This window comes from Nostoc sp., from assembly GCF_036917555.1.
Classification (GTDB): Bacteria; Cyanobacteriota; Cyanobacteriia; order Cyanobacteriales; family Nostocaceae; genus Nostoc.
Map to the genome: position 1 here is coordinate 1 of NZ_JBALDD010000039.1, position 57,671 is coordinate 57,671.

General features: G+C 41.6%; 47 protein-coding genes and 2 pseudogenes (1 of these 49 running past the window's edge). 24 read left to right on the plus strand and 25 right to left on the minus strand.

Annotated features, from left to right (window positions below; all coding sequences use genetic code 11):
- Positions 1-125 precede the first annotated feature (125 nt).
- The 4 genes from hetF to V7K60_RS16460 all read right to left on the minus strand — a co-directional run bounded on the left by hetF (position 126) and on the right by V7K60_RS16460 (position 7,525).
- Positions 126-2,672 carry a cell division protein HetF gene (gene hetF / locus V7K60_RS16445; protein WP_334926923.1) on the minus strand — a complete coding sequence of 849 codons (2,547 nt, stop codon included), beginning with the start codon at positions 2,670-2,672 and terminating at the stop codon, positions 126-128.
- Positions 2,673-3,674: 1,002 nt separating this feature from the next.
- Complete coding sequence (locus V7K60_RS16450) at positions 3,675-3,878, minus strand: hypothetical protein (RefSeq protein ID WP_334926924.1); 204 nt, start codon at positions 3,876-3,878, stop codon at positions 3,675-3,677.
- A 623-nt stretch (positions 3,879-4,501) separates the two neighbouring features.
- Complete coding sequence (locus V7K60_RS16455; protein WP_334926925.1) at positions 4,502-5,236, minus strand: FHA domain-containing protein; 735 nt, start codon at positions 5,234-5,236, stop codon at positions 4,502-4,504.
- Positions 5,237-5,929: 693 nt separating this feature from the next.
- Positions 5,930-7,525, minus strand: coding sequence for a serine/threonine-protein kinase (locus V7K60_RS16460; protein ID WP_334926926.1), 1,596 nt, complete (start codon positions 7,523-7,525; stop codon positions 5,930-5,932).
- A 301-nt stretch (positions 7,526-7,826) separates the two neighbouring features.
- On the opposite strand from V7K60_RS16460, the gene V7K60_RS16465 reads away from it, so the two are divergent.
- Positions 7,827-8,072, plus strand: coding sequence for a hypothetical protein (locus V7K60_RS16465; protein WP_334926927.1), 246 nt, complete (start codon positions 7,827-7,829; stop codon positions 8,070-8,072).
- A gap of 141 nt (positions 8,073-8,213) precedes the next feature.
- Here the strand turns inward: V7K60_RS16465 and V7K60_RS16470 are convergent, their stop codons facing one another.
- The 4 genes and pseudogenes from V7K60_RS16470 to V7K60_RS16485 all read right to left on the minus strand — a co-directional run.
- Positions 8,214-9,044: a phytoene/squalene synthase family protein gene (locus V7K60_RS16470; RefSeq protein ID WP_334926928.1), complete on the minus strand. Its 831-nt coding sequence runs from the start codon at positions 9,042-9,044 to the stop codon at positions 8,214-8,216.
- A 1,100-nt stretch (positions 9,045-10,144) separates the two neighbouring features.
- Entirely contained in the window at positions 10,145-10,588 is a 444-nt protein-coding gene (locus tag V7K60_RS16475) for an acyl-CoA thioesterase (protein ID WP_334926929.1), read from the minus strand.
- Between the two features lie 41 nt (positions 10,589-10,629).
- On the minus strand, positions 10,630-11,217 hold the full coding sequence (locus V7K60_RS16480) for a TetR/AcrR family transcriptional regulator (protein WP_334926930.1): 588 nt from the start codon (positions 11,215-11,217) through the stop codon (positions 10,630-10,632).
- Between the two features lie 181 nt (positions 11,218-11,398).
- Positions 11,399-11,542, minus strand: a pseudogene (locus tag V7K60_RS16485) (NADH-dependent alcohol dehydrogenase); the annotation flags it as partial.
- A gap of 749 nt (positions 11,543-12,291) precedes the next feature.
- On the opposite strand from V7K60_RS16485, the gene V7K60_RS16490 reads away from it, so the two are divergent.
- Complete coding sequence (locus V7K60_RS16490; protein ID WP_334926931.1) at positions 12,292-13,089, plus strand: sulfite exporter TauE/SafE family protein; 798 nt, start codon at positions 12,292-12,294, stop codon at positions 13,087-13,089.
- A 50-nt stretch (positions 13,090-13,139) separates the two neighbouring features.
- On the opposite strand, the gene V7K60_RS16495 is transcribed toward V7K60_RS16490, so the two are convergent.
- Positions 13,140-13,802: a cadmium resistance transporter gene (locus tag V7K60_RS16495; protein WP_334926932.1), complete on the minus strand. Its 663-nt coding sequence runs from the start codon at positions 13,800-13,802 to the stop codon at positions 13,140-13,142.
- A gap of 222 nt (positions 13,803-14,024) precedes the next feature.
- On the opposite strand from V7K60_RS16495, the gene V7K60_RS16500 reads away from it, so the two are divergent.
- Together V7K60_RS16500 and V7K60_RS16505 are read left to right on the plus strand one after the other, a co-directional pair.
- A complete protein-coding gene (locus tag V7K60_RS16500; RefSeq protein WP_334926933.1) occupies positions 14,025-15,308 on the plus strand; it encodes a hypothetical protein in 1,284 nt (427 codons plus the stop codon).
- Positions 15,309-15,507: 199 nt separating this feature from the next.
- On the plus strand, positions 15,508-16,218 hold the full coding sequence (locus V7K60_RS16505; protein WP_334926934.1) for a cadmium resistance transporter: 711 nt from the start codon (positions 15,508-15,510) through the stop codon (positions 16,216-16,218).
- Positions 16,219-16,294: 76 nt separating this feature from the next.
- Here the strand turns inward: V7K60_RS16505 and cysK are convergent, their stop codons facing one another.
- Together cysK and V7K60_RS16515 are read right to left on the minus strand one after the other, a co-directional pair.
- The gene (gene cysK / locus V7K60_RS16510; protein WP_334926935.1) at positions 16,295-17,257 is read right to left on the minus strand and encodes a cysteine synthase A; all 963 of its coding nucleotides are present in this window, start codon (positions 17,255-17,257) and stop codon (positions 16,295-16,297) included.
- Between the two features lie 18 nt (positions 17,258-17,275).
- Positions 17,276-17,758: an RrF2 family transcriptional regulator gene (locus V7K60_RS16515; protein WP_334926975.1), complete on the minus strand. Its 483-nt coding sequence runs from the start codon at positions 17,756-17,758 to the stop codon at positions 17,276-17,278.
- Positions 17,759-17,971: 213 nt separating this feature from the next.
- Here V7K60_RS16515 and cysE point away from each other — a divergent pair, with 213 nt between their 5' ends.
- Together cysE and V7K60_RS16525 are read left to right on the plus strand one after the other, a co-directional pair.
- The gene (cysE, locus tag V7K60_RS16520) at positions 17,972-18,700 is read left to right on the plus strand and encodes a serine O-acetyltransferase (protein ID WP_334926936.1); all 729 of its coding nucleotides are present in this window, start codon (positions 17,972-17,974) and stop codon (positions 18,698-18,700) included.
- A gap of 171 nt (positions 18,701-18,871) precedes the next feature.
- Positions 18,872-19,462, plus strand: coding sequence for a Crp/Fnr family transcriptional regulator (locus V7K60_RS16525; RefSeq protein ID WP_334926937.1), 591 nt, complete (start codon positions 18,872-18,874; stop codon positions 19,460-19,462).
- A gap of 6 nt (positions 19,463-19,468) precedes the next feature.
- On the opposite strand, the gene V7K60_RS16530 is transcribed toward V7K60_RS16525, so the two are convergent.
- The 5 genes from V7K60_RS16530 to V7K60_RS16550 all read right to left on the minus strand — a co-directional run bounded on the left by V7K60_RS16530 (position 19,469) and on the right by V7K60_RS16550 (position 23,820).
- Positions 19,469-19,807 carry an NIL domain-containing protein gene (locus V7K60_RS16530; RefSeq protein WP_334926938.1) on the minus strand — a complete coding sequence of 113 codons (339 nt, stop codon included), beginning with the start codon at positions 19,805-19,807 and terminating at the stop codon, positions 19,469-19,471.
- 68 nt (positions 19,808-19,875) lie between these two features.
- Positions 19,876-20,721, minus strand: a complete 846-nt coding sequence (cas6, locus tag V7K60_RS16535) for a CRISPR-associated endoribonuclease Cas6 (protein WP_334926939.1) — start codon at positions 20,719-20,721, stop codon at positions 19,876-19,878.
- Positions 20,711-21,331, minus strand: coding sequence for a 2OG-Fe(II) oxygenase (locus V7K60_RS16540; RefSeq protein WP_334926940.1), 621 nt, complete (start codon positions 21,329-21,331; stop codon positions 20,711-20,713). Before V7K60_RS16540 ends, cas6 begins: the two co-directional genes overlap by 11 nt.
- Before the next feature lie 128 nt (positions 21,332-21,459).
- Positions 21,460-22,323, minus strand: coding sequence for a fructosamine kinase family protein (locus V7K60_RS16545; protein ID WP_334926976.1), 864 nt, complete (start codon positions 22,321-22,323; stop codon positions 21,460-21,462).
- A 162-nt stretch (positions 22,324-22,485) separates the two neighbouring features.
- A complete protein-coding gene (locus V7K60_RS16550) occupies positions 22,486-23,820 on the minus strand; it encodes a M16 family metallopeptidase (RefSeq protein WP_334926941.1) in 1,335 nt (444 codons plus the stop codon).
- Positions 23,821-23,992: 172 nt separating this feature from the next.
- Between V7K60_RS16550 and V7K60_RS16555 the strand changes: the two are divergent.
- Positions 23,993-24,136 (plus strand): annotated as a pseudogene (locus tag V7K60_RS16555) (IS5/IS1182 family transposase); the annotation flags it as partial.
- Between the two features lie 32 nt (positions 24,137-24,168).
- On the opposite strand, the gene aspS reads toward V7K60_RS16555, so the two are convergent.
- The 3 genes from aspS to V7K60_RS16570 all read right to left on the minus strand — a co-directional run bounded on the left by aspS (position 24,169) and on the right by V7K60_RS16570 (position 27,384).
- Entirely contained in the window at positions 24,169-25,956 is a 1,788-nt protein-coding gene (aspS, locus tag V7K60_RS16560) for an aspartate--tRNA ligase (RefSeq protein ID WP_334926942.1), read from the minus strand.
- A 358-nt stretch (positions 25,957-26,314) separates the two neighbouring features.
- Positions 26,315-26,968 (minus strand): hypothetical protein, encoded by a 654-nt coding sequence (locus V7K60_RS16565; protein WP_334926943.1) that lies wholly within the window; start codon positions 26,966-26,968, stop codon positions 26,315-26,317.
- 146 nt (positions 26,969-27,114) lie between these two features.
- A complete protein-coding gene (locus tag V7K60_RS16570; protein ID WP_334926944.1) occupies positions 27,115-27,384 on the minus strand; it encodes a hypothetical protein in 270 nt (89 codons plus the stop codon).
- 149 nt (positions 27,385-27,533) lie between these two features.
- Between V7K60_RS16570 and V7K60_RS16575 the strand changes: the two genes are divergently transcribed.
- A complete protein-coding gene (locus V7K60_RS16575) occupies positions 27,534-28,211 on the plus strand; it encodes a response regulator transcription factor (RefSeq protein ID WP_334926945.1) in 678 nt (225 codons plus the stop codon).
- Between the two features lie 2 nt (positions 28,212-28,213).
- The gene (locus tag V7K60_RS16580) at positions 28,214-29,728 is read left to right on the plus strand and encodes an ATP-binding protein (RefSeq protein ID WP_334926946.1); all 1,515 of its coding nucleotides are present in this window, start codon (positions 28,214-28,216) and stop codon (positions 29,726-29,728) included.
- A gap of 155 nt (positions 29,729-29,883) precedes the next feature.
- Here V7K60_RS16580 and V7K60_RS16585 read toward each other — a convergent pair whose 3' ends face one another.
- Together V7K60_RS16585 and priA are read right to left on the minus strand one after the other, a co-directional pair.
- Positions 29,884-32,082 carry an Ig-like domain-containing protein gene (locus V7K60_RS16585; protein ID WP_334926947.1) on the minus strand — a complete coding sequence of 733 codons (2,199 nt, stop codon included), beginning with the start codon at positions 32,080-32,082 and terminating at the stop codon, positions 29,884-29,886.
- Between the two features lie 370 nt (positions 32,083-32,452).
- Positions 32,453-34,993, minus strand: a complete 2,541-nt coding sequence (gene priA, locus V7K60_RS16590; RefSeq protein ID WP_334926948.1) for a primosomal protein N' — start codon at positions 34,991-34,993, stop codon at positions 32,453-32,455.
- An 804-nt stretch (positions 34,994-35,797) separates the two neighbouring features.
- Between priA and V7K60_RS16595 the strand changes: the two genes are divergently transcribed.
- From V7K60_RS16595 to V7K60_RS16610, 4 genes are all read left to right on the plus strand, one after another.
- Positions 35,798-36,970: an RpoD/SigA family RNA polymerase sigma factor gene (locus V7K60_RS16595; protein ID WP_334926949.1), complete on the plus strand. Its 1,173-nt coding sequence runs from the start codon at positions 35,798-35,800 to the stop codon at positions 36,968-36,970.
- A 163-nt stretch (positions 36,971-37,133) separates the two neighbouring features.
- Complete coding sequence (locus tag V7K60_RS16600) at positions 37,134-37,628, plus strand: GNAT family N-acetyltransferase (RefSeq protein WP_334926977.1); 495 nt, start codon at positions 37,134-37,136, stop codon at positions 37,626-37,628.
- A 363-nt stretch (positions 37,629-37,991) separates the two neighbouring features.
- Positions 37,992-38,327, plus strand: a complete 336-nt coding sequence (gene petJ / locus V7K60_RS16605; RefSeq protein WP_334926978.1) for a cytochrome c6 PetJ — start codon at positions 37,992-37,994, stop codon at positions 38,325-38,327.
- A gap of 176 nt (positions 38,328-38,503) precedes the next feature.
- Positions 38,504-39,454, plus strand: coding sequence for a tetratricopeptide repeat protein (locus tag V7K60_RS16610; protein WP_334926950.1), 951 nt, complete (start codon positions 38,504-38,506; stop codon positions 39,452-39,454).
- 11 nt (positions 39,455-39,465) lie between these two features.
- Here V7K60_RS16610 and V7K60_RS16615 read toward each other — a convergent pair whose 3' ends face one another.
- The gene (locus tag V7K60_RS16615) at positions 39,466-40,092 is read right to left on the minus strand and encodes a Uma2 family endonuclease (protein ID WP_334926951.1); all 627 of its coding nucleotides are present in this window, start codon (positions 40,090-40,092) and stop codon (positions 39,466-39,468) included.
- A gap of 420 nt (positions 40,093-40,512) precedes the next feature.
- On the opposite strand from V7K60_RS16615, the gene V7K60_RS16620 reads away from it, so the two are divergent.
- A complete protein-coding gene (locus V7K60_RS16620) occupies positions 40,513-41,388 on the plus strand; it encodes a hypothetical protein (protein WP_334926952.1) in 876 nt (291 codons plus the stop codon).
- A 12-nt stretch (positions 41,389-41,400) separates the two neighbouring features.
- Complete coding sequence (locus tag V7K60_RS16625; RefSeq protein WP_334926953.1) at positions 41,401-41,955, plus strand: hypothetical protein; 555 nt, start codon at positions 41,401-41,403, stop codon at positions 41,953-41,955.
- Positions 41,956-42,025: 70 nt separating this feature from the next.
- On the opposite strand, the gene glgX is transcribed toward V7K60_RS16625, so the two are convergent.
- The gene (gene glgX / locus V7K60_RS16630; protein WP_334926954.1) at positions 42,026-44,152 is read right to left on the minus strand and encodes a glycogen debranching protein GlgX; all 2,127 of its coding nucleotides are present in this window, start codon (positions 44,150-44,152) and stop codon (positions 42,026-42,028) included.
- Positions 44,153-44,693: 541 nt separating this feature from the next.
- Between glgX and V7K60_RS16635 the strand changes: the two genes are divergently transcribed.
- Entirely contained in the window at positions 44,694-46,790 is a 2,097-nt protein-coding gene (locus tag V7K60_RS16635; RefSeq protein WP_334926955.1) for a TonB-dependent receptor plug domain-containing protein, read from the plus strand.
- 215 nt (positions 46,791-47,005) lie between these two features.
- Positions 47,006-47,302: a hypothetical protein gene (locus tag V7K60_RS16640; RefSeq protein ID WP_322662302.1), complete on the plus strand. Its 297-nt coding sequence runs from the start codon at positions 47,006-47,008 to the stop codon at positions 47,300-47,302.
- Between the two features lie 285 nt (positions 47,303-47,587).
- Here the strand turns inward: V7K60_RS16640 and nifH are convergent, their stop codons facing one another.
- The gene (gene nifH, locus V7K60_RS16645) at positions 47,588-48,478 is read right to left on the minus strand and encodes a nitrogenase iron protein (protein ID WP_334926956.1); all 891 of its coding nucleotides are present in this window, start codon (positions 48,476-48,478) and stop codon (positions 47,588-47,590) included.
- 1,599 nt (positions 48,479-50,077) lie between these two features.
- Here nifH and V7K60_RS16650 point away from each other — a divergent pair.
- The 5 genes from V7K60_RS16650 to V7K60_RS16670 all read left to right on the plus strand — a co-directional run bounded on the left by V7K60_RS16650 (position 50,078) and on the right by V7K60_RS16670 (position 52,789).
- Entirely contained in the window at positions 50,078-50,530 is a 453-nt protein-coding gene (locus V7K60_RS16650) for a hypothetical protein (protein ID WP_334926957.1), read from the plus strand.
- Positions 50,523-51,737 (plus strand): NRAMP family divalent metal transporter, encoded by a 1,215-nt coding sequence (locus V7K60_RS16655; RefSeq protein ID WP_334926958.1) that lies wholly within the window; start codon positions 50,523-50,525, stop codon positions 51,735-51,737. Before V7K60_RS16650 ends, V7K60_RS16655 begins: the two co-directional genes overlap by 8 nt.
- A 3-nt stretch (positions 51,738-51,740) precedes the next feature.
- Entirely contained in the window at positions 51,741-52,100 is a 360-nt protein-coding gene (locus tag V7K60_RS16660; protein ID WP_334926959.1) for a hypothetical protein, read from the plus strand.
- Entirely contained in the window at positions 52,100-52,438 is a 339-nt protein-coding gene (locus tag V7K60_RS16665; RefSeq protein WP_334926960.1) for a hypothetical protein, read from the plus strand. The genes V7K60_RS16660 and V7K60_RS16665 overlap by 1 nt, the downstream gene beginning before the upstream one ends.
- Positions 52,439-52,585: 147 nt before the next feature.
- Positions 52,586-52,789 (plus strand): hypothetical protein, encoded by a 204-nt coding sequence (locus V7K60_RS16670; protein ID WP_334926961.1) that lies wholly within the window; start codon positions 52,586-52,588, stop codon positions 52,787-52,789.
- Between the two features lie 48 nt (positions 52,790-52,837).
- Here V7K60_RS16670 and rsgA read toward each other — a convergent pair whose 3' ends face one another.
- Positions 52,838-53,899 carry a ribosome small subunit-dependent GTPase A gene (gene rsgA / locus V7K60_RS16675; RefSeq protein WP_334926962.1) on the minus strand — a complete coding sequence of 354 codons (1,062 nt, stop codon included), beginning with the start codon at positions 53,897-53,899 and terminating at the stop codon, positions 52,838-52,840.
- 478 nt (positions 53,900-54,377) lie between these two features.
- Between rsgA and V7K60_RS16680 the strand changes: the two genes are divergently transcribed.
- Together V7K60_RS16680 and V7K60_RS16685 are read left to right on the plus strand one after the other, a co-directional pair.
- Entirely contained in the window at positions 54,378-56,729 is a 2,352-nt protein-coding gene (locus V7K60_RS16680) for a glycoside hydrolase family 31 protein (protein WP_334926963.1), read from the plus strand.
- A gap of 186 nt (positions 56,730-56,915) precedes the next feature.
- Positions 56,916-57,671, plus strand: partial view of a hybrid sensor histidine kinase/response regulator gene (locus tag V7K60_RS16685; protein WP_334926964.1) — the 5' end (the start) only. Its footprint extends 3,681 nt past the window's final position; 756 of the gene's 4,437 nt are visible here — the first part of the coding sequence; it begins with the start codon at positions 56,916-56,918; its stop codon lies beyond the right edge, outside the window.

Genomic DNA, 57,671 nt, shown 5'->3' on the forward strand with positions numbered 1-57,671 from the left:
TGATTTTTTTGTACAAGCACTACTGGCTGACTCTAATAATAATTATCTGTCTCGCCCATCACTGCTTCCTAAATATTAGACCTGAATCCTTACCTAATTAAAAGCGATCGCTCCACCGCAACATATTACTGTTCTTCACCTTTTTCCTGAAGGAGCGATCGCCAATCTTCAATCGCCTTCTCCGTCCACAGCCAATTTTTAGCTAATTTATCTACCTGAAAATTTTCTGGATCGGACTTGAGAACTGTTTGCCGCAACTTCATCGCTTCATTCAGATACTGTGTTTGCTTACCATTAGATTCGCTAAGTGCAGATTTATACAATCCAAGAGCTAAACCAGCATAAGAAGTTAAAGCATCTTGAGGAACTGCTGTATTTCGAGATGTTGAACTTGTGTTCTGTTCTTTGAGAGCTAAATTCAAAGCCTTGAACCAAGAATCATTGGCTCGATTCAGATTGCCTTCTGTGTAGTAGGCAAATCCCAAAGCGTTATTATACAAAAGCGATTCGGGTTTAGCTTTGGCAGCAGTTTCCCAATAACGACGGGCATCATCGATACTATAGTTATTGTCTCCAGTTTGGATAGACTGCCACGCCAATCTTCCCTTGTAAAAATTCACAGATGGATCGTCAGCTTGTTTACTGGGAATTAATTTTAAGGAAGTTTCAGCCGCAGCTAGTGCGCCCCGATTGAGTAGTTCTTCTACAGCCAATAAGCCACCTTGCAAGTCACCCTGGCTCAACTTTTCCGTAGCAGTAGCGGTGACAATTCCAGTTGCTGCTATTTCTAAATCGATATTCGGCTGCTTTTGAATTAATCGAGAATCAGGTAGAGACTGACTAGAAATTTCTGGTATTTTAGGCAGTGCTTGGGGTCGATTTTGCCACCACCAATTTAAACCGATCGCAGCTGCTAACGCACTGATCCCCACAACGCCCACAATTGGCCACAGCTGACGGCGACGGGTACGATTTCTTGGTGGGGGTGGTTGCGATGCCTGCGGCAGGCTATGCCTACGCGAAAAATTAGAATTTTGCCAATTTTCTTCAAGGTTCCCAGGAGTTGCAGGTGGCGGTGGTGGAACTTCTCCCCACAAATCTGCTGACTCTTCTGAGGAAGTTATTTCCTCTGAAATCTGGCTTTGGTGAAGACTATTTTCACGAATTTGTTGATCCGGTTCAGTTGCAGCTTTTTGGTTATCTAGCTGACGAAACAAATCCGAAACTATCGCAGAATCTTCTTCATAGCTGGGGTCATCATACTCAATTTCATCAACCAAATCGCCCCAAGTATCTTCACCCAGCCAGTCCAACCCAGAAGAGTCCCGCGTCAAACCAGAAGGAATCATGTCCTCCATTCCTAAAGGTATCTCGCTATCATCGACCATAGCAGAGTACATCGTGGAAGTTGCCCCTAAAGGCGAACTATACTGATTCAGCGACTCCGCACTTGCAGATACCTCAGTTTCCTGACTTAAAAAACCGTCAAATTCTGGCTGGAGATATAAAATCGGTAATGCCCAGTACATCTGGTGAGAACCATAAGCAGAAATTAATCCTTGGCGCACCCGACTTACACACAAATCTACTGGATATCCCTGACTTAAGTTGCGGTAAAACAATTGTGTGAGCGTCAACGCCACTTCATCAGGAATCCGTTCTGACATCGCCAAAACGCTTCTAATTCCGCGCTTCACCAGACTTTCCGCTAAGTTTCGTTCACCAGTATCTCCAGAGGGATTGGACGCTGCTATGTACGCGCCCAAGCAGGAATTAAACACTGCCATTTGGATATTATTGTTGACGAGCAAACCTGCCAAATCGTCCCCAGTCAAGATTTCCGTTAAGCCAGTTCTGCGACTAACAAGATAAATTTCTCCGCCATTTGCCCCTAAATTACTATGACCAGAGTAGTGGAGAACGTGGTATCTGCCTTGTTCTAGGGCTTGCGTCAGTTCTTCTCGTCCTGGTTGGTCTAGTACAGTGAGTTCAATTTCGGGGAACCGATTGCGACCTTCACCAGGTCGTGATGTTTGACGGTGAAGTTCCGCTTGCAGTTTAATCGCTTCCTGTTTCTGTAAGTCAAGACGGACTTGATCTGAGGGAGAAGCAATTACCATCAAGACTCTGACACCACCTTGTTCTAGGGGTGTGGGCATATTTTGCGTAGGCGTAGCCCCCCGCAGGGATCGCAAAGGAGAAGCCCCCGAAATTCCACTTTGGAAGCGAGAAAAAGCCACATAAGGCCCAGTAGCCAGAGGGCGATCACCTGCGTGCATCACTTCCCAAGGCAAACGAGCTAATCTAGTGTCTTTTAACCCCAAGCGTAACCGTAGTACTTGTTGATGGTTCTGGGCAATACCTTGAGCGGTAATCCAACTATCTCTGAGAGTGCCTTGAAATAGGGCGTTATAAAATTGTTGACCCAACGCCACCAAATTCACAGAGTTTCTGGCGATATCGCTTTCATGCCCGCCAGAGGTAAATGGATCTCCTTGTAACACCGAATTCAACGGGTCATTCATCAAATGCCCAGCAGCCATCAACCAATCAGCTATAGGCCAAGTCACCAATTCTTCTGCCAATGGTACCCCAGGTGCGACTTGTTCCGTCCGCACCAAGTAGTCATTTTGCCCTACTGGGGTTACGGAAATATGGAATTCCTGGGTCACAACTTCTCCTGTCCGCCTCCTAAATCTGGTTTGAAACGCGAAAGTTTCAAGTCGATTTTTCGCTTCCTCTGATAATTTAGATGCATCGCGCCCCTAAATGTTTCTGATTCGGTGTCGTTTTGGTTTTTCTGCCTCTACAACTTTATCCGGATCGGATTACTTGGGTCTAGAACACTTAATTGGTAGATGCACCTTGATCTTCAACTCCCCTAGTTGGCTAACACCCACTGGGGGTTTTTTTATTTTTGGCAAACAACAGCAACTTCTGACGCAGATATTCTCTACCAGAAAATAGTGCTTAATCCTAGAATACTTGATTAATAGATGGATGTCCCTCGATCTTTAACTCTCCTAATTGAGTTCACATCCACTTTTGTTTTTTTGACACACGACAACAATCAATTTTTTAATAAATTTATCCGGAGCATGTGGTTAAACCTAGAACATTTAAGTGGTAGATGCACCCTGATAACTAGCTCCCCTGGTTGGCTAACGTCCACTGGGGGTTTTTTTTATGAAAATTGAGTGCTATTGATTAACCCTGACACACCCATTTTGTCAAGCAGCGCACCGAGCATTTAATTGGTAGGTCTGTCCTGATAACTAACCCCTCTGAGGTTTTTCTTCCCTCGACAAACAGTAACAACTTCAACCTCTGCTAATTTATCCGGTAGCGACCCATTTATTTTAGAAAACATTATTGGTAGATGCACCCTGATAACTCACTCCCCTGGTTGGTTAACACCCACTGGGGTTTTTTCTAGTTGCGTCACCGATAACGAATGCGTCTGGTATAAAAATGTTGGCGAGTCTTTTACTCTCAGAGACGCTACGCATAGCTTGCTTCTCCATAGGGGTACGAGCTTCACAGCCCATCCTAAACATTGCCTCTGATTTAGTTCATTTTTCCCGGAAGATACTAGTTGCCCCTAGAAAAGATTATTGGTAGATGCACCCTGATAACTCACTCTCCTAGTAGGTTAACACTCACTGGGGGTTTTTTTATTTAAGAAAAATAACTGACCCTGATAACTCACTCCCCTGATAGGTTAACACCCACTGGGAGTTTTTTCTACTAGTTGCTTTACCAATAGCGATCGCAAATGCGTCTCGTAGAGAAATATCAGCGAGTCTTTTCCTCTCAGAGATGCTACGCGTAGCTTGCTTCTCCATAGAGGTACGAGCGTCACAGCCCGTTGTAGACATCGCCATCAACTCTAATTTAGTTCATTTTTCCCGGAAGATACTGGCTGCCCCTAGAAAAGATTATTGGTAGATGCACCCTGATAACTCACTCTCCTAGTAGGTTAACACCGACTGGGGGTTTTTTTATTTAAAAAATAATTGACCTTTGTACAAATTTATCCGGAGTATAGTCTTCAACCTGAGAACATTTAATTGGTAGATGCACCCTGATAACTAACTCCCCTAGTAGGTTAACACCGACTGGGGGTTTTTTTTCCGTAGACGCGTAGCGGTGAGCCACATAACTGGAGTACATCACTATCACTGTTGCTACTGCTGGTAGACCTTGAGTATCCTCCTGTTGCCAGGATAGAGCATAAATTATTCACTCAATCCCTGAATCGCTTTCTTTTTATTGTGAGCTAGAGATGCCACTCCAAAATGATTGCTATGATATTTAATCACATTCTTAATTTTTTTTATATATTTTAACGAGTTCCCTTTTAACTGTCACTATTTGTCTGCCTGTCTGCCTCAGCAAATCTTACCTTCTTACTCAGCACAGACTAACAGACTAAATATCACGCTACCGTTAACAGCACTCTTGAAGCAATTGAAAACTGCTAGAAGTTCCAATTTTTTAGCTAGCTGGGATTAGACGGTATTTGTGTAGTAAACAGGCGGTCTAAAATTTCTGATTTCTGTTCTGAACTGAAGTTGTCATAAAAATTTTCAACCTTCTCAACTATTCCGAAATTTCTCAAAGCCTCTAAATTAGAATCTGATTTTTCAGTTAGAGATTTTTGTCTATTCTGGGAATAAGTAAGCATATCTACTGTATGATTATTCCTGCGATGCACAAGCTGCATCAATAAATCCATTGCAACAGTTGGCAGAACACGGTAGGTATAATTCACAAAAAAATCAAAAGTCATATTTCCTAGACGGATGCGATCGCCATCTTTGAGCTTGATCGGCCTAACAGCGCGATTACCATTTACAAACGAGCCATTGGTACTGTTGAAATCACTTAAGTAAAAGCCTTGCTCGTCAATATACTGAATAGCAGCGTGGCGACGAGACAGATGATTGTCAGCAATGCAAATACCACTGGTGCGATTACGACCTATCGTCCAGATTTGTTGTGGCTGTCGTAAACTCTGAGTCTGATTGTCACCCAAGTTAGTCATCAAATAAACAGCAGTATTATCCACTACACCATGTACGTAACCCGCCTTGACTCTCCTCAACGACGGTTGAGATAGGTTTTCTAGCTGAAGAATCTCATCTAGAAGGCTGCTGTGGTGTTCATACAACTTGAGGAATACTTGATATAAAGTTAATCGGCGTTCTATTTCTGTTTGTGCAAAGTCAGTCATTATACGTAAACCTTATACTACCTGATTTCGGTTGTGATATACTTCTCAAGCCTACAATCAGGGATAATTGATTTTTTGCTTTTTGCTGCAATCTGAAAAATTTAGTGGTTTAGGATCATTCTATTTTAAAAATTTTAGGTACGAGATTCACTGTTGTTTATAGCCATAAAAAGCATGTAAGTATCTTTATAAAATTATTATGATGCTTTATTGTTTATTGTAAATAATCATTTGTTATTTGTAACAGATAAAAATCATAAATATTTCATGAAGAATTGACAAACATCTACGTATTTTTGCCAGACAGTTGGATATTTCTTAATATTCGTGATAGTGATGGGTATCAATCAACCTAAACATCATATCTATTTGGTCAATTCTGAATGAATCTAAGTTTTTATCAAGAAGAATCAGGGCTAATTTTCCCAGATGTGAGAAAAGTTTAGCCTTGTGATTCTTATAAAATAAGTATTTTAAAATTGTTAATAAAAATGGAGAGCTTAAAAGCAGGGAGATGAGGCTATTCTGCTAATCTAAAATAATTGATTTCAATAAAAAGGGTTTATCCATCAGGATAATCTAGAATCTAATATAGGAGAATATTCGGATAGAACTACAGCGACAATAGAGGCTATTCCCGATGAATTGGGAAACCCCATCCGTCTATAGGTTGGGGTAGTTCACGCTTTAAAATCACAACAAGCCTCGTTTGCCATTGGGACGCACGGTCATCCAATTTGTTTTTGCTAGTGCTAGCTGCTCATCAGAAATTTTGGCACTGGTGAGATTAGCACCACATAGATTAGCTCCTCGGAGGTTAGCATTGCTGAGATAAGCATTGCTAAGGTCTGCGCCTCGCAGGTCTGCTCCTTCTAAATCAGCATGGTTAAAGTATGCTTTGCTCAAATTAGCATCTTTAAGATTTGCTCGAGTGAGACTGGCTCTGCCAAAGTCACTATTGTGAAGATTAGCTCCCTGGAGATTGGTTTTTTGCAATTGAGCAGAATGGAAATTTGTTTGAGATAAATCAGCACCTTGCAGATTCAGCAAATTTAAATCGTGTAAGGCAAAATCTCGTCTTCCCTTCAGATAAGCTGTTAATAAACCTTGGGTATCTAACTTCCGCCCAACTTTAGAATTTTGAACTTGTGAACCATTGCTGTTGCTAGTGAAAGTTGTTGATTTGGCCATCCCAGAACCCTGGTATAATCCCGCGGCTTCCGCTGCCTTGGCTCGTCTAGCACGAATCGCTGCCGCTACCTGTGCCACTCCAGTGCTGGTAGCAGCAGGGTTGTTACATAAAACAGCAGAATTTTCCAGGTGGTTATGTGTTCGCTCTTTAGATCCATTATCAGATTTAATCAGCAAACCCTTTGCTAAACTATCTAAGTATGGTTCTATTTCCAATGCTCTGAGAACTTCTGCCGCTGACTGATAGCGATTACGTACAGACACCTCTAACATTTTTCGCAACACATTCCCCAAGTGATCGCTCACTTGCACAAGTTGCTCCCACATCATCTCGCCAGTATTGGGATTGTAATCTAAATCTTTAGGAGTTTTGCTAGTCAGTAAATAAATGCATGTTACCCCTAATGCATAAATATCACTGGCGTAGACTGGACGCATAGCCATTTGCTCTGGAGGGGCAAAACCAGGAGTACCAATAGCATACGCAGTTAATGCTGTCTGTCCTGATGGGCCTGTCGCACTTTGGCTAATTTGGTTTTTGACGGCCCCAAAGTCGATGAGTACCATTCTGGCATCTTGGGTGCGGCGAATTAAGTTGGCTGGCTTGATATCACGGTGAATCACCTTTTGCTCGTGGATGTATTGCAACAGTGGCAAAATCTCGCTCAAAAATTGCTTAACTCCAGTTTCACTCAAGATGCCATTAAGTTTGACCTCTTCTTGCAAGGTATCGCCACTGATATATTCTTGAACTAAGTAGAATTGCTCATGATCTTCAAAATAGTCTAACAATCTAGGTATTTGGGGATGATTGCCAATCTTACCTAGAGTTTTGGCTTCTCGTTCAAAGAGTTCTCTGGCCATCTGTAAAACGTGTGGAGCGCTTCCTGATGGGCGTAATTGTTTGATTACGCAACTCGGTTCTCCTGGTAAGCCTTGATCGTTGGCTAGGAAGGTCGCTCCAAAGCCACCCTGACCTAATGGTTTGATCACCTGATAGCGATCGCGCAACAGTAGTTGCGAGCCACAAGACTGACACCTTTGGCTATATACCAAATTTTCTGGATTGGAACAGGTAGGATTTAAGCAGTAGCTCATGCACTCTCAACTCGCTGCACGAATAATTACGGGGAGTGTTATACTCCCTTTCAATTATTTAGACATTAATCAACTCTTGCCAGGTAATTTTTGCTGGAAATCCTTTGAAGAGTTCCTAAAGTTTAACTGAGATTACCTAAAGCGATCGCTAAACAAGATTATTTATTATACTTACATTGGCAAATACTGTTTATGCTACTTTCTACCAATTACGTAATTCTTAATGACCCTCTCTCAAGGCTTGTGGCGTGCATCGCGCTGTTATCACATTTAGAAAATCAGCTTTAATCTGGTTTTTTGCATGAAAGAATTAGTATTAAAAGGTATTGGAGGGCAGTGCCCAACGCCAGTTACTATATTTGGGGAAACCCCAGACGCTCGCGGACTCGCTCTAAGCGTTGGCGCAGCCTCTCTAAGAGTTGCCATGCCGTTGGCGTGTACCCTTACAGGGAAGCAAGATACGCGTAGCGTGTCGCAGACCCTCTTGAACGCGAGTGCTTTTCCCTTTGGGAGAAAAGAAGGCTTTACACTGCGCTATCGCTTTTAGCGTCTCCCCTTCTCCCAAAGGGAGAGGCTAACGCCAAGGGAGAAGACCGCACTGGCTACCCTACAGAAAGTTGCTGTAGGATTTTGGATGCCCAAATTTGGAGGCAATCTAGAATCATCTCCATTAGTCGTTAAGAGATTATTAGCTAGCTTTCATGTTCACACTAATCAGCTGTTCGATAAGTGCAAAAACATCACTACGGCTGAGTTTCTCTTTACCATTAGCAAGGGCGTCAAGAGTGCCGTTTGCCAAGGTGAACGGGATTTGACAAAAATCTAAAGCTGGCCCCGTAGGAAGGTCTTTGATATAAGCTTCTGCCAGGGCTAGATTGCGCCGGGCATACTCTTGCATATTTTCTGCACTCCAACCTTCTGGGAAGAATTCTACCCCACGCCCCAAATCTTCAGTATGGTTACGCAAGATATTGACTGCTTGTAAACCCCGACCAAAACCAATCGCCTGGGTACGGTTCGTTTGTGTTCCATCATACCAAGTCCACAAGTCAGAAAGTAACAGTCCCACTGCACCTGCAACTCCAAAGGTATAACGATCTAAATCAGATTCTGTATAAATTTTCCAGTTTTTTTCTGCCCAATAAGCCATCCGGTCTGCCATTGCAGCAGTGGCATCCCAAATTCGAGGTGCAATGGTGTCTGGTGCTAGCAGTGACCATTCTCTAACCCTCAAAGTGACTTCTTCTAATGAATTCTCATACCCACTAAATCCTGCAAAGAAAGCATCTACCGCAAAGCCATCAACTCCTGCCTGTAATGTCAGGCTAATGGTTCTTAACAGCTTTGCTTTAGTAGCGTTATCTAGTTCGGGATGATCTTCAATTTCATCAATGGCACGCATACACAAATATGCTGATGCTACTGCTTCTTGCAATCCTGGCGGTAAAAGACTAATTGGGATATAAAAAGTTCGGCTAGTTTCTTTGAGGATTTGCAATGCATCTCTACGTAAATTCATGTTTTCACTCCCCACTTGATTTTTGCACCACATGAAGTTTGCAGTTTTTTGATGATACTGGATATAGTTTTGACTAAACCTTAAAAACTATAGACTATAAGATACGCTAGTATTTCATCTAAAAATTGATAGTTTTTTGGTGTTGCAATTAACAAAACTCTCAAATTTATCAAAGTCTAGTCTAGTATAGAGGTTTTTGGGTGCAAAAGTGTTTTAAGTGTCGTTTTATATAGCTTTCATAAACTTTTAGTATACATATAAAGAATTATGGTAATATTTGGTTGGATATGACGAAATTTTTCCATAAGCAAACATCCATTTTAGCGATTTGAAAGTGCTTTAAGTCTGCGTTAATCTGACTAACAAAGTGTAATTATTGTATATATAAAGACAATTGAGGAAAAGCTGACAACGGATAACAGCATTTGTACATATCTTTGGATGGGTACAGTGGTTTACCGAAGAGTTAAGGTCAGTTAAATTGGACGACATATAAGGCTGCAATGCCTGAGTTGGACTATACCTAATCTATTGGAGTTAGAACCGCCTTGCTGTTCAAAGTGACATAAATTGACCAAAACTCAAAACAAAAAGTTCCCGTATATTTACGAGATTGACAATAAAAAAATTGGCTGTTTGCCTACTCAACACAATATTTGTGAATATTTGACTCTCATATCATGTCCGCTTGATTGCTTATAAAACCTGAACAACCCCAAAGAGCTTAAGCTACACTTCGTCTCCCCTCTTTGCTTGTTTACGGTGCATACATAAGTCCTAAAAACCTAAGCTTGATGAGGTTTTCCTCGTTCCCATACTCTGCATGAGAATGAGAGGACAATAGTAAATCAAGCTTTTTTCAACTTGTGTACACGCTAGCCCCGCTTGCAGAGAGAGGATTAAGGGGAACTATCAAGAAATTAGTAAGTAAGTTTTTAGATTGACCCCCCTCCCAATCTGCTATTACCAAGGGGAGGTACCGCAGGCAGTGGGGTTCTTTCGTGTATTCATCAAGAATCGGTATTATAGTCCAGATTATGTTTAAAAACAAACCGAACAGTTTGTAAAAAGTCAAAAAAATATTGAAGTATTCCTAATTATTAAATTTTCTGAATCCCTTGTTGATACTGTAAATATTTTTTCTGTAATTCCTCTGGAATGGGAATAAGACAATTATTTTGCAGACTGACAAAACCACCCTTCTGACTAGCCACTGCTGCTAACTCATTGTTAGATAAAATTTCAGCTTGCACAGTCCACTTTAAGCGTCCTAAACTACTTAGCCATAAACGTCCAATCACCCGATCAATAATCTTTATCGGACGTTTATATTCAATTTCAGTTCCGGCTAGAATTGGTGTATATCCTTGCTCAATTTGTTGATTGAGTTGCCAATGTTCATCTAAAAACTTTAGACGTAAATCCTCTAGCCATCTGATATACACGATATTACTCACAATTCCCATAAAATCAATGTCGTATGTTTTTACAGGAATTGCTAATACTACTTCTAATGGTCTGTGTAAGTTGTTATTTACTAGCATTATTTATCTTGATATTTTTTAATACTGCTCGGTCTGTTCAATTAAAGAGAAGTTTCTAAGTATTGATTCAGGTAATTAATTACCCTATGGATATGAATTGAATCTCCATAAAGCTTGCTCATCATTATGCCTCCTTCCAGCGTTGCAATTATGATGGTAGCGATTTCATCAGCACTCACTTCCGGGCGAATTTCACCCTTTTCAATTCCTTTTTCAATAATTCGACAAATTAGATGCAGCCAAGAGTTCATCGCTTGTTGAGCACGTTCTCGCAACGCCGGATGAGCATCATCACTTTCCACAGCAGTATTCAGCAGTGGACACCCTCCCTTAATCGGTGGATTTTCTGCGAAGCTACTAAACACCCCAATGATTGCTTGCAAACGTTCTACTGCGTGATGTTTGGTTCGTAATGCAAATCTAGTATGCTGCTTAATGCGAGCGATCGCAAAATCAAAAGCCTGTAGTGCAAGATCATCTTTGCTTTGGAAGTGATTGTAAATTCCTCCTTTCTGCAATCCAGTTACACGCATAATGTCTGACATCGATGAACCTGCATACCCCTGTTGATTAAACAGTTCGGCTGCTTGCTGAAGAATTCTGGTTTTTGTTTCTTCACCTTTGGACATTACAGCGATTTTGATAGTAGGGAGTTTATTGAATTGAAAATTGCTGTAAATAAAATATTACCGACCGAATGGTTTGATTTAAAATAGCATGATAGTTGCTTGCAAGTCAAGCTTTTTTCAACACTGAGTAAAGAACTAGGCTTTGGCTATAGCCAAAGTTTGCCAATGCAGACTTCACCTAGTTATAGACGCCATTAGTTTTGATGCTACCCCCACCATAATTAATCAGGATTTTGGCATTATTAGGAATTTCAGCAGCAATGTTGGCGATTTGACCTTTGCCAAACAGGATTTTGACTGGATTGCAAAAAACAAAGTTTTCCATGAGTCATTAAACTAGGGAATCGGAATTGACCTTGAGTATTGTAATCACTTTCAGGATGTTGCCTAATTGCAGCATAAATGCGATATATCGCGTCTCGACAAAGTTTGGAATTATCCCTATGTTTATTAACTTGTAGGTAAATTTTTTAGCAACCAGTCCGTAGGGAGTTTAACTGACTGCGGTGTATTATCCAGATAATTGAACGATATACAACGCGAATACGCTGGACGTTTAATCATGCTTACGAGTAAAATACGGTAAGTGCATCGCCTTACGTGGTTTTTATGTAAAACTGTAGAAAATCGGCGTTGCTGAATCATGGGATGATTTCGCTCAATTGGGAACGAATTCTCAATGGTTTTAACCGCCGATTCATCCCGCATTTATGCAACGCCTAGAAAACCTAGTTAGAAGTTGAGTTTAGCAGAGCGACTGACCAATAAGCAGTTATCAAAGTCTGTTTGAGCTAAATGCCAGTTGTCATGCTTACAAAAACTTCCACACAGGTTTTAAGTTGTCCAGGAATCTTTGAGAAAGACAATAACTTGTCATAACTAGCCCTGTCTAGCACTGGGCTATAGTTTGGCTGAGTTGCTGCTCTCTAACTGCTCGTAGTTAAGTCAGTGAAAAGTTATCAAGGCTTCGTTTGGGGATTTAATCAACCCTCACCGACGCTGCTCACTTATAGAAGTGGGAGACTCAACAGGACTCTGATAACTGATAACTAATTGTTGAAACCCCCAAAGAGTATGCACTATTTATTACTACCGTTCTTAAGCTTTTTTGTTGGTATCATCGTTGGTTTGACGGGAATTGGTGGAGCGTCTCTCATCACCCCAATGTTGATTTTTATTTTCCAGGTTCCACCTTCTATCGCTGTGAGTTCTGATGTTGTGGCCGCCACCTTGATGAAAATTGTTGGTAGCGTCAAGCATTGGGAACAGAAAACCATTGACACAGAAGTTGTCAAATGGTTAGCTTTCGGGAGTGTTCCAGGCTCACTGTTCGGAGTGGGGATTTTGCACTTCATTAAACATACAGGTGAGTATAACCTGGATAATATCTTGTTCCGTTTGCTTGGCGGGATGATTTTGCTAGTCACAGTGTTAGCACTAGTGCAATTGTTGTTATTGACTTTTTTCCCAAAATTTAATTTACCCGAACTGCCAAAGTTAGATTTAGAAACTAACTTTGGTCGATTTATGACAATTACTTTGGGAGCAATTTTAGGCTGTTTGGTTGGTCTAACTAGCGTCTCATCAGGTTCAATGTTTGCCCTAGTGCTGATTGGGTTTTTCCGCCTTGATGCACGGAAGTTAGTGGGTACAGATATTTCACACGCAGCGATTTTACTGCTGTTTACAGCCCTTGGTCATCTGAGCCTGGGAACAGTTGATTGGAGTTTGGTACTGCCTATATGGCTAGGTTCTGTGCCTGGGGTGTTACTAGGTGCTAAAATCTGCCAAGTAGCTCCCCAGCGCCCACTACGGTTTATCATTTATGCCATTTTGATGATGGTAAGTTGGAAATTAGTTCATCAGGTGTAACTAATTTGAGATTTCCAATTCCAAATCCAGCATTCAACATCCAATATTGATTAACTTCTTACCCAAGGTAGTAAAGTGAATGTACCTCGTTCGTACATAATGAACAGACCCAAGCCAATTAACACAAAAGGTACGACAGCTCGACCGTAGCGACTTAAAATATCAGCAATGGTAGGTTGACGGCTTAAAAAATAAGCGATCGCACACCAAACCCCTACCATGATAAAAAATATACCTAGAATTATTCCCAAACTGGCAAGATTGTGACCTGCGAACAAAGGGATATATATACTAATATTGTCACCACCATTAGCGATCGTTACTGCTGCCACTTTATAGGTTTGGGGTTGCAAAATACTCAAAATAAAAGACAATACCGAGTTAGTAGGTGTGGACTGCCTAAAATCACTACTGACTGTCTGAACTGTTATAGTTTCTTCTTTTCTAAATATTAATTGCTGAATTCCAATTGCTATTGGTAGCAGTCCTAGCAATCCTATCCATTCTCGCTGTACAACTAATCCACCAAAAAATCCTGGTAAGCTAGCGATGATAATGGCTGTGAAACCCAGATATTGACCGAGTAAGATATGCCGCCGTCGAAAGTTAACATCTACCTGTGAAAAAAATATTAACAAGATAATGATGTCATCTATGTTAGTGGCGATGAAGGCAATTATCCCTTCACTGAAGGCTGTCCCTAGCTGACTCATGCTGGATTTTTAGAACCTACAATTTATCACCATACCAAATTCACTAATTCCTAATTCGTAATTATTGGGTTTAAGTCCCCTACCAAATTATATTTATTGGTGGTTTATAAGAAACTTGGGATCTAAATTTCCAACTAATTCAATTACGAATTATTTTAACCTTCTGGCACAACTAAGCTTTAAAATGACAAAGTAATTATTCTCATAGGCAGGATTTTGTCAATGCCTAGACTTACGGTTCCACCTAATTTCATCGGTACTTCCGGTATCGATACTTTAGCCGCACAAGATTCAAATGGATCTGTGGCAATTGGTATTGATATTTTAAATGGAGGTGTGATTAATACGTTTTCAGGAAATGACAGTATTACTGGTAGTGGTACTGGTACTGTTAGTTTGAACACTATAAAAAACATCAACAAAAGTAGTACTGGCATCGGCATCAACAACAGTGGTACTCTCAATACAGGGAGCGGAGGTGACACTATTACTGGCACTGGTACTGGTGGTAATGGTGGTAAAAACTTCTTTGCGCCTGCTGCTTCTTACATACCCCCCGGCAGTGTACCCAACGATGAGCTAATATTCAACCCTGGGAGAGATGGTGTCAAAGGTGGTACTGGAACCGGCATCAGCAACAGTGGCAGTTTTGATGCAGGGGACGGAAATGACACTATCACTGGCACTGGCACTGGTGGTACTGGTGGTGAAGCTTCCTTCAAATACCCTCTTATAACTTCCATAATTTACCGCGACGGCGTTACTATTATCGAAAGCAAAAGACTCGACGAAACCAGAGGCGAAAGCGGCGCCGGCGGTACTGGAATCGGCATTAGTAACAGTGATAAACTAAATACTGGCAAAGGAGAAGATACGCTCATCGGCACTGGTACTACTGGCAGCAACAACGAAATAGGGACAAAAAGCAGCATAGGTGGTACTGGCATCGGCATCCAGAACATTAAAAAAGCTATTATCACTACTGGTGAGAACAACGACACGATTAAGGGTTCTGCAAAGAGCTTGGAAGCAAACACCCTAGCCTATGGCATCTTCAATGACGGCATCATTGATACTGGTAATGGCTATGACATTCTCACCGGACAAGCAACAACTACAATTGGTGGTACTGCCTATGGGATTTCTGGGCAAGGAATCATCAGGACTGGCAATGGGAATGACAAAGTTACCGCTACCAGTAATATCGATAAAGTTCAACAGAAAGTCACTATTGGTGGTGGTATCCACTTTGAACTAGGGACTGGAAATGACTACTTCAAAGGCTTTGGGTCTGCAATTGTTGATGGCGGGAATGGTTTTGACACCCTTGACGTGAGCGCTTTCAAGCGTTCTGAAGTTAGTGTATCTGGTGTTATTTCTGGCAATAGTCTAAACCCTGCCAACATTACCTTCAACAACAATGGCAACCTGATTACCCTTTTGACGACCGGCTTTGAGAATTTTATCTTTGCAGATAGCTCTTTCTCCTACAGCAGTTTGACCTGAAACGAGAATTACCACAATTAAATTGTACACATGCTGTATACAATTTAATTGTGAGTAAAGTAATGTGTTTCGGCTTTTGATGCCTTGCTTAATGATTAGTAAAAATTAGTTTTTGAACAAATTGCGTCAGAGAAAGTAGCTGACCACAGAGTAGGATGCTCCCCAAGACGTAAAAGCATGTCTATATTTCTCTTAAAATATGAACGAGTTAGTTACTGCAATTACTACAGGGGCAATTGCGTTCATTGCCACTAATATTGATGATATTGTCATTTTATTATTATTTTTTTCTCAAATAAATACTAATTTTCGCTCCCGGCATATAGTTGCTGGTCAGTTTCTCGGTTTTACAGTTCTATTAATCCTTAGTCTTCCGGGTTTATTTGGGGGATTAGTTTTATCAAAAAACTGGATTGGATTACTTGGTTTACTACCAATATCCATAGGTATCAGTAGCTTAGTGAATAAGGAAGAAGATTCATCAAAAGAAATTATAGCTGCCACAGAAGAAGCTGAGATATCAACAATTCCTAGCTTTTTTTCTCCCCAAACTTATAGTGTGGCTGCTGTTACCATTGCCAATGGTAGCGATAATATTAGTGTCTACATACCTTTATTTGCTAGCTGCAACTTAGAGAGTTTTTTGGTAATTATCGGATTATTTTTTCTATTGTTAGGAGTTTGGTGCTACGTTGCATATAAATTAATTAACAACAGAGTCATAGCTGAAGTATTTACTCACTACGTTAATAATCTTGTGCCTTTTGTTCTTATCGGATTAGGCACTTTTATTGTATTAAAAAGTGAAGCTTTAAGTCCAATAAAGCTAGCTGCTAGTAGTATCTGTTTGATGATTTTGGTAAAAAATGATGAAAGTACCAATGAAATTGGTGAAAATTCTAGTAGATAACCAAGCCAATTTTAGATTTTGATTTAAATCAAAAAACTCAAATACAAAATCTAAAATCTAAAATTAGTATATGGAATCAAACTTTACTCAACCACTCATTTTCCTCTGGATCTTTGAACAGTGAGGTACTGAGGTAGCGTTCGCCGAAGCTAGGCTGGATCATCACGATTAGGCGACCTGCATTTTCTGGGCGTTGTGCCACTTGAATAGCTGCGTATAAAGCAGCACCAGTAGAAATCCCCGATAGCAATCCTTCTTCTTTTGCTAGGCGACGGCTGTAAGCGATCGCTTGTTCATCCGCTACCTGAATCACTTCATCTACAACTTCTTTTCGGTAAATTGCTGGGATAAATCCCGCGCCGATACCTTGGATTTTGTGAGGCCCTGATTTACCACCTGCTAATACTGGGCTGTTGCTTGGTTCAACCGCGATCGCTTGGAAACTCGGCTTCCGTTTTTTAATAACTTCTGCAACTCCCGTAATCGTCCCACCAGTACCCACTCCCGACACCAGAATATCTACCTCTCCATCGGTATCATTCCAAATTTCTTCGGCTGTGGTTTCGGCGTGAACTTTCGGGTTAGCAGGGTTGCGGAACTGCTGCAACATATAAGCATTGGGCGTTTTAGCTACAAGCTGCTCTGCATGAGCGATCGCTCCTCGCATCCCTTCTACCCCTGGCGTTAACTCTAATTGAGCGCCATAAGCTTTGAGCATGGATCGTCTTTCGTGGCTCATTGTGTCAGGCATCGTTAGAATGAGATGGTAGCCCTTGGCAGATGCCACCATCGCTAGCGCAATTCCTGTATTTCCAGAAGTCGGCTCTACTAAAACAGTTTTTCCAGGGTGAATCAAGCCTGCTTCTTCCGCCGCTTCCACCATACTCGCGCCAATCCGGTCTTTCACAGAAGATGCTGGATTCATGCTTTCTAGCTTCACCACAATCCGAGCAACTGCTCCTGAAGCTTGGGGAATCTTGTTTAATTGAACTAAAGGAGTTCGGCCAATTAACTCTGTGATATCTTTCGCTATCCGCATGGGGGTACTCCGTCGTGTTTAAATATAATACATTGGACTCTGCTGGGCGCGAGTTTCTCTTTCCTCGCACAAGTCTTGGAGTGTATAACGACCCAAAACTTCAATTGAGGCAGCGTTAGCTTGCTCCCAAACTTCATAAACCAGAGTCTTTTCTAGAGTCGGAGAGTCAGAGGTATCTTTCTCTTTCCGCTCGCCTTCAACCAAAGTGACAATTTCAAGTATTGTAATCTGCCAAGGTTCACGAACTAAAATGAAACCTCCTTTAGAGCCGCGTTGACTCTGCACCACACCAGCACGCCGAAGGTTAGTCAAAATTTGTTCCAGATAGCGCTCAGGTATGGGTTGCTTGGCAGTGATCTCACTCATGGTTAAAGGAAGTTTTTTTCCGTGGTGGCTTGCTAGCTCTAAGAGTGCTAGCAGCGCGTATTCCACTTTGGAAGACAGATCCAAGAGAGCGTAGTTTTGGCTATTCAAGACTGTACTCAATATACTACGGTGAATTGAGGGACTTATCGCAGTTTATGCGAAATTAATTTTTTTCAACTGTGGAATGTGATAGCATCCCACTTATTACCCACAAAAACACTATACCCTATCGATTTACCGTAGATTGTAAACTTACATAATTCCTATAAAGGACTCGCTCTTTTTCTGGGAATTATCCTGAGTTTCTGTTTTCAGAGCCTCACCTACCAACAAAAATCTCAACAGAGTATGCTACTAACTGATTTGCGAACCATTTTTGAGCGTGACCCAGCAGCCCGTAACTGGCTAGAAGTATTGTTCTGTTACCCTGGACTCCAAGCCTTAATATTTCATCGATTGGCGCACTGGCTGTATAAAATTGGAATTCCCTTTATACCAAGATTCATCTCTCATCTTAGTAGGTTTTTTACCGGAATTGAAATCCATCCTGGGGCATTAATTGGCCTGGGAGTGTTTATTGACCACGGCATGGGAGTAGTGATTGGTGAGACTGCGATCGTGGGCGACTATGCTCTGATTTATCAAGGTGTCACCCTTGGCGGGACTGGGAAAGAAAGCGGCAAACGCCATCCAACTTTAGGCTCTCATGTGGTTGTGGGGGCGGGTGCGAAAGTATTGGGAAATATTCAAATTGGCGATCGCGTCCGTATTGGAGCCGGTTCTGTGGTGCTACGAGATGTCCCCAGTAACACTACAGTAGTTGGGATTCCAGGGCGCGTAACTCGTCAGAACAACTTAAATAGCAATGTTCTGGATCATGATAAAGTACGTGATGTAGAAGCTGAAGTAATCCGCGCTTTATTTGAACGCGTCAAGTCTCTAGAGAAACAGTTCGAGCAGTTGGAAGATCAATCAAGTTTGTCCCCAACTGAACTTGGCGACGAATTAACCGCCAATCCTAAGAGCAAAAATTCTGATGGGATGATTGAAGATTTTCTTGATGGTGCGGGAATTTAGTTTAGGGCATTGAGCATCCCTTCTGCTTTGCTCAGGGCAAGTGGGCATTGGGCATTATTCTTCCCTTGCCCCTCTGCTCCTCTCTCCCATCTTTTAAATACCCATAGGTTCTTAGAACCTGATATAAATATAATACTACGGTTCATTTATCGGAGAATAGTTTTATATAATATGGTGTCTTTGTACACAAACTTCTCTAGTTCAAACAGTAGCAATACTAAGCAACTTTTTGCCCGTAGGTCATTTCTACCAGAGCATCATAACGACCTTTGGAAGATTGAAACGGGTTTTGTCAGAACTTTTAGCTATCTGGAAGATGGCACAACTGTTGCTTTGGGATTGTGGGGGCCTGGAGATGTCGTTGGTAAGAGATTGTCAAAATTAGAACCTTATCAGATGGAATGCCTAACTAAAGTGGAGGCAACAGTTTTACCTCTAGAGGAGTGGACTGAACTAACAGAAACTCTACTTGCCCATATCCAACAGGCTCAAGAATTGATGATTATTCGTAGCCATAAAAAAGTGGATACTATGCTCATCAAGCTATTGGCATGGTTATCCAAAAAGTTTGGTTCGGAAGTTGAGAAGGGACGTTTAATAGATATGCGTCTGACTCATGAAGACCTGGCGGAAATGCTCGGTTCAACTCGTGTGACTATCACTCGTGTTCTTGGGCAGTTTGAGCAAGAGGGCTTGATCGATCGTCTCTCCCTGCATCGAATTGTATTGCGAGAAGAAGAAATTTGGTACTATGAAATTTAAATTATTTCAGTAAAACCAGCTATCGCCTTCAGCATTCGGCTTGCCCACAATTCTAAGATTCAAGGATTCTAGGTAAGCTAAACCGCTAGAAATTTGTGGCACTGTTCCCCGTAGTTCAATGTCAAAGCATCCTTCTGCATCTGTATTTGGTTGTAACATAGCTTTAGTAATATTAACTACCAAGCCGGAAGTAGAAATTAACTGCGAAATCACGGGCGCTTGCAGATAGCATTTGGGAATATGTATCCGCAGACGAATCTGAGTAACTTGGCTTTTTTCGTAAACTGAAGAAACTAGTGATAATCTGTTTTGAGAATTGGTTTTTTGGTTATTTAGTGCTGCCATTGGATAGTGATGATTTTATTAATTAGCGTAGGCGTAGCCCGTCGTAGACATCGCTATAAACGCTGAAATTATGAAGAATATAGCCGCCTTGACATTCCCATACCCATTGTTGTTTTTCGTCCAATTCCTGCATACAAAGCAAAGTCAGCTAAAGCGTTAATTTGCTTAATTTGAATTGGTTCAATTTCTCCCAAAATCTTATAGGTAACTTCGCCAATAATACCAATAAATTTGCTGCGGGAGTCAGCTAATATTTCTGTATGAATATTGACAAATGAGGGAAATATTGACTTGATCGCAATCTGAGTAAATTCTATACTACTGTATTTATTCCACCGCGAAAGTAGGGAATTAAAAACAGATTCTCTGGTAGTAAGGGTACTGTCATACTGTCCTTGACGGAAGGCAGTAGGTGTGGAGAAGCTAAGGTTAATCGAAGAATTGCATTCGTTAGCTTCTTCGTATAATTGAGCATAAATAGTGGCATTTGCCCAAGGTTGAATAGATTGAGGTGTGCCTTGAATGCTGGTAATATACAAGTCAGCCGGGCCAAGATGCCAAGGACAATTGGGATTAAGATTTAGCCAGAGTTGAGTAAGTTTGCCAAATAGAGTGTCATCTAATAAAGAGATGCGCCACCAACAAAAAGTTCCGGCCCGAATGGGTTGTTGATGTGAGTATTGCAATTTAGATCCCCCCTTACCTCCTTTCAAAACCAGAGAGTTTGTATGACTAATTTGTAGAGGCGAGAAGGTGAAAGCTTTGTCAGCAGTGGAATCGTGCAAGCGATCGCCCAATGTGCTATCTACAGAACTAACGAGGGTTAAAAATAGGGTGTGGAGATGTCTACCTGTAATATACTGTGGTGGAATGGGTGATTGAGGTAGCAAATTCAACACTAAACTATGAGGCATACTTTCTCTTTTTGGTTGTAGACTGAGTGCTTCTTGACTCTACAGTAAACTCAGGGATTTCCTGGAGTTCAGTTTCACTCAAACTATACTGTTCACAAACTAAACTGAGACGATTTCCTGGGGTTTTGACAGCGTTAACCGAATGGGTTAAATCACCTTGAAAATAAACTAAAGTATTGAATTGGGGCTTAATTTGCCCAAGTTGGCGTTTGTGCGATCGCAATACCAGTTCTCCCCCTTCCATATCTGCTGGTACTCGCACATAAAGGACACTGACAACCGCAGGTGGTTCAATGGTTTTGGAGTAAGAACGTAAGGAGCGATCAATATGCGGATCGACGCGGGAGCCTTCTTTGAGTTGTAAAGGATTGAGGTAAAAAGCATTACAATTCGGCTGGAGAGCCAAATCTAGGTAAGGCTTGAAGTAGGGAAACTGCTGTTCTACTTTTGCTAATCCAGAACGCTGAAACACTACAGAAAATCCTTTAGTGGCGACAAAATCGCGGTTGAGGTTGTTGATAGCAAAGTAAGGACAAGCTTGGATTTCTCCCCACAAGTTGTTTAAGTAGTCGCTGGGGAAGGCGTTGGTTTGCTGTTGGTAGTGTTTCACTGGGGACAGAGGAGCGATCGCTGAATGTGGTATCTAAAATTTTAAAGACTGTCGAGTGATGATAGTAGTATTCTTTTAGTGAGAAAAACTACGTATTAGACTATTAGCACTTTGTAAAAAAGTGAAGTTCAACGCAAAATCTGGTCAATCATCCGATTTGCTTGAGAACCATAACCGCCACCAAATAAATTGAAGTGATTCAAAATGTGATACAGGTTGTAAAGCGTTTTTCTCTTTTCATAGCCTGCATCTAAAGGAAACACTTTGTTGTAACCCTTATAAAACGCTGCTGGGAACCCACCAAACAATTCTGTCATGGCGATATCAACTTCTCTATCTGCAAAATAAGTTGCTGGATCAAATATCACTGGTTCCCCCGATGCAGTATACCCAGCATTTCCGCCCCATAAATCGCCATGTACTAAAGAAGGTTGCACCTGATGATCCGCTAATAGTTCAGGGATAGCTGCTAATAACTTGTCTTGTTGGGGAAAATTACCTCCTCGTCGCCTTGCCAACTGAAATTGATAACCCAAGCGATGTTTAATATAAAATTCTGTCCAGTCTGCTGTCCAAGTATTGATTTGCGGCGTGGAACCAATTGTATTGTTAATTTTCCAACCAAAATCTTGACTGCTGCTAGCTTTATGCATTACCGCTAACTTGCGCCCCATCTCTTCCGATGAATTGCTGTTACCGCTAGCAAGTTCCAACCATTCCAGGACGATGTAGCTAGAATTATCAGCAGTACCCCAGCAAATTGGTTTGGGAATGCGAATACTTGCTGTTGCGATCATTTCCTCTAAACCCAACGCCTCAGCTTCAAACATGGCAACTTGGGATGCAAGGTTTTGTTTGACGAAGTAGGTTATCTCACCATTAGAGACAGCATAACCTTGGTTGATACACCCGCCACCAACCGATCGCCGTTGCTGACTCTGAAATTTTTCGCCAGTTATCTGGCTAATATGGGTGTCGATTTGAGTCCACATCATGCAATTTTGGATTTTAGATACTTCGGCTTACCTCGGCTCCGCTCGGCACAAGTCGCTCAGTACAAGTTTTGGATTTTGGATTATTAACTGGGCATTGGGTACTGGTTATTAATTATTGTCCTCTTTCACATACCCAATATCCCATTCCCAATTTTTAATTTACGGCTTGACAAAAACTACACCATAAGCATCTGGAGATAGATACTCTTTGGCTGCTTGCATCAAGTCTGTTGCATCTTGGCTTTGAATGATCGCTGGGTAGTTAAAGGCGGGTTCCAAATCTCCCACCAAAGATTGATAATAACCATACAACCCAGAGCGATCGCTTGGTGTTTCGTTACCAAATATAAATCTGTTAGCGACTCGCCGCTGCACACGAGCTATTTCTGATTCTGTTACCAACTCTGTTTGTATTTTGCCAATATGTTGAGCGATCGCATCCTCTACAACTGGTAAATTTTCCACTGCACATTTAGCTGAAATATAAAATATCCCTTGTAGCTCGTTGCTCATGTTGCTCACAGAAATTGAAGAAACTAATCCCCGTTCTTCCCGTAAATCCCTCACCAGTCTTGATGTCCGTCCGTGTCCCAAAATTCCTGCTAAAACATCCAATCCATAAGTGCGATCTAACTGAGTCATTCCTGGAACCCGCCAAACCATCACTAGCCTTGCTTGCTGTAGACTTTCATCGATAAATTCTCGACGGACAATTTCTGAAAATGGTGACTCAGGATTCAGGGGGGAGTGGGCAGAGACGCGATTAATCGCCTCTGTACTGGGAAGTAAGGAAGGTGGGACTCCCTCTGGGGATAAGGGGGAATGGGGAGTTTTATTAGCTTTTGTAAATCCTTCCGCAACAGTTGCAATTAATTCTTCTACAGGCAAATTGCCCACAGCCACGGCAGTAATTGACTGGGGTTGATACCAATTAGCATGAAAATCTCGCATCTGCTGGGGTTTAAGTCCGGCAATCACTGATTCTGGCCCTAATACCGCACGGCGATAGGGTAGATGATCAAAAGCTGTCTCCATCGCCCGCCGATATGTACGTCGCTGGGGATTATCCTCTGAACGCCTAATTTCTTCTAAAACTACTAATCGCTCACGTTCAAAGGCATCATCAGGAATACTCGCATTCGATACTACATCTATCTGTAGTGGCGCAAGCTCGGCAAAATCTTTGGGAGCAGTAGTTATATAGTAATGAGTATAGTCTTGGCTAGTAGCAGCATTGGTTACAGCACCCCGTTCTTCAATTCGACGTTCAAACTCGCCGCTAGCCAGTCGTTCAGTTCCTTTAAAAATCATGTGTTCTAAAAAGTGAGCCATGCCATTAATGGCATCAGGTTCTACAGCAGAGCCAACTTTAATCCATAAATTGAGGTTTACGGCTTCAACTGGCATTTGCTCGGCAATGATTGTCAAACCATTGGGCAACTGGTGCAGCGTCGGGGCATTGAGACGGGGAAATTTTTGCAGGGTTGAAGTCATTGCTACTTGTGTGTGAGGAGCATGTTACTCTCTTATCTTATCTGCGACTATAAAATAAGCACTGCGATCGCTTGCAGTATTCGACAGTCTGCGGCAGGTAGGTTATAAACTTTGCTGTTGGATTATACAAATAGCACTCCAACCCAAAGAGCGCAAAGGGCTTGTTTTGTTTCCAAAACACTGGGTGATAGAGCGCACCTTGGGTTGGCTTGTTTGGTATCGGCGATTAAACAAGCACTACGAACTAGTCCCTGTAACAGCAGAGACATTTGTCTACCTTGCCATGATTCGGATTATGGTGAGACGATTGGCATAAAATTTTACCCTTTATAACTTTTCTGACATCTTCTAAGACTTTGGTTTATAAGTCGAAGCAACGTGTAATTCTTTCAACTGTTTCGCATCTACACTCGAAGGCGCATCTGTTAACAAACAACGTGCTTGTTGTGTCTTTGGAAAAGCAATGACATCCCGAATGGATTCTTCTCCAGCTAGCAACATTACCAAACGATCTAAACCGTAGGCGATGCCACCATGCGGCGGTGTACCATATTCAAATGCTTCTAAGAGAAAGCCAAATTTATTTTGTGCTTCTTCAGGAGATAAACCGATCGCTTCAAACACTTGCTGTTGAATTTCTCGCTGATAAATCCGCAGACTTCCACCGCCAACTTCCACACCGTTGAGTACCAAGTCATAAGCTTGGGCGCGTGCAGTTTTTAAATCGTTCAAATCATCAGGATGCGGTGCTGTAAACGGGTGGTGCAGTGCTTCTAGGCGTTTTTCGTCACCATTCCACTCGAACATCGGGAAATCTGTAATCCACAGCAAGTTGATTTTTTCTGGATCGATTAAGTTAAATTCTCTAGCGATCGCTTGTCGTAATCTATCTAAAGTTTTATTAACTGTAGCAGCTTCCCCTGCCCCAAACAACAACAAATGTCCAGCTTTCGCACCTGTGCGGCGTAAAATTTCTTGTTTTTGTTCAACGTTGAGGTTGTCTTTAATCGCCCCAATGGTGTCAATTTCGCCATCATCCCTGACGCGGATAAAAGCTAAACCTTTAGCACCGGCTTCACTGGCTTCTTTAAATAAGTCGCCACCTGGCTTAATGCGGACATTAGAAATTACATCGTTACCGTTGGGAATGGGGAGAATTTTGACGATACCACCATTGGTAACAGTGTCCCGAAAGACTTTGAAACCAGAGTCTTTGACGATATCTGAGATATCAACTAATTCCAAACCATAGCGTGTATCTGGTTTATCACTACCATAGCGTTCCATCCCCTCAGCATAAGTGAGACGGGGGAAAGGGCGCTGTAACTCAATGCCTTTAACTGTTTTGTAGATATGGCAAACTAAATTCTCATTTAGTTCGATAATTTCTTCTTGGGACATGAAGCTCATTTCCATGTCCAACTGGGTGAATTCTGGTTGTCTATCAGCGCGTAAGTCTTCGTCACGAAAGCAACGGGCAATCTGATAATATCTATCTAAGCCGGATACCATCAGCAATTGTTTAAAGAGCTGGGGTGATTGCGGCAAAGCATACCACTCACCAGGATTGACGCGACTGGGTAGAACGTAATCCCGCGCCCCTTCTGGGGTAGAACGGGTAAGAATTGGGGTTTCGACTTCGATAAAACCTTCCAAATCTTCTAGATAACGACGCATGGCTTTGACAATTTGATGACGCAGTTGCAAATTTTGCGCCATGCGTTCGCGTCGCAAATCCAAATAACGATATTTCAGCCGTAAGTCTTCCCGCACTGTTTCGGTGTCAGCTACAGAAACTTGGAAAGGTAACTGTTTGCGAACAGCATTGAGTAGTTCAATTTTATCGGCGTAAATTTCCACCTCGCCTGTGGGGATGCGGATATTCAACGATTCTTCGGGACGTTGTGTTACCCTACCAGTGATTTCGACAACATATTCATTTCGCAGGGCGTTCGCATATTCGTAAGAATCTGGGGTGCGTTGCGGATCGCTGACGATTTGGACAATTCCAGAGCGATCGCGTAAATCTAAAAATATCACACCACCATGATCGCGGCGACGGTCTACCCATCCGTAAAAGGTAACAGTTTCTCCAATATGTTCTTTTCGGAGTTCGCCGCAATAGTGAGTTCGCATAAGTCTTAGTTATTGTTTCCGGGCTAGATTGGCAAGAAAATGTCAAAGCCTTCCCATTATCTAGCATCAATAGTAATTGTAGTAGTTCTGGTGAAATAAAAAATCAAATAATCTCACACTATATATACAGCAGTTTTTTTTGGAGGCAGGAGGCAGGAGCTAGGAGGCAGAAACTCTTTATATCTGACTTGGATGTACTTGTGGCGCAGATATCTATATTTTTGTTTCAGGGGACAGTGATGTTGTTGGTGATGTCTCTTTTACTAGCGATCGCAGGATTTACAGCAGTTTTCATGTATTTGAAGTACACCTGTCGTAGGGGCGCAAGGCCTTGCGCCCCTACTGCGTGGTCTATTTACTATTTTGGTTGATTAGGACGATTTTCTTGAGGAGAGGCTCCACCATCGCCAAGAGGATGAGGTGGAATACCTAATGCGTCGATCAACTGTTGTTCAGTGACACCCAGCTTTGCTGCTGCGGCTTTCAAATCAGGTCTGGGTGGGCGTTGACTGCGATCACCTGGATTTGGCGGATTGGCAGGAACTCCCAACGCCGCTTTTAACTGGGCTTCTGTAACTCCTAACTTTGCCGCCGCCGCTTTCAAATCAGGTCTGGGTGGGCGTTGATTGCGATCGCCTGGATTTGGAGGATTGGCAGGAACTCCTAATGCCGCCTTTAACTGGGCTTCTGTAACTCCTAACTTTGTCGCCGCCGCTTTCAAATCAGGTCTGGGTGGGCGTTGATTGCGATCGCCTGGATTTGGAGGATTGGCAGGAACTCCCAATGCCGCCTTTAACTGGGCTTCTGTAACTCCTAACTTTGTCGCTGCCGCTGCAAAATCAGGTCTGGGTGGACGCGGCTGTTCGTTTGATGGTTGGTTGGGCGGTTGTGGCGCCTGTACAATTCGCTCGAATTGATTAGCGGCATTTGCTTGATTGAGTGAAAGAAAACCAAATGTGCCAAACAGAACAGGAATCGCTGTTACTACTAGTAGTCTACGAATATTCATCATTAAATCTCCAAAGGTTTATATTTCTAATTAAGTCTTCTCAAAATAACAGTTTGCCCTGTTTCTAAATTACAGTTTTGTAATTTAGAAACAACAATACTCTGATGAGATCGCCACTGAGGACGAGGCGAAATGCAAGGGTGCATCAATTAACGGTTATTGCGTTCTACCCGGTTTTTAACTGCTTCCTGATTATGAGGTTGAGGACGTTGGGAAGAACGCTTTTTGTGATGTGGACGGGGTTTAGAATGTCTGATTTGTGGTTTTTTATCAGATATTTGCCGTTCGTTGGGCTGTTGTGAAATCTCGGTGTTCCGATGAGATGGATTAGCGGCATTTGCCTGATTGGGTGCAACAAAACCGAATGTACCAATCAAAAAAGGAATCGCTGCTACGGCTAAGACTCGACGGATATTCATAAAAATCAACCTTCAAAAGCTAGGGTGTTCATATTTCTAATTGAGCCACCTCAAAATTACAGCTTTATTATTTTCTAAATTACAGTTTTGTAATTTGAATAAAAAATAATGAATTTAGAATAGAAGAATATATGAATTAATAAAAGCTTGTGAACGTTCTGTTTGTTGAAGATGAAGCGAAAATTGCTAACTTTGTCCGGGCTGGGCTAAAGGAGCAGGGATTTGTTGTAGACTACTGCGATAACGGTGATGACGGATATCTGCGGGCATTAGACAACGAATATGATGCGATTATACTCGACATTATGATGCCGGGAAAAGATGGACTATCGATTCTAAAACTATTACGGCGGCAAGGTCGAAATGCTCCAGTGATTTTGTTGACGGCTCGGAATGAACTAGACGATCGCTTGCAAGGGCTAAATTTGGGAGCGGATGACTATATCGCTAAACCGTTTTTTGTGGAAGAGTTAGCGGCTCGAATTCATGCGGTTGTGCGCCGGAGTGTAAGCGAGCGCCAAAATCTGCTTTGCGTTGGGCCGATCAAACTCGATCGCATTACTAGGGAAGTCACTTGCAATCATCAGGCTATAGAACTCACCAGCCGCGAGTTTAATCTTCTGGAATATCTTATGCGCTCTCCCGGACGGGTTTTCACTCGTACTCAAATTTTGGAACACGTTTGGGGCTACGACTTTAACCCCAACACCAACGTTGTGGATGTTTGTATCCAGCGAATTCGTAAAAAGATTGATCCCATTGATGAAGCAGTCTGGATTGAAAGCATTCGAGGGGTTGGATATCGATTTCGTAAGCCAGATTCTTGATCATGAAACTTCCTTCATTTCGACTCCGTATTGCTCTGTTGTCTGCGGCTCTAGCTGGCAGCACATTAGTCGGATTTGGTGCAGTTTCCTGGTTTCAGATTTACAATGCTAAGATTAGCCGCTTGGATGCAGAACTATTAAATCATTTGATGCGGGCAACTCCGAACTTTCCTCCACGAGAGCAACCTCCTGGTGGTGCAGCGTCTCCCAGAAGAGAAAGCTCAGGCGATCGCTCGCGATGGCAGTTTTACGAAGATTCATTATCTTATGCTTTCGGAACCAATACAAAAACCCCCGTCGCCCTGGTGGTGCTGGACGCAAACAACAACAACCTTTATCAATCAAACTCCCTACCTGCCGACCTTGAGGTGAATCGTCTGTTGCTTAAGCGTCTTGAGTTGACACCTCTACCACCGCCCCCAAAGAGAGAACCACCACCTTTACCCTCTAATACAAATCCATCGACCCAGCGGCCACCTCTGATTCGTCCACGCCCACCTCAATTTGTTACTCAACAGACAACAACAGCAGTCTGGCGGATGGGGGCAGCTAAATTTCCCAATGCTCAGATTGCCATTGCCATTAGCTTGCAAGCCGTAGATCAAGAAATGGCTACCATTCGCAATATCTTCCTGGTTTCAATTCCGGGAGCGTTGCTACTAGTTGCAGTGGGAGCATGGTTGGTTTCTGGTGGTGCTTTGCGTCCCATCCGGCAATTAACGGGTGTAATTCAACAGGTAACTGTCAAAGGGCTAGATCAGCGAATTCCCATTGGGACAACTGATGTTGAATTTGTCGAACTGATTCAGGTGTTTAACCTGATGTTGTCACGTTTGGAACGTAGTTTTACCCAAGCTTCCCGCTTTAGTGGTGACGCGGCCCATGAACTGAAAACCCCACTGACTATTTTGCAAGGCGAACTAGAACGAACACTCCAACAGGTTGATCCCGGTAGTGAAGTACAACAGCGCTTAAGCAACCTGTTAGATGAGGTGCGCCGCCTGAGTGGAATTATGCGAAAACTCTTGTTGCTATCTCTGGCAGATGCCGGAAAAATGAGCTTGTATCTAGTTGACGTGGATATGTCTGAGTTGCTGATGGAGATGCTAGAAGATGTGGAAATGCTAGCTCCCCATTTGACAGTGCAAACTGACTTTATTGATGGGTTGCGGGTAAAAGGCGATCGCGATCTTTTAATTCAAGTTTTGCAAAACCTATTTAGTAATGCGATCAAATACAATCTCACCAACGGCTGGATACTGATTCGCGCTCATCAAACTCATTTAACTCTTCACGTTACCATTGTCAATGCATCAAAAGATATTCCCCTAAGCGAACGCGAACGCATTTTTGACCGCTTCTATCGCGGCGATCCCTCACGTAACCGCAAGGTCGAAGGAATCGGACTAGGACTGAGCCTAGCCCGAGAAATTACCAGGGCACATCGTGGCGACCTTACTCTTGACTTAACACCTTCTGGTCAAACAGCGTTCACCCTCACCTTACCGATGAAGTAATACCAATTTGAAAAAAGAATGCAACACATAGATAATACCCGTCCCTAACCCCGCCCAAAGCATCGGGGAGGGTGTGCGTCAGCGTGGGTGGGTTATCTGTCATAAACATTTTTTGAATTGGTATTAAATAATTGAGCGATCGCTCGGTACTGACATTATTTTAGTGGACGCAGAAGTGTAATTTTGCCCATGCCCGTTTCTTGACTAAGTTGTGCCACGTAGAGATTTCCATTCGTGGGATTCTCAATCAAATCCAATGGACTTGGATTAAAACCAGTGAAGCCACTAATACCCGTTTGGGAATTTACAATATCCAAGTTTGGGCCACCTGGGGTTAGCACAATGATGTCTTTCCCTGAACTGAAGCGTGTCACCAGCAGTTTGCCTTGCAGCTGATCGCCTAAAACATGACTGCGATATTCAATAATGCCATTAGGTGAAATATGCTCTCCGAAATCGAAGGCAATACCCTTCCAATTTCGGTCAGGTAGAGTACCAATGGGATATTCCTTGATCTGAACTGGATCTGTACCATCTGTAGGATTTCCTCCACTCAACACCCACTCACAACGCTTCGGATTGGGATGACCGTAATAACCATTTTTAACAACGCGAAACAGAAAGTCTCGCTGTGTGCCTAGACTGCTAAGAGCAGGCACAGATGGACTAGTATATGCCCCATTAGTAGCTTGATCAATACGGTTTTGACAGGCAAGAGGTAGAGGGATAGGTGTATTTGGCGTATTGCCACCAGCTGCCGAACCATTTGTTGGCACATACAACTGACCATTGCTATGCCAAACCAGATCGTAGCCATTACGTATACCGCTAGCAAAGATAGTTACAGGCGCTCCCGGATTAAAAGGGTTATAAGTACCTCCATCCTCAGTCTTAACGCTTAAAGGAGGTGAGGTGATTTTGGACAGGTCAACTCGTAATACAGCAGCAGTTAACAATTGCTCAGGACGATTACTCCAAACCGTGTTTGGTGCGCCGGTACTACTATTACTACCCTGCAACACATACAGCACATTTGGCTCATTGGGCTTAAACGCAATGCTATTGGTTAGATGATCTCGGCTTGATCGCGGTAAATCAACCACATAGTCTTTTACTGTCTCTAGATTGGTACCGCTTAAACGAGTAATTTTACCACTCCACTCTGGTGCATCAACAGTACTATTCCAGTAGTAGTTATTTGTTACCCAGAGAATTAGGTTGCTAGCATTTGTTGATGAGGGATCAAAGTGCATACCAATGATCGTTCGATTACCACCATTTGCAGTCTGCAATGAGGTAATCGTTTGTGGCTTACCCAGAGTGCCATCAGCATTGATCGGGAAACGCAAAATCTCACCTAGTAAGGTGGCAGCATAGAGTTTATTGTCAGGCCCAATCAATACTGTCGTGTAAGGTTTGACAGGTACATTCGCTAGTGAGACTTGCTCGAAGGTAATATTGCTTACTGGGATCACAAACGTGCCTGTTGTGAAACTGATGCTATAGGGTAAGAATGCAGCACCATTGCTATCTTTAACCCCATCGGTAATTTGTAACAAGTATTTGGTATTGTTCTTGAGACGATTTATCGGAGACACTACAATCACATCTCCACCACCGGAAGTGTTGTAATTAGTATTGACTTGCGTGTTAGTACTGCTATCTATCAGCTTGATGGTTGAGGCGGAAATGGTATTAACCGCAATCCCACTATTGGGGAGATTTAGGTCTGCTGTAATCGAGATATCTGGCGACACGTTTGTCTCACCATCATTAGGATTAGTCGTTCTGATCGAGGGACGATTACCTGGTGCGATCGCAATATAGTTGAGCTTGGTATTCTTACCACCTTTAGCATCAATTGTGAGCTTGCCATCGGCAACATTAACAATTCGAGTAACTGCGGCAAACTTTTTGGTTGCCGTTGGTACGAAAGCAGAAATAGCAACCCTCCCTTCTATATTAATCTGGTGCTTACTATTTGTAGTATCACTAGCATCACCAACGCTAACAGTCACATTGTAGGAACCATTAGATAGGGCATATTCCCAAGCGGCGGGTATCTTGACTGCTGTTCCCGAATTGCTAGGAGGATATTGTAGATGAATTAGTCTATTTAGTCGCCGATCGATGCCACTTTGGTTGCGATCGCGTGTATTGAGTTGGATATCAAGGGGAGTGGGTGTAGTATTGCCTAAGCTATCTTCACGCACCCAACCAAAGCCTCTAGTATCATTGTAGGCTTGACCGATATCTTTAATATACCCAGATGGTACAGAAGCGTTATTTGGTTGAAAAGCAATCCCTTGAACAATTGCTAATACGAGTATTTTGGGTTTGATCTTGTAAATCATAGTATGCCTTGCTGTTGTGTTCGTAGTTGATACGTGAGTAGTCCATTAACATTGGCCAAGAATCTACAATGATTATTCCTGGCAATCCTTCACTGGCTATAAACGAACGTAATGACTGCAAGTCTTAGGGAACCCACTTCTGGAAACTGTATAAAAATTATTTAGTAATTACTGGAAATTACATAAATACTGAACTTCTTTTTAAGAAAATTATAAAGGAACTTTCTAATTCCTCAACTTGCTACAGTATGATTACGTAAAAAGCAATAAATCTTCAAAATTATGACTATAAACCAACCTTTAATTGGTGTTGGCAGAGTTCATTTTTATATATGCTGTTAATATGCAGTTAATATCATGTTTACATAATTTACATAATATTAATCGGGTCTACATCAATAGTTAAACTTACAGACGAAGGACAAAGCGATCGCACTTCTTCCCAATCTGGCAATTGTGGCAAGGCATCAGGGGCAAATTTAATCAATATCTGCCAACGATAACGATTAGCTACCCGTAAAATACTCGCTGGTGCTGGGCCTAATATCTCGAATTCTTCTTCTGTACTCAAGGCTGTAGCAATAACTTGCGCCGTATTTTGTACTTGAATGGGGTCAAGACTGCTTAAACGCAACAAAATTAACCGCCCATAAGGAGGATAGTTGAGTGCTTGGCGTTGTTCTAATTCCGCTTGAGAGAAAGACTGATAATCGTGCGATCGCACTGCTGCAATTACCTGATGCTCTGTAGTATAAGTCTGCACAATTACTCTACCCGGATCTTCACCTCTACCAGCACGTCCAGCGACTTGAGTCAAGGTTTGAAATGCCCGTTCACTGGCGCGATAATCTGATAAATTTAGCAATCCATCGGCGGCGACAACGCCCACAAGTGTCACCTGTGGTAAATCCAAACCTTTGGTAAGCATTTGCGTACCGACTAATAAATCTGCTTCGCTGTTGGCAAACTGAGTGAGTAGGGTACGATGTGAGCCTTTGTTACGGGTGGTATCGCTATCAAAACGAATCAAACGCAATTCTGGGAACTGTCGCGCTAGTTCCTGCGTGACTCGTTGAGTACCGCTACCAAAAAATTTCAGGTAAGGGGAACTACAATCAGGGCAAAATTTGGGGTGCGATCGCGCATAGTTACAGTAATGACACCGCAATAATTCCGGCGCTTTTTCTTCGGTGTGGTGATATGCCAGCGACACATCACAGTGCGGGCATTCCAACACATATCCACAACTGCGGCAAGAAACAAAAGTACTGTGTCCCCGCCGATGGATAAATAAAATTCCCTGTTGTTTTCTTTCTTGCAACTCTTGTAAAGCTGTTTGCAGCGATCTACTAAATATAGAACGATTTCCCTGTTGCAACTCTTGCCGCATATCGACGATTTCCACCGGCGGTAAAGGGCGGGAATTGATGCGTTCAGGCAAACTTAAGTAATAACTCCTGCCTTCTGCCCCCTGCCCCCTGCCTCCTGCCTCCTGCCTCCTCACGCTTACCCAAGTTTCCAACGAAGGCGTAGCAGAACCCAACACCAAGGGGCAATTTTCTAATTCGGCTCGCCATTGGGCAACGGTGCGGGCGTGGTAGGTGGGTATGGGGGAATCTTGTTTAAAACTGCTATCGTGTTCTTCATCTAAGATAATTAAACTCAAGTTGGGTAAAGGGGCAAAAACGGCGCTGCGAGTACCAATAACAACTTGGGGTTCTCCCGTGAGCATTTGCCGCCAAGTATCGTAACGTTCACCATCTGAGAGGGCGCTGTGATAAATGCTGACTTTATTACCAAAACGGGCGCGAAAACGATCCGTTAGCTGCGGTGTAAGTCCAATTTCTGGGACTAAGACAAGGGCAGATTTACCTTGGTTGAGGAGAGGTGCGATCGCTTGCAAATATACTTCGGTTTTTCCTGAACCTGTCACCCCATGCAATAAAATTTGAGCAAATTCATCTAATGTCTGGATTGTCTCTAAAGCGCTAGCTTGGGCAGTATTTAAAGACTTTGGTTGATCTTGAGCTAATGCTGGGCCTTGTTCCCTTCGCAATACTTCCCGTTCTTCGATGACGATACAGCCCTTTTGTTCTAACCCTTTTAGCGTAGGGGTAGTTGTCTTACAAATCTGTAGAAACTCATTTAGCCACAACTCGCCACCACAATCGCGTAGCACTTTTAAAATTTCCCGCTGACGCTTATTTAAATCAATGTAAGATCCATCGGCAACTAACGTGACTACTGGTTTTGTCTGGGGTTGAGAATATCTAAGTAATTGCACATAACTTTCTGCCCAATTGCGTTCGAGTAATTGCTTCTTTCCACGATCAAATCCTTGAACCTGGCGCTTGAGGAATTTGAAACTGTAGTCCCCATCAACTTGAGATTGCAGAATTTTAAGAATTTGACGAGCTGCCGTTGAACCAAGGAATTCTACTGCACCATTGGGAATGTTTTCTCGCTTGAGCCGAATGCGATGCTGCGATCGCCCCAATAATCCAGGTGGCAACGCCATACGTATTACCTGAATCAGTTGTGTGTAGTAATACTGTGATACCCGTTCCAGCAAAATAAAGTAACTATCTCCGATGAAATCCCTCTGAATCACATCTTCTACTTCCCGGATTTTTTCCAGTGCTAAATCTGCTGGGGGTTTTGCCAGGAAACGAATAGCTACTCCTCCCACCTGTTGCGCCCCAAATGGCACACTCAAAATATCCCCTGGTTTTACTTCTAACTTGGCAGGTAATCGATACGTATATAGTTTTTCCCCTTTCTCTAATTCCGTTGAGGCTCCTGGACAGTCTACCAATACCTCAACCCACCGATTCAACGTTGTATCTGACTTGTATGATTCACTCGGTTCACTCACCACTAAAGGAGATAAATTTATGTCATTAATATACATACTTGCTGATTTTATAATTAAATATTTCCCTCACATAGCTGGTCAAAATCAACCTAGCTAACTAAACTTTAGTTTTTCGCTTTCTTAAATTTAAATGGTATTTCTCAATACTGTTATTCTTCATAATACTTGATAATTTTCCTCTTATGTAATCTACTAGACAAATTCGTATCAACTATATATGCAATAAATATTTGGTGCCCACTATACAAATAAAAGCATGTCGGCTATTGCTGCAACCGTTGCTCTATCTACTAAATATGGAGTAGACTTTTTCCGCCTATCGGTAGATATTCAACCCTTTCTGTATATGAGATGCTTTTATACAAAGTAAGATCGGATCAAAATTAAGCTGCTATTCTTGTAATTTGTATCATGTAGGTAACTTGAAATCAAATCAGGAATGCGTAACCCATTAGTAGGTCTTCCTTTTATACAGTAAACTCCAGCGCCTAAGACATTATAAATATTTAGAAAAATATATGAAAGTTTAAGAAATTTGGATGATTAGCTGGAATTTTTATATTTGTTAAGGTTGAGAATGTTTGAGGGGGTTTGACATATTTGATAATTCAGAAAAAAATGAAGAATATATCTGTTGGGAATCTCAGAAAAAAGTTTTGCTGGGTGCTAAGGTCAGTTTCGTTATAGGTTGTATATAACTGTAACCTATAGGTACTAGGTAGATGCCGATTTTTATTTCTGTAGACAAATTAGCATCAGCCTATATTTCGCTATTCTTTAGGGGTGCATCGTCCATTAGGGAAAACTACCAAGCCTCAAACGAGTAGGTGTAAATAAATTATGTACCAAACAAAGCAACAATCCCTAAAGGAAAATATGAATATTGTTGAATTGGGAAAAATGGAAATATTGGAGAATGCTGCTGATATCGAAGAACCATCACTCGATAGTTTAAATGCAGTGGCAGAAGAAGAATCTCCAATTGTAGTAGAAAATCTGGAATCAGACGAACGCGATGGAGATGACATGGCGGCGGCTCGTCCTTCGGGATACAACAAAACCGAACATGATGATGCTGTCGGCGCGTTTTTTAAGGAAATGGCGCGTTATCCGCTCTTAAAAGCTGACGAAGAAGTAGAGTTAGCGCGGCGAGTCAGATTTCTAGAGGAATTTAGAGAAATACAAGCGGCTTTAAAGTTAAAACTGGAACATGAACCCAGCAAATTAGAAGTCGCTTCCGAGCTAGTAATGACGGAAAAGCAACTAGAAAATCGCTTGTATCAAGGGAGAGTAGCGAAACGCAAAATGATTCGCTCGAACTTGAGATTGGTAGTGTCTATTGCTAAACGATACTTGAATCGGGGAGTGCCTTTTCTGGATTTAATTCAGGAAGGAGCTATGGGTTTAAATCGCGCTACAGAAAAGTTTGATCCCGATAAAGGATATAAGTTTTCTACTTACGCCTATTGGTGGATTAGACAAGCAATTACTAGAGCGATAGCTAACGATGCGCGAACAATTCGGCTACCGATTCATATTGTTGAAAAGCTTAACAAGCTAAAAAAAGCCCAACGGGAACTCAAACAAAAACTCTGTCGTAATCCTACCGAAGGTGAAATGGCAGAATATTTAGAGATTAGCGTGCAACAACTACGCCAGCTACAACAGCTACGACGACAAGCACTCTCTCTCAACCACCGCGTCGGTAAAGAAGAAGACACGGAATTGATGGATTTGCTAGAAGATGAAGATAACTTGTCTCCTGAAGCAAAAATGAATGAAAACATGATGCGTCAAGAGATTTGGGAAGTCTTAGGTGACGTGTTAACTCCACGAGAGAAAGATGTAATTTCTCTGCGTTATGGTTTGACAACCAGCGAACCATGTACCTTAGAAGAAGTTGGCAATATGTTCAATCTTTCTCGTGAGCGAGTGCGTCAAATTCAAAGCAAAGCCATGCGGAAATTGCGCCGTCCTCACATAGCGAAACGCTTAAAAGGTTGGTTGATTTAATTACATTGCTCAAGATAGAGATGCAATCTTGAACTTAATTAGCTTTGCAATTCGCAAAAATTGGGCGTTTTGTAGCTTTTTTCGGCTCTTGTTTAGTCAATACTCAAAATAAATTGCCCAGTTGCCTATAGACTATGGACTATAAACTATGGACTATAGACTAATGACTTCGGGTAGCAATTTGATTGTGCGTTTTGCTGAACCAGCCGATTGCAGCGTACTGTTTAAATTAATTGAGGGACTTGCAGAATATGAAAAATTATCTCACGCGATTGCTGGCAATCCTCTAGCACTTCAGGAGCATTTATTTGGTTCGCGGAGGTATGTAGAAGCAATATTAGCAGAATCTGCGAGTCAAGCTGTTGGTTTTGCGCTATTTTTTCATAATTATTCAACATTTCTGACTAAGCCAGGAATTTATCTGGAAGATTTATTTGTTTTACCAGAATATCGCAGGCAAGGTATTGGTAAGGCTCTCTTGACTAAAGTAGCTCAGATAGCTGTAGAACGTGATTGTGGGCGATTAGAGTGGAGTGTCTTAGACTGGAATGAGTCAGCCCAAGCATTCTACCGTAGGATGGGAGCATCCATATTAGATGATTGGCGAATTTGTCGCGTCACAGAAGATGTGCTTACTCGATTAGGAAGTGTTAAATAAAAAACAAAGGATGAATTATAAAGGATGATGCAGGACAATTTTCATCTTTAATATTTCATCCTTAAATTTTAATGATTTTCTTTATAACATATTCAAATTCACAAAAATTTGCATTTGAATCATCAACATAAATGCACATTTTTGCAAATAAGTAAACTAGGGTATTTTGTAGAGAAGCACCTTCTCATTAGATATCGCTTTGTGCCAACAAACCTAAATCTAAAATCCCCAAGATTCAAAATTCAAAAACTTTATTTAATAAACCAAAGTTTGACAGCTTGTCATTTGACTATGGCAGCGGCTCAACTCACAATTATGGAGGACATTGCACCGAATAAGCTGTTATTGCAGAGAGAACACGAAATGAAAAAAATAATTACAGTCATACTGTTAGGCATAGCAATCTTCACCTTTGCCTTCATTCCTCCAGCTTTCGCAGCAGATGCTGCTAGTGGAGCTAAAGTATTTAGTGCCAATTGTGTCTCTTGTCACGCAGGAGGAAAAAATCTGGTTAAAGCTGACAAAAGTCTGAAAAAGGACGCTTTAGAAAAGTATGGTTTGTACTCAGCAGAGGCGATTATTGCCCAGGTTACAAACGGTAAAAATGCCATGCCCGCCTTCAGCAAACGTTTGAAGCCTGAACAAATTGAAAATGTAGCAGCTTATGTGCTTTTACAAGCAGATAAAGAATGGAAGTAGGCTAAAATCTGACTTTAAAAATTAATAATTAGCGGGACAAAAAGCCCCGCTAATTTTAGAGTTACCGCAATTATCAAATAGGATGCATATACCAATTTGGGATTTTGGATTAAGAGTCTTTACAAAATGACTGTTCCAAGAATATCAAACAATACTACCTATCCTAATTTAGTATTATGAGTAACTTCTGGCGATTATTTTTCAGTACAATTATTGCTTTACCTCTGACTTTTCTGACTTTATCTGCACATTCTTCACCCATTTTAATTACCCAAATTACAGCGAGTGATTTCTTAGAGTTGGGTGTAGATAAGATGCAGCGCGGTGATTATCAGGAAGCAATAGAGAATTTCAACCAGGCGATTGCACTTGAGAAAGATTTGGCTGTTGCTTATAGCGATCGCTGTCTGGCTTATCTCCAATTACAAGATTACCATCAAGCTGTTACAGATTGTACTCAAGCCATAAATTTTGCACCGGATAACTTTGAGGCTTACCTGAACCGGGGAGTAGCACACTACAGAGAAGGGGATTATCCTGCTGCCATTGTCGATCATAATCGAGCCGTTGCACTTAAACCCTACGATTTTCGAGCTTACTATAACCGAGGGCTAGCCCGTGCCGGCGATGGGAAAGATTCGGAGGCAATTCTTGACTTTAATTTAGCCCTAACTCAGATACCTCGAATAACTAGCTTACTACTTGCAGATATCTATAATGACCGAGGTTTAGCGCATTTTGTCTTGCAAGATACCCAAGCAGCTATGCTCGACTTTAATCTAGCAATTCGTCTCAATGCTAACGATTATAGAGGGTACTTTAACCGGGGTTGTGCTTGCGGCCGAAATGGTGATGACTTGGGTGCAGTGCGTGATTTTTCGCAAGTAATCAGACTTAATCCCAGTAATGGCCAAGCTTATGTTAATCGGGGAGTAGCTCAGTATCGTTTAGGATATCATTTAGGAGCAATGTCTGGCAACAAGCTGCTTCGCATCTACGCTGATTTACAAAAAGCATCTGAGTACTTTGAAAACCAAGGAAAGAGAGTTGCTTACAAAAAAACTCTAGATTTATTGAAGAATCTGCGACGACAAATTTCCTTTGCAACTGAAATCGCTCTTTTATAAGACTTTCAGCACTATGCAGGGTATTTACCAGCTTGAAAAATCTGTTCGACGGTTAAGTTTAACTCTGGGAAAAGAGGTGAGATAATGCGATCGCTACCTTGAAATTGGCTGACTTGGTATTCTCCCTCAATTAAAGTGTAGAGGGAGATAGTTGGTTGTTTGGGGTTGCCAATAAATCGCCTACCGCCTAAAGCAGCATAGTCTACAATCCAGTATTCTGATATACCTACAGCTTCATAGTCAGCAGCTTTTTTTAAATAATCATCACGCCAATTGCTACTTACTACCTCAACTATTAAGGGTATTGATTCCGCTTGGCTTACAGTAGATTCTTTTTTCCATAAAGGTTCATTTACTAAATTGGGGCGATTTAATATCAGCACATCTGGTGAGTAAGCAGATTCATTTTCAAGCGGTTTGACTAATACTGTTTTGGGTATGAAGTAGGGGAGATTTAAACGAATACACTCTCTAGTAACTTCAAAAGCTAAAAATCCAACTACCTCTTCATGATCGCCTGTTGGTTGCGGCATCTCAACTATTACTCCATCATGCAATTCATAACGTTTTCCTGTGTTGTCAGGATATTTAGCAACAAATTCATCGAATGTAACTACTTTGCGTAAGGCTTGAATCATAAATTATTGTCTTCTATTGTGTTTGCGAAGCGTCTATTTTTCTCAATGCTAACGTAATTCGTAATTGCTACAAGGGAAGAGGCTTTGAAGCTTATTCTCCTTCGCCTTTCAAAGGTTAGCTTGCTTATTAAGCGCAATATCTCTAGCCCTTCGAGATTGTACGTTTGGGAATTTGAGCGTTTGAAGCAGACTAAAAGATATATAGCGTTCCCTGTACACCATAGCCCCCTCCTCGCTTGCAGGGAGGGGGTTGGGGGTGGGGTTCTTGTACCTCACTCAACTGAGAACCGCTATATCAACCCAGAGTCAGATCATATTACTAATAGAACCGAGATCACACTTCAATGAGTTCATCTCGGCTAAACTAAATTTTTATAGTTAAATATCACGAATACTCACATAGTAACTTAAATTATCGCAATGAAAAATCTAGGGCGCAAACCTCCTATTCATCTTCACTCAAAGCATATAGAACCACCTTCTCCTCATGAGCTTAAACAGCTATTGATGACTGTTCGTGCTCAACGCGATGAATGGCAACAACGTGCGAAAGAAAATGAGGAAGCTGCATCTCAACACGATGAAGCAGAACAACGTGCAAAAGAAGCTGCATCACAACTGGTTCATGTTCAGCAAGAGATTCAAACTTACAAAATCGAGGCTAATGAGCTGAAAGAGCAATTTACTCAAAATTATCGCTTCTATATTGATGAGCAAGAAAATCATCAAAAGATACTCTACCTTTACAACGAACAAAAGGCGAAAATATCCCAGCTAGTTCATGTTCACCAGCGAGAGATTCAAACTTGCCAACTCGAAGCTAATGAGCTAAAAGAACAAGTCACTCAAAATTATCGCTTTTATATTGATGAACAACAAAGTCATCAACAAACACTCTGTCTCTACAATGAAGAAAAAGCGAGAGCAACTGAATTGCTTACCAAATATGATGCAGCCAACTCTGAACGAGAAATGTATTTGACTTTATACAATGAAGCTAAAGCAGAACTCAAGCATGAGCGTCGTTCCAAAGCTAGTATTAAGGGATGGGAAACTCGCCGGAAAGCCGAGAATGAAAAATTAAAACGAGAAATTGCCCAGATGGTTGTGCTATTGCGTGACTCTTTAGCAAGTAAGGATGAAGCAGTAAATAATCTTTACCTTGTAGCAGAGCGTATGGATAGAATTCAATCTCTAGTTGATTCGGTGGAAGAAGAAACAACTAACAATCCTATAGGTTTGGTACAAAAATTTAAACGCATCTGGCTAGCAATTAAAGACATACTTTCTGAATAAACAAGCATACTTATGAGCAAAAAATCACTACCAACCACGCAAAAACAAGGTAAAGCGAGGCTGGGAGATCAAATTCGCAGTATTGCCGATCGCCTTAAACAAGAGACTGATGTACAGATACAAGCAACTTCTCGGATTTTAGGAGCTGCTGCTCAAATTGCCGAAAATCATGACCGACTTATTAATGAAGTAGTTGATATGGTTGAGTCAGACCTAAATGTAGAGAAACACGTATCTAAGAAGTCTACTTATACTGTTGATATTCTGAAGCGACAGTTTCAAACATTACGGGATGCAAAGGCTCACTTTAATCTCAAAGTTAGTAGTTGGGAATCACTAGTTAATAAATTAAATGCTGCATCTTTACAAACAACCATAATACAGAATAAACCTCAACTAAATCAGGGTTTGGCAGACACTAATACGATAAATGGTGAATATAATTTTAATAATATTGAAAAATTGACAGTTTTTTTAGAGCCTGATGTTGCAGAAATGTTTCCCAATTCGGAAGCAGTAAATGAAGCTCTGCGTTTTCTAATTAGAGTTACAAGTAAAAATCATTAAGGGATTATAGCAACTTTATAGAAAAATATCTTTTTTCTATAAAGTTGAGTATCTTTTTCTCCTCGTACTGCTAACTAATAAGGCGTAACACCATTAGAGAGCGATCTGTAACTGGTACAGTTTGAGAGTCTGAAACGAATTTTCCCCGATCTAAAAAGCGAGGTTCATTAGTGTCAATTACTATCTCCCAAACCTTGTCTTTAAATTCATGGGGTAAAGCAAACTCAATTAACTCGTAGTGAGCGTTAAAAAATATCAAAAAACTTTCATCAATAATCCGCTCACCACGATCCCCTGGAGTAGCAATTCCCTGCCCATTAAAAAAAATCTCCATCACTTTGGCATAGCTAATAAGCCACTGCTTCTCAGTCATTTCACTGCCATCAGAATTAAACCAAGCAATATCATTAATGCCTGAACCGTGAATGGGGCGACCTTGAAACCACTTACGTCGTCGCAATACTGGATGCTGATGGCGGAAATTAATCAGTTCACGTGTAAAGTCTAATAAATCTGCGTTCGCTTTATGCAAATCCCAATGCCGCCAGGAAATTTCATTGTCTTGGCAGTAGACATTATTATTTCCCTTTTGACTACAGCCAATTTCATCCCCCTCTAATAGCATTGGGACACCTTGAGATAGCATTAGGGTTGCTAAAAAGTTTCGTCGTTGCCGTTCGCGCAAACGCATTACTTCTGGATCGTCGGTTTCGCCTTCTGCACCACAATTCCAGGATCTATTATGGCTTTCACCATCTCTACTGTCTTCCCCGTTTGCCTCGTTATGCTTTTCGTTGTAGCTGACTAAATCATTTAACGTGAAACCATCATGAGCAGTCACGAAATTAATACTTGCATTTGGGTTGCGCCCGTTTGTTTGATAGAGGTCAGGGCTACCGGTAAAACAGTAAGCAAATTGTCCTAAACTATCATCTACACCACGCCAAAAATCTCTGACTGTATCCCGATATCTACCATTCCACTCAGACCAACGCAGTGGAAAGTTTCCGACTTGATAGCCGCCTTCTCCTAAGTCCCAAGGTTCAGCAATCAGCTTCACATCTGCCAAGATTGGGTCTTGATGAATAATATCGAAGAAAGCTGATAGGTTATCTACTTCATATAATTCCCGTGCCAGCGCCGAGGCCAAATCAAATCGGAAGCCATCTACATGCATTTCTATTACCCAATAGCGCAGGCTATCCATGATTAACTTCAGAACTTGAGCATGACGCACATTCAGAGAGTTACCGCAGCCTGTAAAGTCCGTGTAGTGGCGAGGATCATCCTTTACCAAACGGTAATATACAGAATTATCAATACCTCGCAAAGATAGCGTTGGCCCGAAATGATTTCCTTCGCCAGTATGGTTGTAGACTACATCTAAGATCACTTCAATTCCGGCAAAATGTAGTGCCTTGACCATTTGCTTGAATTCGGTGACTTGTTCTCCCCCAGTTCCACTAGCACTGTAACTAGAATAAGGGGCAAAATAATTGATGGAATCGTAGCCCCAGTAATTGCTTAATCCTTTTCCTTCTAAATGTCCCGGTTGAGATAAAAAGTGATGTACTGGCATCAACTCAACTGCTGTAATTCCTAATTGCAGTAAGTGTTGAATTGCAGCAGGATGCGCTAACCCGGCATAAGTGCCGCGCAATTCTTCTGGAATAGCTGGGTGTAGTTTAGTAAAACCTTTGACGTGAGTTTCATAAATAACAGTTTTATACCAAGGTGTCGCGAGCAGTTTATCGCCTTCCCAATCAAAAGATTGATCGACCACAACACACTTGGGCATTATTTTGGCATCATCTAGTTCAGAAAAAACTAAGTCTTTTTCCTCAGCGTCTAGAGAGTAGCCAAAGACAGAGGGATCGTTATTAAACTCACCGTCAATTGCCTTGGTGTAAGGGTCAATTAATAGTTTGTTTGGATTAAATCGATGACCTACTTCCGGTGCCCACATCCCATGTACTCTAAACCCATACTTCTGGCCTGGGGCAACTCCTGGTAAGTAACCATGCCAAACAAAATTGTTTTTTTCTGTCAAAGGTATGCGAATTTCTTCGTCATCGTTATCAAATAAACAAAGCTCTACTCCTGTTGCATTTTCCGAAAATAAAGCAAAGTTTGTCCCTTTACCATCCCAAGTTGCACCTAAAGGATATACATTCCCTGGCCATAAAGCTACATACATAAGTAAATCTTAAATAATTAGTTTTTCGGCAAATATTATTGAGTTCGACTTTTTTGAATAATTAGTTAAAATCTAAAGTTACTAATTCTTCGTTAAAATCACTAACATTACAATCTAACTTCTAAATAATATTATTTGCTCTATCATTAGTAATAAAAATCTCTATTCCTTAAGTTGGAAAAATTAATGTAGAGGGCAACAGGCTGAAGGAAAACTGCTCTATCTGCGACACGCTGCACGATCTGCTTCAGGAAGCGATACCTACAGCAGGCTGCACCAACGCTAAAAAGCAAAACTTCAAAACCCACACTGTTGCGTCAGCTTCCCGCAAGCTACAGCTCTTTACATGCCTCCAAATCATCGAAGGTCGAATCCCCTTCTGCCTTCTTCAAATGCATTTGCTTTTGAGTTTAACACATAGTGAATTGACCAACAATCTCATCTGAAGTGTGGAAATATGACAGCGTGTCTTTTGACACGATTTTACTATTACAGCAACAATGCTACGTAGTGACTGTTTTTACTTGGTGTGAAAAAGAACGTGAAAAAGGATTTTTTATTGCTAACAGTTGCTTTACCGAGTTTACTGATAGCGTCTCCTAGTTATGCTGTTGAAAGTGAAATTGAGCAGAGAAATACTAATAAATCAACGGAAGTCATTTCAGATATTCCGAGTTTGAGTGAAATTGAGCTACCCGCCACTAATGCCGAACTCTTATCTCAACAATCTGTACCAATTGAAGTTAATCCAGAAGAAACTCAGCCAGAAACAGAGCAAACTCCGAGCGATGATGCAGACATTACTATAGAAACGATCGCAGAACCAGACAATCTACCCCAATCTACTCCAACTTACGTCATTGATAAAGAAGAAATTCAAAAACAGGGCGCTACCAGCTTAGCCGATATTTTGAAAAGAATGCCTGGTTTTGCAATCAATGATGTCGGTCATGGTGCAGATACTCACACAGGTACATACTATCGGGGAGCCTCAATTAATCAGTCTGTATTCCTAATTAATGGCAGACCAATTAACAATAATGTCAACACTTATCATGGTGGAACTGATTTAAATAGTATTCCTGTAGAGGAGATTGAACGAGTAGAATTATATAGCGGTACAGCCTCCGCTTTATATGGTTCCTCAGCCTTTGGGGGAGTTGTGAATATTATCACCAAAGAAGGTTATGGCAAACCTAAATTGAGCGCTAGTGCAGAATTTGGCTCATTGAATTTAAATAATCAACAAGTGAGCTATGGTGGTTCATCTGATAAGGTCAAGTACAACTTTAGCTTTGAAAGATTCTTTACAGATAACCGTTACCCAGTTCCTGTAGGTGCAGCAAATCGTGATGAAAAGGGATTTTTATCAAATGCAGACACAGCGACAAGTACATACTTTGGTAGCATTGGACTAGATTTAGATCAAAAAAATTCTTTGAATTTAGATGTTACTAAACTCAGCAGTCGTCGCGGCTTAATTTATTTTGGATTTCCTCTCCAACAAGATAGATTAGACCACGATGGTTTAAACCTTGGCTTATCTTGGAAAACTCGGCTAGGTAACGGGGAAAGCTCCAATCTTACAACTTCAATTGGTTATAACCAAGATTATTTCAGCACTTATGGCCCTACAGGAGCATTTTACCGTACAGGAGCTTTAGATACCCAACAACTCACAGCCAGGGTAGATCATGAGTGGAAAGTTACTGCCAATAATAAATTGCGCTGGGGATTAGATTTGAAAAACACCGATTTAACCGATGATGTTTTGAGTACAAATCCTAGTAGGATTGCCAATAACGAAACTGAAGATCGGAGTTTGTTCAATGCAGCTTTATTCGCTGTCAATACTTGGAATATTAGCGATAACTTTCTGATAGATTTAGGAATAAGGCAAAGCTTTGACAGCCAATTTGGAAATTATCTCAACCCTAGTGTTGGTTTACGTTATGCTGTCACACCAATGGTAGCAGTGCGTGGAAGTTGGGCAGGGGGACAACGCAATCCTGGGTTAGATCAGTTGTATATTTATGATACAGTTCATGGTTGGGAACCTAATCCTGATTTAAGCCCAGAAATTGGCTCAACTTGGACTGCGGGAGTGGATATTAATTTTTCGGAAAATCTGATTGGACAGTTTACTTACTTTGGTAGTAGTATAGGCGATCGCTTGGGAGTCATCGCCGGAAAATGGGCAAACATTGGATTAGTAGATACCAATGGTTTAGAGGCTGCATTGCAATTAAAAATTGCGGCTGGCTGGTCAACTTTCCTTAACTATACTTATACAGATTCCCAAATAAAAACAGGGACAGAGAAAGGTTTACAATTAGGTTTGATTCCCTATTCTGTACTTCAAACTGGTGTGGGTTATCAAAATTCAGGTTGGCAAGCTAACTTGTATGTTACCTACAATAGTGGCGCTCGCAGATCCATCTTCGCTAACCCTGGTGACAAACCCACAGATTTTGCACCGTCTTTTGTGAATTTAGATTTGAGCGGGCGTATACCTTTAACTAGCAATTTAGGGCTGACAGTTTACTTAGAAAATCTACTCGGTGAGCAATATGAGCGAGTTAATCGCATATATAGCCCTGGATTTACTTTTCGTGTAGGTTTAAGTGCCAATTTTTAGGTATTCAATGTAGAGATTTTATCATTGCAAAGTCTCTACATTCTTATGTCTTTGCAGATGATTTGGAAAACCTCACTTTCCTATAAAGATAGAATATTAGGTTTTACAGCATTTTTTTAGTAAGGGTGACGCACTGCCATACAACATAGTGCGTTAAGCTAAAGCCATAATGACCCTACTTAAAATTTACTTTTAATCTAAAATCTAAAATTGCTATGAGAGCCAGAATTGAAAATAAAATACTTTTTATCCACCGCGAAGATTTGCCAGAGTTTAAGAAGGGTGGTTCGGTGGTGAGAAACTCTTATTTTTGGGCACTACGTTCAATAGCTGGTCAAGCTTCACGTTATCGTGATTGGGAATACGAACCGGAGGTTTGGCTAGCGCTTTCACGAATGCTTTTATCGTTTGCTGAATCGGGATATTTGGGTATTAGAGAAACTTTACTAGAGTTTCCCTTATCTCAAGGAGAAATTCCTAATTTGCTGCGAGATGTTTCGACTTGGGAGTAGAGATGTATAGCTGTCATTGTTGTTAACAAACCCTGTACTAGTTTCTGGTCAAAAATGATTAAGATTAGAGATATCAAGCGATTGCCAGAAACATTTATATTTTCTAATTTGTAACCACCACTTTGGAAATCTCAAAACATCTCTTCTACATAGACACGTAGCGGCTTCTTGCAGAGTATGAGCGATCGCTATATATTTCTATTAAGGATTCAAACAAAGAAATGCAAAAATTGGGAAAAAGGTGGGCTGTTGCCCACCCTAAACCATTATTTACTTAGCAATACTTTAAACAGATGCTTCAGTAGCAGTTTTGCCAACCAACTTGGCAGTATTTTCGTCGCTTTCAAGAATACCGAATTCAATCAACAATTCTTCTAACTCTTCCATCTCAATGGGGGTGGGGATAGTAAGGTTCTTGTTGTCAACGATCTTTTGAGCCAATGTCCGATATTCGTTAGCTTGATTGCTATCAGGTGCGTACTCGTTAACAGTCATCCGGCGCAATTCTGCGTGTTGAACGATGTTGTCACGAGGTACGTAGTGAATCATGTGGGTGTTCAACCGTTTTGCCAGGGTTTGGATTAGGTCAATTTCCCGGTCAGTGTTACGGCTATTACAAATCAAACCACCCAGGCGCACACCACCAGTGTGAGCATACTTAAGAACACCACGAGCGATGTTGTTAGCAGCATACATTGCCATCATTTCACCTGATGTAACGATGTAGATTTCTTGTGCCTTACCTTCGCGGATAGGCATTGCAAAACCACCACACACAACGTCACCTAATACGTCGTAAGATACGAAGTCTAAGTCTTGGTAAGCACCGTTTTCTTCTAAGAAGTTGATGGCGGTGATGATACCACGACCGGCACAACCTACACCGGGTTCTGGACCACCAGATTCTACGCAAAGAACGTCACGGAAACCCTTGAGCATCACTTCTTCGATTTCGATATCTTCTACTGCACCACGTTCTGCGGCGAGGTGAAGAACGGTTGTTTGAGCTTTGCTGTGCAGCATCAAACGGGTGGAGTCAGCTTTAGGGTCGCAACCGACAATTAGAATGCGTTGACCCATTTCAGCCATTGCTGCAAGGGTATTTTGAGAAGTGGTAGATTTACCAATACCGCCTTTACCATAGAAAGCTATTTGTCTAATCTTTTCGTCAGTCATGGTTGTGTTTCCTACAAAAATTTAGTTGATGAGTCGTAAGCTTGATGTGAAATATTCACCCTTGGCGTCGTAGGGAAGTAGAGCCTATTGGCGTAGACGCCTAGCGGCTTGTCGCTAGACATCGCACCCTGGCAAAAACAGTTAAAATCAGAACATATTTACCCACGAAGCGATGGCTTAAGAGATAGAAAAATCTAATCTCCTAATAACGAAGCCTTTGAAACTATGACTTCAGCATTATCAGTTGTTGTAACGAATCCCAAATGGTTGCTCAAGCCTCAAGAGTGGTTGCAGCAGGAATTCAAATGAACGCAGATTTGTTCCTTGAACCACACAACCAACCAAATTGCAATCCACTCTTAAATGGTCGCTACAACTTTGCTGATTTTGCTGATGTCAAGTAACCAAAAAAATCTATAACGCTTCTCGTTTCGTGATTGATGCAGCAAGATAAATTCTAGGCTAAAAGTGGTAGCTACCAGTGCAGTAATATAATACCTGCACAGGCAACATCTGATACTCTGACTTAAATAATATCTTGGTGACTTTTGACAGTATGGTTAAATTCCTCGAAATTATAGAAGAACACCATTCTGCTTGAAGTTTTTGTTGCAAAAGTCAGCAACTGCTTCAACTTAGTTTGCGGTTGAAAACGTTTACCCCCACAAGACGAAGTTAGTAAATATTCTGTATTTCTATTGAATTGTCAGGCTGTACTAAGAGTCTTTCTTCCCAGACTCCAAGAGTAATTGCCTTTGGCGGGTAATGCTCTAGCTAGGTTAGCCAACTCTTATTGGCTCATACCCAGATAAATTTTGATTGACTTCAAGTTGTTACAAAGGCTACTATCCTACTCAATCTAGTTTTAGATTTTCGTTAAAAAAGATGTAGCTAATTGAAGGGGACTTACCAGAGCAAAAAAACTTTCTTGAGCTTGCCTCAAACTTGTCTTGAAGTCTTTTTGTGTTTTCACTTGTTTGATTCCTATAAAAACCATAACATACATCTCACTAAATTAATTAGCCAAATTTAAAATTATTTTTCTATTAAATATAAAAATATCTTTAAAACCTTTAATAGTCATAAGTTACGCCCTGTTCAGTTGCTAGTTAATGAAATCATTTATTATAGCCAATATGTGCAGTTAGATACTTTTGGGGATTTGATAAAAGTAATGAAAACTAATGTTCTATCAAGAAAACAAAAAACTTTATTTTTATAGACAAAAATATTGTACAAAACAACTACATTAAATAACTCACAAAATCTCATGCAGTAATAAGTAGAATGGCTTAATTAAATTAAAGGGTCATAGTCAGCAGCTTTAGCTCTTAAGAACCTTATATAAATGTATAAATTGCTCACTATATACAAAAGTTTTATCTTATATTTAATTTCTAAATACATAGAGGCTCTGATTCCAGCCTTCTTCAAAAAGTCGAGGATCTTTTTATAGTTAATTTCCGTTAACACTATGCATTTTGAGAAATAAATATTCAGCTTGAAGTAATTTTTTATAAAATCTTCCGTTAGAGAGATGTACACCATTACTAAAATAATGAGAAAAATATATTTATGTTGGCTATGGAGAGTGTATAAATGCCAGAGCCTGGTAAATTAGGATCTGTAATTAATTGTTTATTAATACTGACATTGTTAGCCTCTTGCAGTGGTAAAACCTCTGTAGAAGATATAGATAAAGAAACACAAAGTGTATCTTCTTGGGTAGCAACAGCAAATATGGTTGGTGATGCTTGGATACGCGGCGTTGTGCCTAATAAATATGCTGAACAAACATTGGAAAGAGCCACGGAAGAACTGCAAAAAGAAAAAAATAAAATAGACAAGATAAAGTTGTCTCAAGATGTAAATGAACATGATAAATCAGTGCTATTAGCTGAGGTTTTACAGTTAGCAAACAAAACAGAGGAAATGTCGAGGGCTGTGGCAAAAAAAAATCATTCAGAGGTACAACAAAAACTTGGAGAGTTAGCAGTAGAAACGCAAGCATTAAATAAGCTAATAAAAGTAGCAGGGCAAACCAATGAATAAAATTTTGGAAATTGCTCTTGGGATTGTTACCAGCATCGGCGGCTTTTTAGATGTAGGTGCGATCGCTACTGCTGCAGAAGCTGGATCTATTTACAGCTTTCACCTAATTTGGGCAGTTGTCTTAGGAACAATTTGTGTAATCTTTCTGGTAGAAATGTCTGGACGTTTAGCAGCCGTTAGCAAACATACATTAGCTGCGGCGGTACGAGAACGATTTGGGTTCAACTTTTATATCATTCCACTAGTAGCAGAAATTATCGTTGATTTTCTGGTTTTGGCAGCCGAAATTGGCGGTGTTTGTATTGCCTTACAATTAGTAACAGGCGTTAGTTTCCAGTGGTTTGCTTTACCCGTTGCCTTTGCAATTTGGTTGCTACTTTGGAAAGGGACATTTGGATTAATTGAAAACGGTATTTCTTTATTCGGATTAATTACACTAGCATTTGTCGTCGCTACTTTTAAGCTGCATCCATCTTTGACAAAAATTGGTGCTGGTTTGTTGCCAACCCTGCCACAACAAGACATTGCACATTACTTATACCTTGCTGTTGGCATTCTGGGTGCATTGATTAGCCCGTACTTGTTTTATTTCTACTCATCTGGTGCAGTAGAAGATAAGTGGGATGAAGGGTATATCGGTGTGAATCGCGCTGTAGCTGGTTTGGGGATGGGTTTTGGTAGTATCGTATCGCTGGGAGTATTGATTGTGGCAGCACTGGTCCTGAATCCCAAAGGTATCCAGGTTGATAGCTATGAACAGGCAGCGCTGATGTTGACTGAACCTTTTGGTTATTGGGGATTTGTGCTATTTGCAGCATCTTTAGGGATTGCTTGCTTTGGTGCAGCCCTGGAGGTTAGTCTTGATACAGCGTATATTGTGGCTCAAGCTTTTGGTTGGAATTGGGGCGAAAGTCTTAAACCAAAAGATGCCGCACGCTTTAGTTTAGTCTACACCGTGTTTGTTTTTCTTGCCTCATTACTAATGGTATTTGGTATCGATCCATTGCAATTAACTTTGTTTTCAATGGCAATTACAGCAGTAATTTTGCCGCCTGTAATTATACCTTTTTTGGTTTTGATGAACGATGAATTATACGTTGGCAAGTATCGCAACGGCTGGATTAGCAACAGCGTTGTTATTTTTACAATTGCGCTGACATTTGTGCTAGCAATCGTTGCTATTCCACTAGAAATTATTGGAGGGTAGCAAATGGATGTTATCAGAGATGTTCTTGATAACCAATTAGTTGACCGCAATCAACGCAAAATGGGTAAAGTCGATGGCATTGTGATGGAGTTGCGCGATCGCGAACCACCACGACTTGCTTATATTGAAGTAGGAGTGACAACCCTTGCCAAACGGCTAAATCCTCGCTTGGCACCTTTGATAGCAGCAATTGCAAGTAAATGGGGCGCTAAACAAAGTGAACCATTTCGGATTCCGTGGTCAAAAGTGCGGGATATCGGCATAGATGTCGAAGTTGATGTTGAAGCTGAGGCAACACCAGCTTTAGGGTATGAAAAATGGCTACGCGATCGCATCATCGCACGAATTCCAGGAGGTGGATAATGACAACTCGTGAAATTCATCTAGAATTACTGCTGGGTAAACCAGTATTAGACTCAACTGGTAAAGCTGTCGGACGCATTGAGGAAGTACGCACCGAACAACAAGGCGAAGAATGGATTGTTAAGGAATATCTTATCGGTTATGTTGCGGTGTTAGAACGGTTATCTGCTTGGACAATTGGGTTAGGAATTTTGCATCTACTGGGGGCGCACAAAATCCACGGTGGTCATACAGTACCTTGGGACAAGCTAGATTTAACTGACCCTGACAAGCCGCGTTTGCGTTGCAGTCTAGATGCATTAAAGTCATTAGACAAGCAGCCACAGGATACAGAGTAACTTGGCTTGAAGGAGGCAGAAGTATGATGTCACCGAGTTGCAAAACGCTGTAAATGTTTCTAACAAGAGAACTTAGTACAGTTTTGCGTTAAAAGCGTAGCGTTTTAATGCCGCTGATGCATTAATATCATGTCCGCATAATTAGTTATGATTCCCACAGTCATTGCACCCCACACGCCAGTCGCTCATTGGGGAAACCCCCTTCTCTACAAGACGCTGCGCGAACGCGCAGCGTCTTGTAGAGAAGGCCCTAGCCTCTCCCTTTGGGAGAAGACCGCGCTGGCGGCTCCCCTTAATCCCCTCCCAGCACGGGGAGGGGAGACAAAGCGTAGCTTTGGTGGGGTGGGGTGATTCGGATTTGATAAGTAATCAAGCGGACATGATATGACAACTGTGCAACTAGCGCTTGTGATGATTTCGCATGGATTTATGAATCTTCTTCCATCGTTCTTTCTCAGCTAATTGCGCCCTCTGGTCTTGTTTGCGGTTAAGGTAGTCGAGTTCTTTTTGTAACTTTTGATAGCTAAGAAACCTGGAATAATCAAGTTCTCCCTCAGCCAAAGCCTGCTGCACTACACAACCGGGTTCGTTATTATGCTGACAATTGCGGAAATGGCATTCTTGCGCCAAGGTTTCGATGTCTGCAAAAGTTTCTTGCAAACCTTCATTACCTGCCCAAATTTGGATTTCCCGCATTCCTGGAGTATCAATAATTAATCCGCCAGTAGAGAGCAAAATCAACTCACGATTAGTTGTTGTGTGTCTACCTCGGTCATCACCTTGCCGTACTGGTTGCACAGCTTGCACAGATGCGCCTTGCAGTTGGTTAGTGATGGTAGATTTACCAACACCAGAAGACCCCAATAAAGCAACTGTCTGTCCTGGTTGCAAGTAAGATTTTAAGGCATCCAATCCTTGATGATTGGTAGCACTTAAAACCGCAATTGGTACACCCAAAGCAACTGCTTCTACTTGGGTTAAATACTCTTCTAGAGAATTGCATAAATCTGCTTTGTTTAACACAATTACCGGATTTGCACCACTTTCCCAAGCCAGAATCAGATAACGCTCAACTCTTCTTGGGTTAAAATCGCCATCCAATCCTGAGACTAAGAAGACTGTATCAATATTCGCTGCAACAATTTGTTCTTCTGTTTTACTACCCACCGCCTTGCGAGAAAATTTGCTTTTCCTGGGTAAAATATCGTTGATAGTGGCTCGTCTTTCAGATTCTCTGACATTAATCACAACCCAATCTCCAACGGCGGGAAAATCTTGTGGTTGAGAAGCATGATGCCGCAATTTACCTGAAACTTCTGCTGAAAGTTCCCCTTGTTTACTATACAGGGTATAAGTATTTCTGTATTCAATGGCAACCCTACCAACGCTAAATCCTTGTAAGCGATAGGGTTCAAAGCTGCGAGCAAAAAAGTCACTCCAGCCTAAATAATCCAAATTCATTGATGTTTCCTCGATGTGTGCTACTTGTTTTGCACAAGGTTCCACAGAGGAAGACACTTCTATGCAGGGGAACTCCCCGCACCAGAATGTCTGTGAATTCTAGTTTTCATTCCTGTAGGAAAGAGGACTGAACAGAATCTCTGCGCCTTGTGTTCTTTGAGTTGGGATGGTCAAAGTAACCCGGACTGCTAGCAACTCAGTCATAGTTCGTCCTCCTTGTGTACTACAGTAAATAATCTCCATTACTACATTAGCCTATTCCAGAAAATTCGTTTAAATTATCTGATTTGAACCCTGATGTAGAGAGACGATTTATCGCGTCTTGCAAGACCAATGCACAACTTTGCACATTACAAAAATAATCTTGGTAAAAAATATCTGCTGATCTTTCACCAACCTCTAGCGAAAGAAAGAGTTTGAGGCTGAGTATCTCTGTAATCATGAATGCGGACAAGTGTTTATCTGCTAAATAACTGATATGCCGCAATATTTCGGAAAACTACCCACCACGAACCAAGCTTGGACAACTGTTAGCAATGTCAAAGCTGTAAGCTGGGAAAATAATATTGTTAATTTTGACTGTGGCGACTCACGCCTAACCATCAGCGTACTTACTCCGAATTTAATCCGCGTGCGTTTCGCACCAACTGGGGAATTTATGCCTCGCCGCTCTTGGGCAGTTACGCTGGATGATGCAGAATGGCCGACAACACCTTTTGCAGTCCGGGAAACTGAAGCAACAATAGAAATTGAAACAGCACAGATTCGTGTGTGCGTCCAGCGAGAAAAATGTCGCATCGCCTATTTTGACAAAGCTAATTGCCCCTTTGCTCAAGATGCAGAGATGGGGATAGGTTGGCGGATGGGCGCAGTTGCAGGGTGGAAGGAAATTGCAGCCGACGAACATTTCTATGGCTTTGGTGAACGTACAGGCTTTCTGGATAAACTCAGCGAAGTAAAAACTAACTGGACAACGGATGCCTTAGATTATGATTCACTCACTGATGAAATGTACCAAGCAATTCCATTTTTTATGGCTTTGCGTCCGCAGGTAAGCTATGGCATCTTTTTCAATACCACTTTTTGGAGTCAGTTCGATATTGGCGCTGAACAACCAGGTATTTGGAAGATGGAGACTCGTGGCGGTGAATTGGATTATTACATTATCTACGGCCCTGAACCAGCCCAAATCCTGGAGACTTATACTCAGCTAACTGGGAGAATGCCATTACCGCCGAAATGGGCGCTAGGTTATCATCAATGTCGCTGGAGTTACGAATCAGAAACCGTTGTGCGAGAACTAGCAAAGGAATTTCGTCAACGCCGCATTCCCTGTGATGTTATTCACTTGGATATTGACTATATGCGGGGCTATCGAGTGTTTACTTGGAGTCCTCAACGCTTTGCCAACGCGGCAAAACTCATTAGTGATTTAGCAGAGGATGGTTTCAAAACAGTCACAATTATCGATCCTGGGGTGAAGTATGAACCAGAAGGTAATTATCACGTTTTTGACCAAGGCATAGAAAACGACTATTTTGTGCGTAAAGCTGATGGTACGTTGTTCCACGGCTACGTTTGGCCTGAGAAAGCTGTTTTTCCTGATTTTTTACGTCCTGATGTGAGTAACTGGTGGGCTGATTTACACAAAAGCCTAACTGATATTGGTGTGGCAGGAATTTGGAATGATATGAATGAACCTGCCATAAACGATCGCCCTTTTGGGGATGATGGTGAAAAGATTTGGTTTCCTCTAGATGCGCCGCAGGGGAGCAGAGGGGCAGAAAAGAATTTACCTACGTCCACTCATATAGAAGTGCATAACTTGTATGGGTTGATGATGGCTAAAGCTTCTTATGAAGGGTTACAACGGCATCGAAGTTCAGAGCGATCTTTTGTGTTAACGCGATCGGGTTATGCTGGTGTGCAACGCTGGTCTTCTGTGTGGATGGGAGATAACCAATCGTTGTGGGAGCATTTAGAAATGTCTCTGCCGATGCTTTGTAACATGGGACTTTCGGGTGTGGGGTTTGTGGGTTGCGATATTGGCGGGTTTGCTGGTAACGCCACAGCTGAATTATTCGCTCGGTGGATGCAAGTAGGAATGCTTTACCCATTGATGCGCGGTCACTCGGCAATGTCTACTGCTCGTCATGAACCTTGGGTATTTGGCGATCGCGTTGAAAGTATCTGTCGAGAATACATTAATCTACGTTACCAACTACTTCCCTATATTTATAGTCTTTTCTGGGAAGCGGCAACAACAGGCGCACCGATTTTAAGACCATTATTGTACCATTTCCCCAACGATCCGAAAACCTATAGCCTCTACGATCAAGTATTGCTAGGTGCATCGCTGATGGCTGCACCAATTTACCGTCCTGGAGTTGAGCATCGATCTGTCTACTTACCCGCTGGCACTTGGTATGATTGGTGGAGTGGCGATCGCTATGAAGGCCCGATTCACATTCTTGCTCATGCACCATTGGAAAAAATGCCACTGTATGTTCGTAGCGGCGCGATCGTTCCTATGCAATCTGTCAGCCAATACGTCGATCAAGCCCCACTCGACGAGATCCGATTACGGATTTGGCCTGGTAACAACGAATATCAGTTATTTGAAGATGATGGACAGACAAGCAAGTATCAAGATAATAACTTCTCAATAACCAACATCCGTGTATTTACCCAGGTAAGCCAAACAGTAGTGGAAATTGAAGCAAGAGTTGGAGAGTGGACACCTCCACTGCGAGAAGTGATTGTAGAACTTGTAGGTGTTGGAGAGCAACGGTTTCAAGATGATGGGAAGCGACATAGCCTACAATTCTGAAATATTCGCAAAGGTGGTTTTTGAGCCACCATTATTTCCTACTTTAAATTGTGCAAGAAAAAATATGCATAGAGGTAGATGAAAACCAAGTCAAGGGGTAACATACAATACAAAGAATATAAATGGTTAAACTGTAAGAAATACGTAAGTTTACTACGCTAGATAGATGCGGTTAGAGAACACTCAATGTTAAATATTAACCGCTTGCAGCTGCAAGATAGATTTAAAATCTCTACAAATGCACTTGTGGCAAGAGTCGCAAGTGCGATCGCTGTTTTTGTGGGCAGCTTGGTACTAGTTGGCTGGTGTCTTGGCAGTGAAGTTCTTAAGCGCGGCTTCCCTGGTAGTCCTGCCACAATGAAAGTCAACACAGCGTTATGTTTTGTGCTGTGTGGTGTGTCGCTGTGGCTATTTTTAGAAGGGGAGCAGAGGAGCAAAGCAGGGGGAAACAATTCAAAATTCGAAATTCAAAATGACGCTCTCTACGAGACGCTCTTGCTAGCTTGCAACTCTTACAGAGTACGCGGACTCACTAACGCTGCGCTAACAAAATTATTTACCCATTTCCCTACTCTTCTAATCTCTCAGGTCTGTGCAATAGCTGTCACCACAATTGCAGCGCTTACCCTCTGTCAATATCTGTTTGGCTGGAATCTCGGCATTGATGAGCTGGTGTTCCGTGATTCGCGAACTAGTATAGCGACATCGCATCTGGGGCGAATGGGGGTGAACACAGCACTGAACTTTATACTGGTTAGTGTCGCTCTACAGATTCTGATTTATCCAAAAACCCACCGCAGTTATTGGTATGCCCAGATTATCGCTCTGATTGCTACTTTAATTTCCTTTCAAGCGCTGATGGGCTATGCCTACAAAGTGAAAGTTCTCTACGGACTTGCCCCTTATACAACATCAATGGCATTACACACAGCAGTGTTGTTC

Coding starts and splice junctions, on each gene's coding strand:
- V7K60_RS16450 (WP_334926924.1), bottom strand. CDS start 3,878: ATGTCTACAACGGGCTGTGACGCTCGTACCTCTATGGAGAAGCAAGCT.
- V7K60_RS16455 (WP_334926925.1), bottom strand. CDS start 5,236: ATGACTGACTTTGCACAAACAGAAATAGAACGCCGATTAACTTTATAT.
- V7K60_RS16460 (WP_334926926.1), bottom strand. CDS start 7,525: ATGAGCTACTGCTTAAATCCTACCTGTTCCAATCCAGAAAATTTGGTA.
- V7K60_RS16465 (WP_334926927.1), top strand. CDS start 7,827: ATGAAAGAATTAGTATTAAAAGGTATTGGAGGGCAGTGCCCAACGCCA.
- V7K60_RS16470 (WP_334926928.1), bottom strand. CDS start 9,044: ATGAATTTACGTAGAGATGCATTGCAAATCCTCAAAGAAACTAGCCGA.
- V7K60_RS16475 (WP_334926929.1), bottom strand. CDS start 10,588: ATGCTAGTAAATAACAACTTACACAGACCATTAGAAGTAGTATTAGCA.
- V7K60_RS16480 (WP_334926930.1), bottom strand. CDS start 11,217: ATGTCCAAAGGTGAAGAAACAAAAACCAGAATTCTTCAGCAAGCAGCC.
- V7K60_RS16490 (WP_334926931.1), top strand. CDS start 12,292: ATGCACTATTTATTACTACCGTTCTTAAGCTTTTTTGTTGGTATCATC.
- V7K60_RS16495 (WP_334926932.1), bottom strand. CDS start 13,802: ATGAGTCAGCTAGGGACAGCCTTCAGTGAAGGGATAATTGCCTTCATC.
- V7K60_RS16500 (WP_334926933.1), top strand. CDS start 14,025: ATGCCTAGACTTACGGTTCCACCTAATTTCATCGGTACTTCCGGTATC.
- V7K60_RS16505 (WP_334926934.1), top strand. CDS start 15,508: ATGAACGAGTTAGTTACTGCAATTACTACAGGGGCAATTGCGTTCATT.
- cysK (WP_334926935.1), bottom strand. CDS start 17,257: ATGCGGATAGCGAAAGATATCACAGAGTTAATTGGCCGAACTCCTTTA.
- cysE (WP_334926936.1), top strand. CDS start 17,972: ATGCTACTAACTGATTTGCGAACCATTTTTGAGCGTGACCCAGCAGCC.
- V7K60_RS16525 (WP_334926937.1), top strand. CDS start 18,872: ATGGTGTCTTTGTACACAAACTTCTCTAGTTCAAACAGTAGCAATACT.
- V7K60_RS16530 (WP_334926938.1), bottom strand. CDS start 19,807: ATGGCAGCACTAAATAACCAAAAAACCAATTCTCAAAACAGATTATCA.
- cas6 (WP_334926939.1), bottom strand. CDS start 20,721: ATGCCTCATAGTTTAGTGTTGAATTTGCTACCTCAATCACCCATTCCA.
- V7K60_RS16545 (WP_334926976.1), bottom strand. CDS start 22,323: ATGTGGACTCAAATCGACACCCATATTAGCCAGATAACTGGCGAAAAA.
- V7K60_RS16550 (WP_334926941.1), bottom strand. CDS start 23,820: ATGACTTCAACCCTGCAAAAATTTCCCCGTCTCAATGCCCCGACGCTG.
- aspS (WP_334926942.1), bottom strand. CDS start 25,956: ATGCGAACTCACTATTGCGGCGAACTCCGAAAAGAACATATTGGAGAA.
- V7K60_RS16565 (WP_334926943.1), bottom strand. CDS start 26,968: ATGATGAATATTCGTAGACTACTAGTAGTAACAGCGATTCCTGTTCTG.
- V7K60_RS16570 (WP_334926944.1), bottom strand. CDS start 27,384: ATGAATATCCGTCGAGTCTTAGCCGTAGCAGCGATTCCTTTTTTGATT.
- V7K60_RS16580 (WP_334926946.1), top strand. CDS start 28,214: ATGAAACTTCCTTCATTTCGACTCCGTATTGCTCTGTTGTCTGCGGCT.
- V7K60_RS16585 (WP_334926947.1), bottom strand. CDS start 32,082: ATGATTTACAAGATCAAACCCAAAATACTCGTATTAGCAATTGTTCAA.
- priA (WP_334926948.1), bottom strand. CDS start 34,993: ATGTATATTAATGACATAAATTTATCTCCTTTAGTGGTGAGTGAACCG.
- V7K60_RS16595 (WP_334926949.1), top strand. CDS start 35,798: ATGTACCAAACAAAGCAACAATCCCTAAAGGAAAATATGAATATTGTT.
- V7K60_RS16600 (WP_334926977.1), top strand. CDS start 37,134: ATGACTTCGGGTAGCAATTTGATTGTGCGTTTTGCTGAACCAGCCGAT.
- petJ (WP_334926978.1), top strand. CDS start 37,992: ATGAAAAAAATAATTACAGTCATACTGTTAGGCATAGCAATCTTCACC.
- V7K60_RS16610 (WP_334926950.1), top strand. CDS start 38,504: ATGAGTAACTTCTGGCGATTATTTTTCAGTACAATTATTGCTTTACCT.
- V7K60_RS16615 (WP_334926951.1), bottom strand. CDS start 40,092: ATGATTCAAGCCTTACGCAAAGTAGTTACATTCGATGAATTTGTTGCT.
- V7K60_RS16620 (WP_334926952.1), top strand. CDS start 40,513: ATGAAAAATCTAGGGCGCAAACCTCCTATTCATCTTCACTCAAAGCAT.
- V7K60_RS16625 (WP_334926953.1), top strand. CDS start 41,401: ATGAGCAAAAAATCACTACCAACCACGCAAAAACAAGGTAAAGCGAGG.
- glgX (WP_334926954.1), bottom strand. CDS start 44,152: ATGTATGTAGCTTTATGGCCAGGGAATGTATATCCTTTAGGTGCAACT.
- V7K60_RS16640 (WP_322662302.1), top strand. CDS start 47,006: ATGAGAGCCAGAATTGAAAATAAAATACTTTTTATCCACCGCGAAGAT.
- nifH (WP_334926956.1), bottom strand. CDS start 48,478: ATGACTGACGAAAAGATTAGACAAATAGCTTTCTATGGTAAAGGCGGT.
- V7K60_RS16650 (WP_334926957.1), top strand. CDS start 50,078: ATGCCAGAGCCTGGTAAATTAGGATCTGTAATTAATTGTTTATTAATA.
- V7K60_RS16655 (WP_334926958.1), top strand. CDS start 50,523: ATGAATAAAATTTTGGAAATTGCTCTTGGGATTGTTACCAGCATCGGC.
- V7K60_RS16660 (WP_334926959.1), top strand. CDS start 51,741: ATGGATGTTATCAGAGATGTTCTTGATAACCAATTAGTTGACCGCAAT.
- V7K60_RS16665 (WP_334926960.1), top strand. CDS start 52,100: ATGACAACTCGTGAAATTCATCTAGAATTACTGCTGGGTAAACCAGTA.
- V7K60_RS16670 (WP_334926961.1), top strand. CDS start 52,586: ATGATTCCCACAGTCATTGCACCCCACACGCCAGTCGCTCATTGGGGA.
- rsgA (WP_334926962.1), bottom strand. CDS start 53,899: ATGAATTTGGATTATTTAGGCTGGAGTGACTTTTTTGCTCGCAGCTTT.
- V7K60_RS16680 (WP_334926963.1), top strand. CDS start 54,378: ATGCCGCAATATTTCGGAAAACTACCCACCACGAACCAAGCTTGGACA.